The organism is Mesorhizobium sp. W050 (assembly GCF_054719535.1).
Genome location: NZ_JBTTIH010000001.1, coordinates 452780 through 510450 on the forward strand (window position 1 = coordinate 452780; position 57671 = coordinate 510450).

General features: G+C 63.4%; 50 protein-coding genes (2 of these 50 running past the window's edge). 29 read left to right on the plus strand and 21 right to left on the minus strand.

All coding sequences use genetic code 11. From position 1 onward, the window contains the following. From ACYG9Y_RS02150 to ACYG9Y_RS02195, 10 genes are all read right to left on the minus strand, one after another. Positions 1-46 carry the 5' end (the start) of a flagellar basal body P-ring protein FlgI gene (locus ACYG9Y_RS02150; protein WP_023749089.1) on the minus strand. The gene continues 1196 nt to the left of window position 1, outside the view, so 46 of the gene's 1242 nt are visible here — the first part of the coding sequence; it begins with the start codon at positions 44-46; its stop codon lies off the left edge, out of view. Beyond that, positions 43-570 carry a flagellar basal body P-ring formation chaperone FlgA gene (gene flgA, locus ACYG9Y_RS02155; protein WP_023737678.1) on the minus strand — a complete coding sequence of 176 codons (528 nt, stop codon included), beginning with the start codon at positions 568-570 and terminating at the stop codon, positions 43-45. Before flgA ends, ACYG9Y_RS02150 begins: the two co-directional genes overlap by 4 nt. A gap of 6 nt (positions 571-576) precedes the next feature. After that, entirely contained in the window at positions 577-1365 is a 789-nt protein-coding gene (gene flgG / locus ACYG9Y_RS02160; RefSeq protein WP_023737679.1) for a flagellar basal-body rod protein FlgG, read from the minus strand. A 12-nt stretch (positions 1366-1377) separates the two neighbouring features. Further along, a complete protein-coding gene (locus ACYG9Y_RS02165) occupies positions 1378-1713 on the minus strand; it encodes a flagellar hook-basal body complex protein FliE (protein WP_023737680.1) in 336 nt (111 codons plus the stop codon). Further along, complete coding sequence (gene flgC, locus ACYG9Y_RS02170; protein ID WP_023686341.1) at positions 1713-2129, minus strand: flagellar basal body rod protein FlgC; 417 nt, start codon at positions 2127-2129, stop codon at positions 1713-1715. The genes ACYG9Y_RS02165 and flgC overlap by 1 nt, the downstream gene beginning before the upstream one ends. A 2-nt stretch (positions 2130-2131) precedes the next feature. Then, a complete protein-coding gene (flgB, locus tag ACYG9Y_RS02175; RefSeq protein WP_023691724.1) occupies positions 2132-2512 on the minus strand; it encodes a flagellar basal body rod protein FlgB in 381 nt (126 codons plus the stop codon). Positions 2513-2596: 84 nt separating this feature from the next. After that, positions 2597-3469: a hypothetical protein gene (locus tag ACYG9Y_RS02180; protein WP_023737681.1), complete on the minus strand. Its 873-nt coding sequence runs from the start codon at positions 3467-3469 to the stop codon at positions 2597-2599. Beyond that, on the minus strand, positions 3450-4871 hold the full coding sequence (gene fliI, locus ACYG9Y_RS02185; protein ID WP_023710976.1) for a flagellar protein export ATPase FliI: 1422 nt from the start codon (positions 4869-4871) through the stop codon (positions 3450-3452). The genes ACYG9Y_RS02180 and fliI overlap by 20 nt, the downstream gene beginning before the upstream one ends. 4 nt (positions 4872-4875) lie before the next feature. Continuing rightward, positions 4876-5601 (minus strand): flagellar basal-body rod protein FlgF, encoded by a 726-nt coding sequence (gene flgF / locus ACYG9Y_RS02190; RefSeq protein ID WP_023691721.1) that lies wholly within the window; start codon positions 5599-5601, stop codon positions 4876-4878. A 7-nt stretch (positions 5602-5608) separates the two neighbouring features. Then, entirely contained in the window at positions 5609-7420 is a 1812-nt protein-coding gene (locus ACYG9Y_RS02195) for a DUF1217 domain-containing protein (RefSeq protein WP_023737682.1), read from the minus strand. A gap of 144 nt (positions 7421-7564) precedes the next feature. On the opposite strand from ACYG9Y_RS02195, the gene motA reads away from it, so the two are divergent. From motA to ACYG9Y_RS02225, 6 genes are read left to right on the plus strand one after another with little or no spacing between them, the layout of a single operon-like run. Continuing rightward, on the plus strand, positions 7565-8440 hold the full coding sequence (gene motA, locus ACYG9Y_RS02200) for a flagellar motor stator protein MotA (RefSeq protein WP_023671751.1): 876 nt from the start codon (positions 7565-7567) through the stop codon (positions 8438-8440). Positions 8441-8475: 35 nt separating this feature from the next. Further along, positions 8476-9408, plus strand: a complete 933-nt coding sequence (locus tag ACYG9Y_RS02205) for a FliM/FliN family flagellar motor switch protein (protein ID WP_023737683.1) — start codon at positions 8476-8478, stop codon at positions 9406-9408. A gap of 33 nt (positions 9409-9441) precedes the next feature. Beyond that, positions 9442-9831 carry a flagellar motor switch protein FliN gene (gene fliN / locus ACYG9Y_RS02210; RefSeq protein ID WP_023683477.1) on the plus strand — a complete coding sequence of 130 codons (390 nt, stop codon included), beginning with the start codon at positions 9442-9444 and terminating at the stop codon, positions 9829-9831. Positions 9832-9869: 38 nt separating this feature from the next. Next, on the plus strand, positions 9870-10886 hold the full coding sequence (locus ACYG9Y_RS02215) for a flagellar motor switch protein FliG (protein WP_023737684.1): 1017 nt from the start codon (positions 9870-9872) through the stop codon (positions 10884-10886). Positions 10887-10899: 13 nt separating this feature from the next. After that, positions 10900-11982 (plus strand): flagellar biosynthesis protein FlhB, encoded by a 1083-nt coding sequence (gene flhB / locus ACYG9Y_RS02220; RefSeq protein ID WP_023737685.1) that lies wholly within the window; start codon positions 10900-10902, stop codon positions 11980-11982. After that, entirely contained in the window at positions 11979-12416 is a 438-nt protein-coding gene (locus ACYG9Y_RS02225) for a hypothetical protein (protein WP_023671756.1), read from the plus strand. Before flhB ends, ACYG9Y_RS02225 begins: the two co-directional genes overlap by 4 nt. A gap of 33 nt (positions 12417-12449) precedes the next feature. Here ACYG9Y_RS02225 and ACYG9Y_RS02230 read toward each other — a convergent pair whose 3' ends face one another. Continuing rightward, positions 12450-13220, minus strand: coding sequence for a helix-turn-helix transcriptional regulator (locus ACYG9Y_RS02230; RefSeq protein ID WP_023737686.1), 771 nt, complete (start codon positions 13218-13220; stop codon positions 12450-12452). Continuing rightward, the gene (locus ACYG9Y_RS02235) at positions 13217-13927 is read right to left on the minus strand and encodes a helix-turn-helix transcriptional regulator (RefSeq protein WP_023683473.1); all 711 of its coding nucleotides are present in this window, start codon (positions 13925-13927) and stop codon (positions 13217-13219) included. Before ACYG9Y_RS02235 ends, ACYG9Y_RS02230 begins: the two co-directional genes overlap by 4 nt. 506 nt (positions 13928-14433) lie before the next feature. Here ACYG9Y_RS02235 and ACYG9Y_RS02240 point away from each other — a divergent pair. Continuing rightward, positions 14434-17340, plus strand: a complete 2907-nt coding sequence (locus ACYG9Y_RS02240) for a M16 family metallopeptidase (RefSeq protein ID WP_023737687.1) — start codon at positions 14434-14436, stop codon at positions 17338-17340. Positions 17341-17404: 64 nt separating this feature from the next. After that, positions 17405-18598 carry a TMEM43 family protein gene (locus ACYG9Y_RS02245; RefSeq protein WP_460223099.1) on the plus strand — a complete coding sequence of 398 codons (1194 nt, stop codon included), beginning with the start codon at positions 17405-17407 and terminating at the stop codon, positions 18596-18598. 86 nt (positions 18599-18684) lie between these two features. On the opposite strand, the gene ACYG9Y_RS02250 is transcribed toward ACYG9Y_RS02245, so the two are convergent. After that, positions 18685-19716, minus strand: a complete 1032-nt coding sequence (locus ACYG9Y_RS02250; RefSeq protein WP_023737689.1) for a histone deacetylase family protein — start codon at positions 19714-19716, stop codon at positions 18685-18687. Between the two features lie 24 nt (positions 19717-19740). Then, positions 19741-20394, minus strand: coding sequence for a TetR/AcrR family transcriptional regulator (locus ACYG9Y_RS02255; RefSeq protein ID WP_023686329.1), 654 nt, complete (start codon positions 20392-20394; stop codon positions 19741-19743). Between the two features lie 277 nt (positions 20395-20671). Between ACYG9Y_RS02255 and ACYG9Y_RS02260 the strand changes: the two genes are divergently transcribed. The 9 genes from ACYG9Y_RS02260 (at position 20672) to ACYG9Y_RS02300 (ending at position 31523) form a co-directional block, all read left to right on the plus strand. Beyond that, positions 20672-22351 carry an amidohydrolase gene (locus ACYG9Y_RS02260; protein ID WP_023737690.1) on the plus strand — a complete coding sequence of 560 codons (1680 nt, stop codon included), beginning with the start codon at positions 20672-20674 and terminating at the stop codon, positions 22349-22351. A 156-nt stretch (positions 22352-22507) separates the two neighbouring features. After that, a complete protein-coding gene (locus tag ACYG9Y_RS02265) occupies positions 22508-23608 on the plus strand; it encodes an ABC transporter ATP-binding protein (protein ID WP_023699750.1) in 1101 nt (366 codons plus the stop codon). Positions 23609-23610: 2 nt separating this feature from the next. Next, positions 23611-24531, plus strand: coding sequence for an ABC transporter permease (locus ACYG9Y_RS02270; protein ID WP_023737691.1), 921 nt, complete (start codon positions 23611-23613; stop codon positions 24529-24531). Further along, a complete protein-coding gene (locus tag ACYG9Y_RS02275) occupies positions 24524-25324 on the plus strand; it encodes an ABC transporter permease (RefSeq protein ID WP_023671766.1) in 801 nt (266 codons plus the stop codon). The genes ACYG9Y_RS02270 and ACYG9Y_RS02275 overlap by 8 nt, the downstream gene beginning before the upstream one ends. 23 nt (positions 25325-25347) lie before the next feature. After that, positions 25348-26382 (plus strand): ABC transporter substrate-binding protein, encoded by a 1035-nt coding sequence (locus tag ACYG9Y_RS02280; RefSeq protein WP_023683465.1) that lies wholly within the window; start codon positions 25348-25350, stop codon positions 26380-26382. A 62-nt stretch (positions 26383-26444) separates the two neighbouring features. Next, positions 26445-27641, plus strand: coding sequence for a serine hydrolase domain-containing protein (locus ACYG9Y_RS02285; protein WP_023737692.1), 1197 nt, complete (start codon positions 26445-26447; stop codon positions 27639-27641). 32 nt (positions 27642-27673) lie between these two features. Beyond that, complete coding sequence (locus tag ACYG9Y_RS02290) at positions 27674-28855, plus strand: serine hydrolase domain-containing protein (RefSeq protein ID WP_023737693.1); 1182 nt, start codon at positions 27674-27676, stop codon at positions 28853-28855. Between the two features lie 114 nt (positions 28856-28969). Beyond that, positions 28970-31291, plus strand: a complete 2322-nt coding sequence (locus ACYG9Y_RS02295; protein WP_023737694.1) for a Tex family protein — start codon at positions 28970-28972, stop codon at positions 31289-31291. 49 nt (positions 31292-31340) lie between these two features. After that, positions 31341-31523, plus strand: a complete 183-nt coding sequence (locus tag ACYG9Y_RS02300; protein ID WP_023671771.1) for a hypothetical protein — start codon at positions 31341-31343, stop codon at positions 31521-31523. Positions 31524-31534: 11 nt separating this feature from the next. On the opposite strand, the gene ACYG9Y_RS02305 is transcribed toward ACYG9Y_RS02300, so the two are convergent. Beyond that, complete coding sequence (locus ACYG9Y_RS02305; RefSeq protein WP_352608705.1) at positions 31535-32446, minus strand: LysR family transcriptional regulator; 912 nt, start codon at positions 32444-32446, stop codon at positions 31535-31537. 106 nt (positions 32447-32552) lie between these two features. Here ACYG9Y_RS02305 and ACYG9Y_RS02310 point away from each other — a divergent pair, with 106 nt between their 5' ends. From ACYG9Y_RS02310 to amaB, 8 genes are all read left to right on the plus strand, one after another. Beyond that, positions 32553-33749, plus strand: a complete 1197-nt coding sequence (locus tag ACYG9Y_RS02310; protein ID WP_023737695.1) for an acyl-CoA dehydrogenase — start codon at positions 32553-32555, stop codon at positions 33747-33749. Positions 33750-33999: 250 nt separating this feature from the next. Continuing rightward, positions 34000-37359, plus strand: coding sequence for a transglutaminase family protein (locus ACYG9Y_RS02315; RefSeq protein WP_023737696.1), 3360 nt, complete (start codon positions 34000-34002; stop codon positions 37357-37359). A gap of 6 nt (positions 37360-37365) precedes the next feature. Beyond that, positions 37366-39777, plus strand: a complete 2412-nt coding sequence (locus ACYG9Y_RS02320) for a circularly permuted type 2 ATP-grasp protein (protein ID WP_023735007.1) — start codon at positions 37366-37368, stop codon at positions 39775-39777. 1 nt (position 39778) lies between these two features. Beyond that, positions 39779-40663, plus strand: a complete 885-nt coding sequence (locus ACYG9Y_RS02325; protein ID WP_023683456.1) for a transglutaminase family protein — start codon at positions 39779-39781, stop codon at positions 40661-40663. Between the two features lie 58 nt (positions 40664-40721). Further along, positions 40722-41822, plus strand: coding sequence for a DNA topoisomerase IB (locus ACYG9Y_RS02330; RefSeq protein WP_023713995.1), 1101 nt, complete (start codon positions 40722-40724; stop codon positions 41820-41822). An 81-nt stretch (positions 41823-41903) separates the two neighbouring features. Beyond that, positions 41904-42278 carry a YciI family protein gene (locus ACYG9Y_RS02335; RefSeq protein ID WP_023671781.1) on the plus strand — a complete coding sequence of 125 codons (375 nt, stop codon included), beginning with the start codon at positions 41904-41906 and terminating at the stop codon, positions 42276-42278. After that, a complete protein-coding gene (locus ACYG9Y_RS02340) occupies positions 42275-43549 on the plus strand; it encodes an RNA polymerase sigma factor (protein ID WP_023683451.1) in 1275 nt (424 codons plus the stop codon). The genes ACYG9Y_RS02335 and ACYG9Y_RS02340 overlap by 4 nt, the downstream gene beginning before the upstream one ends. 175 nt (positions 43550-43724) lie before the next feature. Beyond that, positions 43725-45239: an L-piperidine-6-carboxylate dehydrogenase gene (gene amaB, locus ACYG9Y_RS02345; protein ID WP_023737697.1), complete on the plus strand. Its 1515-nt coding sequence runs from the start codon at positions 43725-43727 to the stop codon at positions 45237-45239. Between the two features lie 207 nt (positions 45240-45446). On the opposite strand, the gene ACYG9Y_RS02350 is transcribed toward amaB, so the two are convergent. Next, entirely contained in the window at positions 45447-46316 is an 870-nt protein-coding gene (locus ACYG9Y_RS02350; protein ID WP_023737698.1) for a hypothetical protein, read from the minus strand. A 298-nt stretch (positions 46317-46614) separates the two neighbouring features. On the opposite strand from ACYG9Y_RS02350, the gene asnB reads away from it, so the two are divergent. The 4 genes from asnB to nadE are packed head-to-tail and all read left to right on the plus strand — an operon-like array spanning position 46615 to position 51410. After that, positions 46615-48552 carry an asparagine synthase (glutamine-hydrolyzing) gene (gene asnB / locus ACYG9Y_RS02355; protein ID WP_023737699.1) on the plus strand — a complete coding sequence of 646 codons (1938 nt, stop codon included), beginning with the start codon at positions 46615-46617 and terminating at the stop codon, positions 48550-48552. Between the two features lie 25 nt (positions 48553-48577). Further along, positions 48578-48838, plus strand: coding sequence for an acyl carrier protein (locus ACYG9Y_RS02360; RefSeq protein ID WP_023686311.1), 261 nt, complete (start codon positions 48578-48580; stop codon positions 48836-48838). Positions 48839-48861: 23 nt separating this feature from the next. Next, entirely contained in the window at positions 48862-50409 is a 1548-nt protein-coding gene (locus tag ACYG9Y_RS02365; protein ID WP_023737700.1) for a class I adenylate-forming enzyme family protein, read from the plus strand. Continuing rightward, the gene (gene nadE, locus ACYG9Y_RS02370; protein ID WP_023737701.1) at positions 50406-51410 is read left to right on the plus strand and encodes an NAD(+) synthase; all 1005 of its coding nucleotides are present in this window, start codon (positions 50406-50408) and stop codon (positions 51408-51410) included. The genes ACYG9Y_RS02365 and nadE overlap by 4 nt, the downstream gene beginning before the upstream one ends. 134 nt (positions 51411-51544) lie before the next feature. On the opposite strand, the gene ACYG9Y_RS02375 is transcribed toward nadE, so the two are convergent. From ACYG9Y_RS02375 to ACYG9Y_RS02395, 5 genes are all read right to left on the minus strand, one after another. Then, positions 51545-52660 (minus strand): hypothetical protein, encoded by a 1116-nt coding sequence (locus tag ACYG9Y_RS02375; protein WP_023737702.1) that lies wholly within the window; start codon positions 52658-52660, stop codon positions 51545-51547. Then, a complete protein-coding gene (locus ACYG9Y_RS02380) occupies positions 52657-53385 on the minus strand; it encodes a N5-glutamine methyltransferase family protein (RefSeq protein WP_023696869.1) in 729 nt (242 codons plus the stop codon). The genes ACYG9Y_RS02375 and ACYG9Y_RS02380 overlap by 4 nt, the downstream gene beginning before the upstream one ends. A 169-nt stretch (positions 53386-53554) precedes the next feature. Further along, positions 53555-54661, minus strand: coding sequence for a glycosyltransferase (locus tag ACYG9Y_RS02385; protein WP_023671792.1), 1107 nt, complete (start codon positions 54659-54661; stop codon positions 53555-53557). Position 54662: 1 nt separating this feature from the next. Further along, positions 54663-56261, minus strand: coding sequence for a GumC family protein (locus ACYG9Y_RS02390; protein ID WP_031243977.1), 1599 nt, complete (start codon positions 56259-56261; stop codon positions 54663-54665). Between the two features lie 218 nt (positions 56262-56479). Next, positions 56480-57671, minus strand: the 3' portion of a protein-coding gene (locus ACYG9Y_RS02395) for a VpsF family polysaccharide biosynthesis protein (protein WP_023737703.1). It continues 68 nt past the right edge of the window; only the last 1192 of its 1260 coding nucleotides appear in the window; the start codon falls outside the window, past its right edge — the gene reads right to left on this strand; it ends in the stop codon at positions 56480-56482.

A 57671-nucleotide genomic window follows, 5' to 3' on the forward strand; every position in this document is an offset into this window, starting at 1 on the left:
GCAGGCCGACAACGGCCGCGAGCAGAAGGGCAGCTCCGCGTCTCATGACGCGCTGACCCGGATGGTGCCGTCAGCCATCACCGTGCCGGAAAAGATCTTGCCGCTGTCTGTGTTGCGGACCTTTATCAAATCGCCGGCGGCACCCGGCTGCAGCGACACCGCCGTGGCCGAAATGGTGAGGTCGCCCGCGATGAAATAGACCTGCACGGCGGCACCCTGTTCGACCAGCCAGGCGTCGCGGATGGCGGCGACCGGGATATAGCGGCCGGGCAGCAGCGTGCGCTTGGCGACCTTGCCCTGGAGTTCCATGGCCTGCGTGGCGACCGCATCCGGCCTGTGCTTGCCGGGGAGCAGCGTCACCGGCTTCAGCGCGCCGGTGTCGATCATCTCGCCGGGATAGATGACCCGGTTGGGGATCAGCACGATCTCGCCGGTTGCCTGACTGCTTGCGACCTGGGTGGTGGTCTCCTGATTTGCCGCTTCCTGCGCAAACGCCGGCACACCGCCGGCTACCAGCGCGAGCATCAGCGCGGTGCGGCAAAGCGCGGAGCGGGAGGCCGGAGAGACCATCAAACCTTACCTGATGTTCTTGGACACGACGGAGGCCATGTCGTCGGCGGCCTGGATGACCTTGGAGTTCATCTCATAGGCGCGCTGCGCCGAGATCAGCTCGGTGATTTCCTTGACCGGATCGACGTTGGAGGCCTCGAGATAACCCTGCTCGACTGAGGCGAAGCCGGGATCGCCGGGCACGCCGACATTGGCCGGGCCGGAGGCCGGCGTCTCCTGGAACAGATTTTCGCCGAGCGGCGCCAGGCCGGCTTCATTGGCAAAGTTGGCGAGCTGCAGCTGGCCCAGCAGCTGGAGGTCGGTCTGGCCGTCGATGCGGGCAAAGACCTGGCCGGTCTTGTTGACGACAACTTCGATGGCATCGGTCGGCACGGTGATGGCCGGGATGACATTGGCGCCGTCGACGGTCACCAGCTGGCCGGTGGCGTTGGTATTGAAGGCGCCGGCGCGGCTGTAGAGCGTGCCGCCGTCGCCGCCCTCGATCTGGAACCAGCCGCGGCCCGTCAGCGCCATGTCGAAACTGTTGCCGGTCGAGGTCAGTTCGCCCTGCGTATGGACGTTGCGCACCGCCGTCGTCTTGACGCCGAGGCCGATCGACACGCCTTCCGGCACAAGCGATGAATTGGAGCGGTTGGGCACGCCCTGCGTGCGGTCGACCTGGTAGAGCAGGTCGGAGAATTCGGCGCGCGCGCGCTTGTAGCCGGTGGTGTTGATGTTGGCGATGTTGTTGGCAATGACTTCCAGATTTGTCTGCTGGGCATTCATGCCGGTCGCTGCGATGGCGAGTGCTTTCACGGCAAGTTCTCCTCAGATGCCCATACGGCTGATTTCGAGATAGGCGGAGACGACCTTGTCGCGGATCGCGATCGTGGTCTGCAGGGCCTGCTGGGCGCTCATGACGGCGTCGACGACCTGACGGGTATCGGCGTCGCCCCTGAGTGCCTGGATCGACACCTGCTCGGCATTCTGCAAGGTGTTGACGGTCTTCGAGGCGGCCTGGCTCAGCGCCTCGGCAAAGGTGGTGCCGATTTCGCTGCCGGCCATCGGCGCCTTGGTGCCCTGGAACAGGTCGGTCGTGGTATCGGCGCCACCGATCTCCGGCTTGAGGGGAAGCGATCCGATACCGCCAATGCCGCTGATCATTACTGGTTCCTCATCAGGTCGATGGTCATGGAGATCAGATCACGCGCCTGCTTGATGACCTGAAGGTTGGCTTCGTAGGAGCGGTTGGCTTCGCTCATGTCGGCCATCTCGACCAGCACGTTGACATTGGGCATCTTGACGTAGCCCTTGTCGTCGGCGGCCTCGTTGCCGGGCTGGAATTCGACGGGAAAGTCGCTGGGGTCGCGGTCGATGGAGTTGACCTCAACCGTCGTGCCACCCGAGGCACGATCGAGTTCCGAGACGAAACTGATGGTCTTGCGGCGATAGGGGTCGGCGCCCGGGGTGTTGCCGGTCGACTGCGCGTTGGCAAGGTTTTCCGAAACGACGCGCAAACGGTCAGACTGGGCGCTGAGGCCGGACGCGGCGATCTTGAGGGCTGAGGTCAAAGCGTCCATGGTCAGCTCTTCACCGCCATCATCATCATCGAATGGAAGGCCTTGACGATCGCGGTGTTGAGTTCAAACGAGCGGCGGACCTCGCCGGCCTTCATCAGTTCGTTCTCGACCACCACCGTGTTCTTCGAGGGCATGATGGCGCCGGTCGTCTCTTCTGGCTTGACCGTGAAGCCGGCATTAGTGGCGGCAGTGCCGAGGTGGCCTGCCTGGGTGGCGGTCAGCGACACTGCCGTGCGGTCGAGCACCTTCTCGAACGGCTCGACATCGCCGGCGGTGTAGCCCGGCGTGTTGACGTTGGCGATGTTGCCGGCAATGGCCGACTGGCGCACCGACAGCCATTGCGACTGCTTGGCGGCGAGATCGAAAAGATTGATGGGCTCCATGGGGATCTCCAGGCTGGTACGTACAAGACTAGGCTGCCAGTCTTGCGCGGACCTTGCGCGGGCTAGGCGTAAGCCGGTGTGCCGCTATTTGGAGAGTTCGATCACCTGGTCGGTGCTGGTGACCATGACCCACTTGCCGCCGCGTTGCTCGATCGACGAGACGACGCTGGAGTCGGGCAGCTTCGAGCCGCGCTGGACAATCCACAGGCCGGCATCGTCCTCGATCATGGCGCGGCCATTGGCGACATGAACCATGCGAAATTTGGGATCCGCCGGGAAGGGCTGCTCGTCGACGCCGGGAGGCTGGGTCTTGTCCTCGGGGTCCTGCAGCGTGCCGGTGGCGAACAGGTCGACATCGGGAACATCGTTTGCCGTCAGCGGCTGACCGCTGTTTTCCATCTGCGAACCGCCGCTGACCCGCCCTGCATTGGTGCCGCTGCCGCCGAACTTGATCGCCTGCACGCCGAACTGGTCCTGATTGAAGAAGATATACCAGGGAAACAGCGCGCAGATCAGGCCGAGCGTGATGCCGAGCGCGGCAAAGACGATATCGCTGCGGCGGTCGGATTTCTTATCGAGCCTGGGATATTGCGGCCTTGGCGGCTGCGGCCATTCGGTGACCGGGAACAGCCCGTCGAGAAGCGAGTCGCGACTGGTCTCCATAGCTTCTTCGGGGCCGGCGCGAGGGGTCCTTGGCAATTCAGGCTTGACGACGCTGGGCAAGGCAGGCTCGGCCAAGCGAGGCACAGTGGACTCGACTACGCTGGCTACCCTGGGCAAGAATGGCCTGCCGGCCCTGGCCAGAATGGCCTCAGCCTTGGCGACCTTGTCGAGATCGGCCTTTGCCCTGACAGCTCTCGCTTCGTTGGCCCGGGCTTCCTCGGCGGCACTGGCCTCTGCGATCATCTCGCGCAAAAGCCGCTCGGTGTACTGAAGCTCAGTCTCCTGCATCGACACTTTGCTTGCCTTTCAGATGACGGGCGAGGTCGGAGAATGCGTCGCTCGAGGCGCGATCCCTGGGCGACTGCGTCAGCGCCTCGTAGATCAGCGGCACCTGGCGCACGGCAATATCGAGCTCGGCATCGGCGCCGCCCTGATAGGCGCCGAGCAGGCGGATGTCGCGCGTGTCCTCGAAGCGCGAGATCATCGACTTCAGCCTGGTCACCAGCATGCGTTGCTCGGGGCTCCATGCCTTGTCGGCGAGGCGCGAGATCGACGACAGCGGATTGACCGGGGGGTAGCGGCCCTGTTCGGCAATGGCGCGGTCGAGCACGACATGGCCGTCGAGGATGCCGCGTACCGAATCGGCGACCGGGTCGTTGTGGTCGTCGCCGTCGACCAGCACCGAGATGATGGCAGTGATTGATCCCTGTCCTTTGATACCGGGGCCTTCAGCGCCCGGGCCAGCGCGTTCGAGCAGCTTGGGCAGATCGGTGAAAACCGAAGCGGGATAGCCGCGGGCGACCGGCGGCTCGCCGGTGCCGGTCGCTACCTCGCGCAGCGCATGGGCAAAGCGGGTAATCGAATCCAGCACCAGCAGCACGCGATGGCCCTGGTCGCGAAAATGTTCGGCAACGCGCATGGCGGTATCCGGCGCGCGCCGGCGCATCATGGCGCTCTCGTCGCTGGTAGCGACGACGGCGACCGTCTTGGCCATGCTCTCTGCGCCGATCGTGTCTTCGAGGAATTCGCGTACCTCGCGGCCGCGCTCGCCGATCAGCGCCACGACCACGGTGTCGAAGGCGTCGGCGCCGGCCAGCATGGCGAGCAGCGTCGACTTGCCGACGCCGGAACCGGCAAAGACGCCGAGGCGCTGGCCGAGGCAGAGCGGCGTGAAGATGTCGATGACCTTGACCCCGGTCGTGAAGGCGGTGCCGACGCGCTGCCGCGCCATGGCGCCGGGCGTTGTGCCGTCGCCGCTCGCAGCCTCGCCGATCCTGATCAGCGGCGGGCCGCCGTCGATGACGCGGGTCAGCGCGTCGATGGCGCGCCCGCGCCACGAAGCATGCGGCGTTACCGTCAGCGGGCCGCGGCGAAACACGGCGTCGCCGATGCCGGCGTCGGCGCTGCGTTCGAAAGGGGCGATGACGACTTCGTCGCGGCCGATCCTGACGATCTCGCCGCGGCGCGTGCCGGCATTGCCGCGCTGCTCGACGAGGTCGCCAAGCCTGGCGACTTCAGACAGGCCGCGCACCTTGTAATGCGTTGGCGAAACCTCCGAAACACGGCCGCCGCGCCGCAGCAACGTCTCGGTGTCATCGAAGCGGCGCCAGATCCGCTCCAGCGCAGCCAGCCGGTTTTCCGGTGCTGTCTCCGGTTGCCGTTCAAGCGCGCGTATCGATGATTTGCTGCTCGACATGCTGCTACGACTTGGAGCCGAGCGTCTTGATGGCGTCGTCGGTCGAGGCGTCGGTCTGGCGCATCAGCGCAGCGGTGTTCTCGAAGGCGCGCTGGACCATGATCAGGCGCGTCATTTCGAGCACCGGATTGACGTTGGATTCCTCGACATAGCCTTGCGCGACGCCGAGATCGGAACGGTCCGTGACCGGCTCCGGCGCACGCGCGGGCACGATGCCAGAATTGCCGTAGCGGACGAAGTTCGGACCGGGGTCGAAATTGAACAGGCCGATGGCGCCGACAAGCTTGTCGCCTTGGCGCAGCGAGCCGTCGGCGCCCGCCTTGGGCGGACCGTCGCGCGGGTCAAGCTGGATCGGCGCGCCGCCGGCATCCAGCACCGGATGGCCCTCGAGCGACATCAGCTCGCCGTTCTCGTTCATCGAAAACCGCCCGTCGCGCGTCATCACGGTGCCGGCCGGAGTGTCGATGCCGAACCAGGCATCGCCCTGGACGGCGAAGTCGAACGGGTTGCCGGTCTGCGTCATCGCGCCATGGGCGCCGGACAAATAGGTCTTGCCGGAGGACGCGAAGGACACGGACTTGGGACCTGTGCCGGAGACGACATCCTCGAACTTCACCCCGGTGGCGCGAAAGCCGATGGTCGAGGCATTGGCGACATTGTCGGCGATGGTGTCGAGACGGCGCTCAAGCGCGATCTGCGAGGAAAGGGCGACGTAAAGGCTGTCCTGCATGGTGTTCTCAGAATCTCAGTTTCTGCATGGCCATCATCAGATCGGTCGAGATGCCGACGGTGGTCGGCTGCGCAAACAGCACACCGATCGATGTCTGGGCGGTCGAGGTCGGATGATTGATTTCCCAAAGGCTGGTGAAGCGGGTGAGGAATTTCTCGAGCTTGGCCGGGTCGGTGAAATCGGTGAGGTCGAGCTTTGCCTCGAAGGCCTGCGCCTGCTTGTCGATATCTGCGGCAGCGAAGGAATCGGGCAGGCCGATGGCGGTGCGTAGCACGCTGGCCAGGGCCGTGTCGGCCAGCACGTCGTACCAGTTGGTGATGGTCGAGGCCTTGCGCTCGAAATAGAGCGCCAACCGCACGCCCTCATTGGTCTTGCCGGCGTCTTCTTCCAGGGTCTGGCGCATGTATTTGTCGACCACCGGCTGCTGCGACGGGCTGCGGGTCGTTGCCGCTTCGCCGTAGGCCTCGAAATTCAACGAGGTGGCGAGCCTGGCATAGGCCTTGTTGGAGAGCTTGTTGGCGACACTGGCGGGATCGCGGACACCACCCTCAAGGACATCGCGGACGAGATCCTTGTTGGTGGTCGCAGGATCGAGCCCGCTGGCGGACAGAGCATACTTATAAAGGCGGCTGTCGGCCATCAGATCGTCGACGGATTTCACCTTGGTGATGTTGGCGAGGTAGTAGCTGGTCTCGGCCTGGACGGCGTCCGCATTCGGCTTGATGAGGCCAAGACTGGACTCGGTCGTGTAGAGCTTCGGCGTGGTCTTCAGCACCGCGTCGCGCGTGGTCGTCTGATCGCCATACTGGGCAAAATCAAAGGCGCTGACGAAGTTGGCGTAGCTCTTGTCGGTCAACAGGTTGGCGGGACTCAACGGATCGGTGACGCCGCCATTGACCATGGTGCGGATCTGCTTCGTCGTCTGGGTCGATGCATCAAGCCCATAGGCAGCCATGGCGAAGGTCAGCAGGCGCTTGTCCTTCAGCAGGTCTTCGATGGACTTCACCTTGGAGATGTTGGCTGCGTAGTAGTCGGCCTCGCCCTTGATGTATTGCGCGGTCGGCTTGACGAGCAACAGTCCGGTTCCGCCGATCACAGCCTTCGGCACCGCCTGCTGGACGGCGTCGCGCGCCGTAGCCTGGTCGCCATATTGGGCAAAGTCGAAAGCCGCGACGAAAGCCGCATAGCCCTTGTTTGTCGACGTGTTTGCGGGGCTGTTCGGGTCGGTGACGCCGCCTTCCAGCATGGCCCGCACGGTCGCAGCCGGCTCGGCGTCGGCGTCCAGGCCGAACGCGGCCATCGCATAGGTGAGCAGGCGATCGTTGCCCATCAGGTCGTCGATCGATTTTACGTTGGAAATGTTGCTCAGGTAGTACGAGGTTTCGCCCTTGTAATAGGTGAAGCCGTTCTGCGAAGGGCCGACCGAGACCTGGAGACCATAATTGTTGGTCACGCCCTGCTGCGCCGAATTGTAGCTCGTGGCATTAGGGCCCAGGGCGGCGAAATTGAAGGCCGACACGAACTCGGCATAACGCTTGTCGCTCAGTTTGTTGGCGAAGCTGTCGGAATCCGACACCCCTTCCTTCAGGGCTTTGACCATGAAGGCCTTGGCGTAAGCCATGTCGCCGAGACCGAAGGCCTTCATGGCATATTTGAACAGCCGGTCGTTCTTTACGAAATCGTCGATCGATTTCACGCTGCCGATGTTGGCGAGATAGTAGTCGGTGTCGCGCTTGGTGATCGGCTCCGCCTCGATGCGGTCGATCGCCTTGGGGATGTCCCTGGCGATGAGCTGGTAGCTGGTAAAAGTGCTCAACACGACATGCCTCCGGTCGCAGCTTCAAAAGCAAGAGTATGCGGACTTGCTTGCGCGAGGCTGAATCGCCTCACCTTGCATGATTCAAGCCTCACACAAGGCACGGGGGCTATCGGTTAGGCCTGACGTGATGCGGAAGGATCTGGCGTGGGCATTCTGATCGGACTTGTGGTGACGCTCGGCTGTGTTCTCGGCGGCTTCATGGCCATGGGCGGCCATCTGCATGTGCTGATGCAGCCTTGGGAAGCGGTGGTCATCTGTGGCGCCGCACTTGGCACCTTTCTCGTCGCCAACCCGATGAAGACGGTCAAGGACACCGGCAGGGGTATCCTCGAAGCGTTCAAGCAGGCGGTACCGAAAGAACGCGACTATCTGGAGACGCTGGGCGTGCTGCACAGCCTGATGCGCGAACTGCGCTCGAAGTCGCGCAGCGAGGTCGAGGCGCACATCGACAATCCGGAGGAGTCGGCGATCTTCCAGGCGTTCCCGACCGTGCTGAAGAACCACGACCTGACGAATTTCATCTGCGACTACTGCCGCATCATCATCATCGGCAATGCCCGCTCGCATGAGATCGAGGCGCTGATGGACGAGGAAATCCAGACCATCAAGTCCGACAAGATGAAGGCCTACCATGCGCTGGTGGCGGTGGGCGACGGTCTGCCTGCGCTCGGCATCGTCGCCGCCGTGCTCGGCGTGGTCAAGGCGATGGGCGCGCTCGACCAGTCGCCCGAAATCCTCGGCGGCCTGATCGGCGCCGCCCTTGTCGGAACCTTCCTCGGCATCTTCCTGTCTTATGCGGTGGTCGGACCGGTTGCCACCAAGATCAAGACGGTGCGCGAGAAGAAGAATCGCCTCTATATCATCGTCAAGCAGACGCTGCTTGCCTATATGAACGGCGCTCTGCCGCAGGTGGCGATCGAGTTCGGCCGCAAGACCATCTCGTCCTATGAGCGGCCGACGATCGATGCCGTCGAGCAAAGCACGATGAACACAGCTTCCGCCGAGAAGAAAGCGGCTTGAGCCATGCATGAAGACAGACAGGACCGCACGCCGTCATGACAAGTCCTGGCAGCCCCTCGCAAGCCCGCTCGCTGATCATCGAGCGTCTGGTCGGTGAAAGCGGTGAGGCCGCTCACGTCATCGGCACCGGGCGCTCGATGGGGGAGCGCGCACTGCCGCTGCTGCAGAAGAGCCTGGCCGGCGAGCTCGGTGCACCGGTCACCGTCGACCTGCGCACGGTCGAGATCAGCCGTGTTCCCGATGCCCGCACGAATGCCGGCGATGCCTTTGCCATGGCCATCATAGCATCGCCGACGTCTTCGGATGCGATGACGCTGGTGGCTGATGCGCCGGCCATCGCCGTGATGGTGTGCGCGCTGTTCGGCGGCGATCCGGATCAGCCGGTTTCGCCGATCGAGCGCGCTCTGTCGCAGATCGAGACCGATGTCGCGACCACGGTCTTCCAGGAAGTTGCGCAGGCGTTGAACGGATCAGGCCGGCGCTCGCTCGAGCTGCGGCTGCCGGTGCCGCGGGCACTTTCGGGCAGCGAAGCCAAGCGCCGCGTGCTGCGCGATGGCGCGGCGGTGCGCATCGTCTTCGGCATCTCGACGCCGACCGACAGCGGAACGGTCACGGTGATGATCCCGCAGCGCATCCTGCTGGCCACACGCGGTATCGCCGATGTCCACGACAGCGAAGGCACGACCTCCGACTGGCGGGCACGTTTTTCCGAAGAGGTGATGCGCTCGACGGTGACGCTCGAAGCGACCATGCCGTTGGCACGCCTGACGCTCGGCGACCTCGCCGGCTTCGAGCCGGGCCAGATCATCGAGTTCGAGGAAACCGCGCAGTCGCAGGCCAAGCTGAGCGCGCGCGACAAGACGCTGTTTGTCTGCGAGTTCGGTAAACTCGGGCAGAACTACACCGTCCGGATCAGGCATCCTTACGATGCCGGTCAGGATTTTATCGATGGGCTCATGCCGGGCTGACGCCGGGCAAGCCCAAGCATTTGGAGACGACTGATGGCCAAGACCAAGGTGGAAGCCAATATCGACCAGCCGGACGAACAGCTCGACCGCGCCATCGAGGAATTGCGCGGTGTCCTCCAGGAGGAGGAAAAGCGGCCCGACGCCGCCTTGCGGGCTGCCACGTCCGGCGCCAATTCCAACATCATCATGAGCATCCCGGTCGATGTGCAGATCATCCTCGGCAGTACGGAAATGCCGGTGTCGGACCTGATGGCGCTGCAGAAGGGCTCGACGGTGGCGCTCAACCGGCGCATCGGCGAACCGGTCGATGTCGTGGTCAACGGCCGCAAGATCGCGCGCGGCGAGATCACCGTGCTGGAAAGCGATCCGTCGCGCTTCGGCATCAGGCTGACCGAAATTATCGCGGCGACCAAGGGCGCTTGAGCAATGAATGACATGCGGTCTCAGCAGGAGCGGATGCCATGACGACGCCGGTGACGCTCACGCGCCCGCAAAAGGCCGCCGCCATCCTGGTGGCGATGGGCAAACCTTCGGCCAGCCGGCTCCTGAAATTCTTCAAGCAGGAAGAACTGAAGGCACTGATCGAAGGGGCGCGGCTGCTGCGCACCATTCCGCAAAGCGATCTTGAACGCATCGTCGCCGAATTCGAGGCCGAGTTCACCGAAGGTGCGGGCCTGCTCGATTCCGCCGACCGGATGGACACGATCCTCAATGAATCGCTGTCGCCCGAAGAGATGAGCGCCATCATGGGCGACAAGCGCTTCGAGGTTGCGCCGGAAGGACCACCGCCGATCTGGCCGCAGCTGGAAAAGCTCGAACCGACGCGTCTGGGCACGTTCCTTGCCGCCGAGCATCCACAGACCGCGGCCATGGTGCTGTCGAAGCTTGCGCCGCAGGCCGCCGCCAACATTTTGCTGACCATGGAAAAGCCGATGCGCAGCGAGATCATCAAGCGCATGGTGACGATGGCGACCATTCCGGACGGGGCCACCAGGATCATCGAGAACCAGCTGCGCGCCAGCGTGCTGGCGCAGACCGCGACCAAGGACATCTCGGCGGGACAGGCGCGCGTCGCCAGTGTGCTCAACGAAATGGACAAGCCGCAGCTGGAAGAGGTCATGCAGGATCTGGAAGAGGCCGGCACGCCGGACCTCGGCGGTGTCCGCTCCAGGTTGTTTGCCTTCGACGATCTGCCGCTTTTGACGCAGAAGGCGCGGGTGCTTCTGTTCGACGGGCTGTCGACCGAACTGATTACGCTGGCGCTGCGCGGTGCACCACCCGCATTGACGGAATCGGCGCTCTCGGCGATCGGCGCACGGTCGCGGCGCATGATCGAGTCCGAGCTCGGACAGGGCTCGGAAGGCATTCAGCTTGCCGATATCATGACGGCGCGCAAGAACATCGCGGTGGCGACAATCCGGCTTTCGCGCGAGGGGGCTTTCGAACTGCCCTCGTCGCAGCAGAGCGAAGCGGCTTAACGCCGAGAGCTGAATGGCTGAAGCGGCGGACAAAGACTCCAAAACCGAAGACGCGACCGAAAAGAAGATCCGCGACACCATCGAACAGGGCAGACTGCCCCATTCCAGGGAGGCCGCACTTCTGGCGTCCTTCATCGCCCTACTGGTGTTCACCGTCTTCTACGCCAAGGACGCGGTCGTCAATCTCGGCATGTTCCTGTCGATGTTCCTGGAAAAGCCCGAGGCGTGGCCGATGGACACCGAGACCGACGTCATCGCGCTCTACAAGACCGTGATGATGGAAATAGGCAACGCCGTCGTCAGCCTGCTGGTGCTGCTGGTGGTGGCCGGCATCGGCGCCTCGGTGCTGCAGAACATGCCGCAAGTCGTCGGCGAGCGGATCCGGCCGCAACTGTCGCGCATCTCGATAGCCAAGGGCTGGACCAGGATGTTCGGCATTCAGGGCTGGGTAGAATTCCTGAAATCGCTGGGCAAGCTCGGCTTCGCCAGTATCGTGCTCTACTTCACGCTGTCGCAGGACTACCGCCAGCTCCTGGCCGGCATGATCACCAACCCCGTCGCTTTCGGCCTCGTCATCAAAAGCATCACCGTCGACATATTGGTGGCGATCGTCTTCGTCATGGGGCTGATCGCGGCGGTCGACGTCGTCTGGTCGCGCTTCCATTGGAAGCAGGATCTGCGGATGACCAAGCAGGAGGTCAAGGACGAGTTCAAACAGTCCGAGGGCGACCCGATCATCAAGTCCCGGCTGCGCTCGCTGGCGCGCGACCGGGCGCGCAAGCGGATGATGACGGCGGTGCCGCGCGCGACGCTGATCATTGCCAATCCGACGCACTTTTCCATCGCGCTCAGATATGTCCGCGACGAGGATTCAGCACCCCTGGTGCTGGCCAAGGGCCAGGACCTGGTTGCGCTCAAGATTCGCGAGATCGCCAAGGAGCACAACATCCCGATCTTCGAGGACGTGGCGCTCGCCCGCTCCATGTACAAGCAAGTTTCGGTTGATAGCGTGATCCCGTCGCAATTCTACCAGGCCGTCGCCGAATTGGTGCGGATCGTCTACTCCAAAAAGGCTGAGCGGAGACAAATTTCATGAACCGCCAACCGCACGCAAAATCCCGCGAACTCATTGTCGCCAAGGCCATCGAGCAGGTGGTCGACGAGTTGCGGCTGATCGATGTCGCCGACTACATCGCTTTCATCCGGCTCGAGCATTTCGCTTGCCTGTCGGATCTGGTGGATTCGGCGGTGGAGCTGTTCTTCCTGCCGGGCACGCTCAGGCTCGGCCATGGCGGAGAGGCACATGTCGACTGGAGCGGCAGCCCGCGCATCGTGCTCGATCTCGAGCTTCGGCCGCCGGGCGTCACCGTCTATTTCCAGCTGACGCTGAGCGAGGAGAGGTCTTCGGTCGCGGTCAACTATGTGTCGTTCGAGAAGCCCGGCGAAGACCCCGAGCACAACACCGCCTTGCTGGAGACGGTCATCGAAGAGGCGCGCATTCGCCGGACCGAGCCGCTCGCCTATCGCTGATTTTCTTTCGCAAGCCGAATCGCTGGACGCTGACTACTCGATCAGCCCCAGCCGCAGCGCCTTGGCCACCGCCTGGTTGCGGTTGACCGCGTTGAGCTTCTGCGTCGACTGGGTGAGATACTGGTTGGCGGTGTGGACCGACAGCTTCAGCAGCCTGGCGATCTCTTCGCTGGTGTTGCCGTTGGCGGTCAGCTTCAGGCACTCCAGTTCACGCTTGGAGATCGACCGCATCCGGCCGGCATCGTTCGGACGAATTCGGGCGACGGCGGCGAACAGCGAAAAACAGCGGGCGTGGATTTCGTAGAGCGTGTCCTCCGGCAAAGCGATCGTCGAGCCGAGGAACACCACCAGCCCGCAATGGCCCCGATCGGCATGGACGGGAAAGGCAATGCCGTTGGTGCCCGGCGCCAGCGGCGCCGTCCGCTCCGCCCAGGCGAGGTTCTGGAAGACGGCGTCCGAGCCGGCGATGCCGTCGTCCGCCCACCAGCGCGGCGCTGTCGAGGCGCCGCTGTGGTGCACCATCTCCTCGCCATTGGCGCCGGCGATGAACTTGGTTGTCACCGCGGTGGCGGGATAGTCGGAATCGAAGCTCGGCACCAGGCGCGCCCGTTCCGGCGAGGGGCTGACGAAGTAGAGGCCGAAGGCCGACGCGTTGATGTCGACGGCGATCCAGCGGCAGCGGCGCACCGCGTCCGGGATGGTAACGGCATGGTGCGTCTCGGAACTGATGGAGAAGGCGCCGAACGGATTTCGCTGCTCGTTGAAAAGGGCTTCGGCCGCCGCCTTGATGTCAGCGTGTTTCAAATGATGCCGCTCCTGATCGCCGTGGCGATGGCCATCGCGCGGTTCGACGCCGCGAATTTCTGGATGGCGTGGGTGATGTAGCTGTTGACGGTGTTGGACGAGACCCCGAGGATCACTGCGACCTCATCGGTGGTTTTGCCTTCAGACACCCAGAACAGGCATTCGCGCTCGCGGTCGGACAGCGGGTCCTGCATGGCGACGGCGGCGATCAATTGCGGGATGGCGGACAGCGCGTAACAGCACTTCAACTGAGCCTTCATCAGCGCCGGCTGGTCGATACTGCCGGCCTCGGCCGCCGAGAAAAGCGCAAACAGCCGCTGGCGGCCGACATTGAGCCGCAGTGAATAGACTTCGGCATGTCCAAGCACGTCGAGCAGGCGCGCCTCTTCGCCTGTGAGCAGTCCGCCGGCGTCGGGTGCCGCGGCGGCGACCAGGGGCCTCGGGCGGATGCCAGGTGCAACGGTCAGCGGTCCCTGGGCAAGGCCGGCGATCAGCCGCTTGCCGATCAGTTCAATGGCGTCGAAGATCCAGTTGGATGAGACGATGCGGGCGTCGTTGCGGTCCTGGTCGTGGACGATGGCGACGAGCATGTAGCTGTCGGCGCCGATCTCGGCGGCAAGCTGCATGAAAAAGGAGGTGAGATCGCCGCGCGATTCGAGGCGCGAGCCTAACGTATCGGATTGGAGAAGCGCGGCGGAACTGCTCATTGGATGCTTTGGTTGTATGTCATGGCCGGAGTCTTTTCTTGAGCCCGGACGCTGGGGTTAGCAGCGGCCGAACTTGAAGACGCATCACGTTTACGAAGCACTCACACGGCGCGGCGGTCGCGCTGATCACCGAATCCATTCAGGGAACGCGAAGCCGTCCGCGTCTGGTGCCGGTCATTGGCCGGAACTTGAGACTTTGGGTGGTCGCCGCGCCCCCCAAGGACCGGCTGATTCGGGTCTAATCTACCCGCAGATGAATCCGACATCAAACGCGATTTGACAAAATCAATATTATTGGACTCAAGCGACTCAGGCGCGACTTTCGCGGCCTTTCCGCCGCAAAAGGCCTGAAACGCCGACACGAAAAAGCCAGAGGGTGTTGCGATACTGCCGTATCGAGGGCCGATCGATTCCGATAGGGTCTCGGCAGCCGGCAGGGATGGGCATCCCTTCGGTCATACGGCGGATTTGGCGGCGCTTGCTCGCGGCCATCAGCATCGGGGGTCATGATGAAGCAGGTTTTCCTGGCGTTCACGGTGGTGCTTGCGGTTCTTGCCGGCATGGCAGCGCCCGCCAAGGCTGAGCCGACCGTTACCTATGCGCTCGACAACGGGCTGCAGGTGGTGCTGGTGCCCGACCATCGCGTGCCGAAGGTGGTGATGAACCTGCGCTACCGCGTCGGGTCGATGAATGAACCCGCGGGACGCTCGGGCTTTGCGCATCTGTTCGAACATCTGATGTTTTCCGGCACGCCGGCCTGGCCGAACGTGTTCGGCGCGCACGCCGCGCTCGGCAACGAGATCAATGCCTGGACCACCGAGGACGGCACGGTTTATTATGTCGACGGGTTGTCGTCGTCACTGCCGATGATCTTGTCGCTTGAGGCAGACCGCATGGCCAATCTCGGCCGCTCGGTGACTCAGGCCAAGCTCGATCTGCAGCGCTCGGTGGTCAAGAACGAGATGCGCCAGAACGTGCTCGACAAGGCCGGCGCATCCGGCTGGGAAGCTTTCTGGTCCGGCCTGTTCCCGAAGCCGCATCCCTATAGCCGCATGGTCATCGGCTCGGTCGCCGATCTCGATGCGGCGACGCTCGACGATGTCAGGGGTTTCTTCAACAGCTACTATCTGCCCAACAATGCGGTGCTGGTGCTGGTCGGCGACTTGGAGATCGACGACACCAAGGCGCTGATTGCCGACACGTTCGGCCGCGTGGCGCGCGGCGCCGATGTGGTGCGGCCCGCCGTGCCGGCACCGACGCAGGCCCGGCTCAAGCTGGTGCTCGAGGATCGTGTGCCAAGCCCCATCGTCGTGGTCGGCTTCAGTGGCCCGGTGGCGCAGTCGCCCGACAATGGTGCGCTCAGCATTGCCGCCGAACTGCTCGGCAACGGCGAATATGGGTTTTTGCGCAACCGGCTGGTTTCGCAGTTGGGCATTGCCACCTATGCCAGCGCGAGCTGGACCGGCGGTCTGCTCGGTGGCCGCTTTACCTTCGAGGCGGGTGCCGCCGAAGGTGTGGCGCCGGAAGCGCTGGAAAGCGCGATGAAAACGGCGTTCGCGAATTTCCTGAAGACCCCGCTCGATCCGGTCGATGTCGAGCGTGCGCGCACCGGCATCTTGCAGGCAGCGCGGCTCGGCAGCGAAGCACTGAAGGATCGCGCCGGCGTCGTCTCCTACAATGCCGACGTGCTCGGCGATGCGCAGAGCGCGCTGGTCGACGCCCCGCGGGTGAAGGACGCCAGCGTGGCGGATGTCGAGGCAACGATGAAGCGGCTGTTGAAACCGGAAGATGCCAGCGTACTGATGCTGAAGCCCGGCCCGCGGGGCAGCTATCCCGATGCACTGATCGGCTCGTCCGGCACACCGCAGCCGTTCACCGCACCGGAGCGAGCGGCGATCGACATTCCGAAGCATGCGGCCGGGCAAGCGCCTTCGGCAACACTGCCCGCCATGGAAACGGCGACGCTCTCGAATGGCATCAAACTCGTCCACTACACAATGCCGGAAGCGCCGATGGTCTATGTCGCGGCCAGTGCCGCCGGCGGCTGGAACAGCGTGCCGGAAGGCAAGGAGGGATTGCTGGAGCTTGCAGCAAGCATGGCGACACGCGGGGCCGCCGATCGCGGCTCGGCTGATTTCGCCAAGGCGGCCAGCGACATCGGCGCCGGCGTCAGCCACCAGGCCGGAACGCTGACCACGATGATGACGCTTGGCGTGCCGCCGGAAAAGCTCGACCAGGGTATTGGCCTGCTCGCCGACGCGGTACTGAAGCCTCGTTTCGACAAGACCGAATGGACGGTGCTGATGGCGCAGACGGTCGACTGGCTAAACGGCCGCGAGGCGGATCTGCCCGGCGTTGCCGGCCGCATGGCAAAGGCGACGCTGATCCCGCAGGTGCCGGGCAAGGCAGCGGTGGACTGGTCGGCAAAGGCGCTGACCTCGATCTCGCTCGACGAGGCGAGGGACGCATTCAAGGCGGAGTTCACGCCGAAGGCGGTGACCTTCTACAGCGTCGGCCCGATGCCGGTCGCGACCGTCGCCGCCAGCCTTGAAAAAGCATTCGGCGCGTGGACAAGCGACACCGCCGGCTATGCCGTCGAGCCGTCGCCGGCGGCGCATTTCAACGGGGGACAGAAAGTGCTGCTGGTGCCCGAACCCGGCGCCAGCCAGTCGGCGCTGTTCGTGGCGCGGCCGGCGCCCGGCACCGACGAGAGCGAGCGCGCTGAATCGACCGCGGTCTCCAACCTGCTTGGCGCCGATTTCTCCAGCCGGCTGAATTCGGTGATCCGCGAGGAGAAGGGCTACTCCTATGGCGTGTCGAGCTATCTGATGAGCCCGATGAAGGCCGGCTCGGGATTGGTCGTGGCAACCACCGTCGAGCGCGCCAACACCGGGCCGGCGATTACCGAAATCCTGAAAGGATTTGCCGGCCTGACCACCTTGCCGGTGGCGCAGGACGAAGTCGACCGCACGGTGACTGTCTATCGCCGGGCGCTGGCTGGATCGGCCGAGACGTCGGCTGGTCTGTTCTCCTCGCTGATTGGCGCGGTCGGCAGCGGATCGACGCTGGAGGACCAGCAAACCCGCATGGCGGCGCGCACAAAGCTGACACTCGATGCGGTTCAGAAACAGGCGCTGGCCCTGGCGTCGCTCGATCCGTCGCTGATCGTGGTGGCGGGCGACCCCGATGTGGTGATGCCGCAGCTTGCAGCTATCGGTTTCAAGGACGTCGAGATCGTCAAGCGTGACGAGGTCGGCGAAGAGACGGCGATGCGGGCGCTCGATCTTCTCGGGGGCAATCGCCAGGCGCCGCTCTCCGCATCGCCATGGCGGGTCGGCGATGGCGGCACGACACGGGCGGTGCACGCCTGCGCCGGCGAAAGGGATTGCGGCGCGCAGATCCACGCCGATTGACGGGCTAAACGCGCAGCCGCCGGCCGCGTTGTAATTTTGGGATAACTTTGTTTCGGGGGAAACGATGAGCGATTCATTTCGGGAAGTAACGTCCGTCTCGTGGTTCGGGCGGATCAAGCGCGCGGTCGGCGGGGTCATCTTCGGCCTTATCCTGATCGCGCTGATGGTGATCGGGCTGTTCTGGAACGAGGGCCGCGCCGTGCAGACGGCGCGCTCGCTGGCCGAAGGTTCTGGAGCGGTGGTTTCGGTCGGCGCCGACAGCGTCGATACCGCCAATGACGGCAAGCTGGTTCATGTCAGCGGACTGGTGACGGCGGACAGCGGCCTGGCGGATCCGGATTTCGGCATCGCCACGCAAGGGCTGCGGCTGTCGCGCAGTGTCGAGATGTATCAGTGGAAGGAAGAGTCCAAGTCGGAGACGACCAAGAAGCTCGGCGGTGGCGAAGAGACGGTGACCACCTACAGCTATTCCAAGGTGTGGGACGACAGCCAGATCAACTCGTCGGACTTCAAGAAGCCGGACGGCCACCAGAATCCGCCGATGGAAATCCACGGCCGGACCTTCCAGATTCCTGAGGGCAAGCTTGTCGCCTTCGATCTCGATACGCCAGTGCTGGACCGTATCGAGGGTGACAAGGACTATTCGCTCTCAGCCGACCAGTCGGCGGCGATAAAGGCTGCCTATATCGGAACGAAACCGCTCAGCATCGTCGATGGCAAGATTTATCTCGGCAATGACAACACGACGCCCGCTTTGGGTGACTATCGCATCGGCTACGAACTGGCGCCGCTGGGCGTGATCAGTATCATCGCGCGCCAGGCCGGCAGCCGCTTGGAGCCCTACCAGACGCAAGCCGGCGATGCGCTGCTGATGGTCGATACCGGCAACGTCCCGGCCGAAAAGATGTTCGCCGACGCGGTCAGCGCCAACACGCTGATCACCTGGCTGCTGCGCGGCGCCGGCTTGCTGTTGCTGACCATAGGCTTTGCGCTGTTCCTCAGCCCGATCGGGGTGATCCTCGACGTCATACCCTTCCTCGGCAGCATGGCGCGGATGGGCACCGGCATCATCGCCTTCGTTCTGGCGATCCTGGTCGGCACGGTGACGATCGCGATTGCCTGGTTCTGGTACCGGCCGTTGCTGGCGCTCGCCATCCTGGCGGCAGGCGTGATTGCGGCGGTGATTGTCTACCGCATCGGCCGGTCGCGAAGGCCAGCCGTTCCGGTGGTTGCACCTAACCCGGCTGCGGCCGCCTAGATGGTCGGGGCGGCCGGAGCCGCCCCATATCTCTTTGGCGCAATCCGGCCGGAAAACCGCCTCACACTTATCCTGGAATTGCTTTCCTATTTGTCCTCGAAGCCGGTGAGCACGCCGACGGCGTTGATGCCGATCTCCTCGACGGCGTAGCCGCCTTCCATCACGAACAGCGTCGGCAGGCCGAGCTTGGCCATGCGCCGGCCGATCTTCGGATAGTCCGGGCTTTTCAGCTTGAACTGGCTGATCGGGTCCTTCTCGAAGGTGTCGACGCCAAGGGAGACGATGACGATATCGGGGGCGTAGGCGGCGAGCTTGACGCAGGCATCCTCCAGCGAGGCGTTCCAGGCGTCCCAATTGGTGCCGAAGGGCATGGGATAGTTGACGTTGAAACCTTCGCCGGCGCCCGCGCCGCGTTCATCGGCATGGCCGAGGAAGAACGGATACTCGACCATGGGATCGCCATGCAGGTTGAGAACCTGCACGTCGGCGCGTTCATAGAAGATCTCCTGCGTGCCATTGCCGTGGTGGTAGTCGACGTCGAGGATCGAGACGCGTTCGGCGCCCTGGTCGAGGAACCACTGCGCGGCGACCGCAGCATTGTTGATGTAGCAGTAGCCGCCCATGAACCCGGCACCGGCGTGATGGCCGGGCGGGCGGCAAAGCGCGAAGGCCGACCGCTCGCCACCCTTGACCAAGGCCGCCGCCGTCAGCGCCACGTCATAGGACGATTTGATCGCGGTCCATGTGCCTTCGACGAAGGTGGCGCCGGCGTCGAAGGAATAGTAGCCGAGCAAGGCGTCGACGCGCTTGGGTGGCACGTCGCCGCGCAGGCCGCGCGTCGGCCAGGTGAAGGGCATCGCCGTGCCCTCGAGGCCGGCGGCCTTCCACGCCGGCCAGACGGTTGGCAGGAAGTCGATATAGTCGGCCTTGTGGATGCGCTTGGCGGCTGTGAGATCGTGCTCGACCGGTCCGATGATCGGCCCCAGCTTCTCGCTCTCGACCCGCGCCTTGATGAACTCGGCCCGCGATGGCTTTTCGAAACCCGGCACGATTGCCGACGTGACCAGTTCCATCTGGCCGGCATGGCCGGCATGAAGCGGCGAATAGACAGTCTTCATGAATTTCCTCTCGAAATAGCGAAATCAGTCAAGGTTGAGATAGGGGGTGACCAAAGCGAGCCACATTCTTTCCACATCGTCCTCGATGAGGTCGTATGTTTTGCGATCCCGCTTCAACCCCACAAGCCGGCAGGCGTGCCCGACATCCATCATCAGCACGCCGAGTCGGCTGGCGATCTTGTCTTCAAGGGCCGGGTTCACATGCTGCAGCCACGCGGCGTAAAGCGCGATGATCTGCTCGTCATATTCGTCCTGGATCGGCCTGAGGTCGGCATTGCCGGATATCGCCTCGATCACCGGCATCAGGGTGGCGTTTTCGAGATATATTCTGGAGGTATCGATGAAGAGCTTGCGCACCTCCTGCCGAAACTCGTCGCGGTTGGTGGGTGGGGTGACCTCGATGCGCCTGGCGATCACCTCGGGAAACGACGACAGCCAGCGCCGGGCGAGGTCGAGGAGAATGGCTTCCTTGTTGGGAAAGTACTGGTAGACCGAACCGACCGACAGGCCCGCGCGCCGGGCAATGGCGAGCGTCGTCGGCGTCTTGGTTCCTTGCTCCCGCGTCAGGATCAGCGCAGCGTCGAGTATCCTGTCGACCACCTTGCTCGACCGTTCCTGCCGCGGCTGCTTGCGCGGTTCGAGCGCCATCCTGGTTTCGCGGCTGAGACTGCGCTTCACGGATTGATGCCTTCGTTCCCTGCCGGTTTCAACACAGGTCCCGGTCTCAACATTGGCGTGGTGTGTTGTCCACAATACATTCGAAATTCGGCACGTTGACAAACGCGAATAATTAGTCGCATTCTTTTATCCACGCTGTTTCGAGAGATCACAAGGGGAATTTCGAAACAGCGCACTGGCATCAGTTTTCGTCCGATAACGCCGCTCCAGCGGAGTGGCAGCTTGTCGGACAAGAGGGTTGTCGGTCTCAGCCAGTCGTCAAAAGCGCGGAGTCGCGATGTCTGTCACGGGTGCGGGTCAAAATGCTGATCTGATCGTCATCAATGGTCGCGTGCGGACCATGGACGATGACAATCCCGCCGCCGAGGCGATTGCCGTCAAGGACGGCGCCATCATCGCCATAGGCAACCACGCCGCCATCGAAAAACTCAAGGGAACGACCACAGAGGTGATCGACGCCAAGGGCGGTTCGGTCCTGCCCGGTTTCATCGAAGCCCACATGCATCTGTTCTCGGGAGGGGCCGAGCTCGCGCATCTTCAACTCGGCGGTATCCATGGCTTCGAGGCGCTTCAAAGCGCCATCCGCGACTACGCCACGACGTGGCCCGAGGCGAAGATGCTTGTGGGACAGGGCGTCGACTACACCGTGCTCGGCGACGAGCGGGTGACACGCCATCATCTCGACGCCATCCTGCCCGACCGCCCCTTCTGCATGGCGGCACCCGACCACCATACGATGTGGGCCAACACCAAGGCGTTGGAGATGGCCGGCATCCTGAAGGGACGCACGCTCGGTCCGGGCAACGAGATCGTGATGGGTGACGACGGCCTGGCCGCGGGCGAATTGCGCGAGGGCGAGGCCTTCGGTCCGGTGCTCGACCTTGCCGGCGAAAGCCGGGTGCGGCTGGGGCTGTCGACCGGCGGTGAGCCCGACCCAATGCCGTCGACCGCCGAGCGGGCCGCTGACCGTGACATCATGCGGCGCGGGCTTGCATGGTGCGCGCGCCACGGCATCACCTCGATCCAGAACATGGACGGCAATCTCTACCAGCTCGAACTGCTTTCCGAGATCGAGGCCGAGGAGGGATTGCCCTGCCGCGTCAAGATCCCGTTCCACTACAAGAATTTCATGACGCTCGACATGCTCGAGAAGGCGTCCGTCATGGCCGAGCGCTACCACAGTGAGTGGCTGTCATCGGGCATGGTCAAGGTGTTCTATGACGGCGTGCTCGATTCCTGGACCGCTGTTATGGTCGAACCCTATGCGGATCGTCCCGACTGGGTCGGCGAGCCGCTGTTCACGCCGCAGCAATTTATCGATCTCGCCGTGGCTATCGACAAACGCGGGCTGCAGATCGCGGTGCACTCGATTGGTGACGGCGCGGTGCGCGCAGTGCTCGACGGTTACGAGGCGGCGCAGAAGCTCAATGGCAAGCGCGACAGCCGGCACAGGGTTGAGCACATCGAGGTCACCACAGCAGCCGACGTGCCGCGTTTTGCCGAACTCGGCGTCATCGCCTCGATGCAGCCGTCGCATCCGCCCGGCGCCATGGATTTTCCACTGGAGCCGACGGTGTCACGCATCGGACCGGCCCGCTGGCCGCTGAGCTATGCCTGGCGCACCCTGAAAAGCGCCGGCGCCCATGTCGTGTTCGCCTCGGACTGGCCGGTGGCGGCGATCGACCCGATCCTGAGCATTCAGGCGGCAGTGCAGCGCAAACCATGGGCAGAAGGCGATCCTGACCAGAGTTTCTCGCTGCAGGAAGCCATTGCCGCCTACACGGTCGAGGGCGCCTATGCCGAGTTCGCCGAGCATCGCAAAGGCGTTCTGAAACCCCGCTATATGGCGGATCTGGTGGTTTTGTCGGCCGATATCGAGAAGACGGCGCCGGCCGATCTACACAAGCTGCGGCCGGTGACGACGGTCTGCGGTGGCAAGGTCACCTACCAGGCCTGACAATGGCATGCGGCTTGCACAGCTTGCCGCTTGCAAGACGAAATGACCGACTGAACTGTGATTCAATGCCGGACTTGCCAACCTACCGGCCGTGTGGTCACATCGAACAGGGGAAAAACTCCGCCAGCAAGAGCGGGGTCAACAGTGAGGCGTATCGTGCCGGAAAAACCGGATCGGAATGCAATTGAAGTCGTAAACGTCAGTAAAATTTTCGGATCGGGTGAGGGGCAGGTCGCTGCCCTCGATACGGTCTCGGTATCCATCCGCGAGAATGAGTTTTTTACACTGCTGGGACCATCCGGCTGCGGCAAGACCACGTTGCTGCGGCTGATTGCCGGCTTCGACTTTCCAACCGCCGGCGAAATCCTCCTCTACGGCCAGGACATCGCGCCGTTGCCGCCCTTCAAGCGACCGGTCAACACCGTCTTCCAATCCTACGCGCTGTTCCCGCATATGACGGTCGCCGACAATATCGGCTTTGGCCTGGAAATGCTGGGCAAGCCGAAGGCCGAGATCAAGGCGCGCGTCGCCGAGATGCTGAAACTGGTGAAGATGGAGGCGCTGGCGGGCCGCCGCACCAGCCAGATCTCCGGCGGCCAGCAGCAGCGCGTGGCGCTCGCCCGGGCGCTGGCGCCGCAGCCCAAGGTGCTCCTGCTCGACGAACCGCTCTCGGCCCTGGACTACAAGCTGCGCAAGGAAATGCAGATCGAATTGAAGCGGCTGCAGCACGAGACGGGCATCACCTTCATCTTCGTCACCCACGACCAGGAGGAAGCGCTGACCATGTCGGATCGCATCGCGGTGATGTCGTCGGGCAAAATCCTGCAGGTCGGCTCGCCGCGCGACATCTACGACCGGCCGGCCGAGCGTTTCGTCGCCGACTTCATCGGCGAGTCGAACTTCCTCAAGGCGGATGTGGTTAGCGCGACTGGTGGCCGGGCGACGGTGAAGCTGCCGTCTGGTGTGGAAATCCCAGCCTCGCTGCCGGAAGGCTTCAGCCCCAGCGGCAAGGTCACCATCGTCGTGCGTCCAGAGCATGCGCAGTTGGGCACGGCCAGCCCGAGCGCTTCGCTGTCCGGCACCGTCGAAAACATCGTCTATCTCGGCACCGACACGCACTTCCATCTGCGCCTTGCCGGTGGCGAGCCGTTCATCGTGCGGCGTCAGAACAGCCGCGGCGCCGGTGACGGCTTCGTGCAGGGCGGCCAGATCGGCATCACGATCGGCAACGACGCCGCGCAAGTGCTGAAGGACTGATCATGGCGACCGCGGAACAAGTCGCCAAGGCAGCGCAGCGACGCGATATGCGCGACCGCTGGCTGCTGTCAGCGCCAGCCTTGCTGGTGATCTTCCTCGCCGCGACCGGCCCCTTGCTGATCGTGCTGATCTACTCGTTCCTGACGCCTGGCCCCTATGGCGATGTGAAGTGGCAGTTCTCGCCCGATGCCTGGCTGTCGGTGTTCATGGAACGCGACATTTTCGACGATACGCTTTCGCTTGCGGCAGCGCATGTCACCATCTTCTGGCGCTCGATCAAGCTGGCGGTGATAACGACGATCGCCACTTTGGCATTGGGGTTTCCAACCGCCTATTTCATGGCGACGCGCAGCGAGAAAACCAGGGATCTCTGGCTGTTCCTGATCACCATTCCGTTCTGGACCAACCTTCTGATCCGCACCTTCGCCGTGCTGCAGATCATCCGCAACGAAGGCATCATCAACACCATCCTTATCAAGCTTGGTATCGTCTCGGCGCCGGTGCAGATCCTCTTCACCGACACGGCGATTCTGATCGGCATGGCCTATGTCTATCTGCCGCTGATGGTGCTGCCGATCTATGCCAGCATGGAGAAGCTTGATTTTCGCCTCGTCGAGGCGGGCTACGACCTCTACGCGACCCGTTTCAAGGTATTGCGGAAGATCATTTTCCCGCTGGTCAAACCCGGCGTCATTGCCGGCTCCATCCTGGTCTTCATTCCAGCCCTTGGCGCCTATGTGACGCCGAGCGTGCTTGGCGGCGGCAAGAATATGATGCTGTCCAACCTGATCGAATTGCAGTTCGGCCAAGGCCGCAACTGGCCGCTCGGCTCGGCGCTGTCGATCACGGTGATGATCATCGTCATGGTGGCGCTGCTTGCCTATGTGCGCAATGCCGGCAAGTCGGGGGTGCGGCATGGCTAAGAACTTTTCCATCAAGCACCAGACCGGCTTCACGGTGATCGCTGCGACCTGTTTTATCGTGCTCTATCTGCCGATCATCGTGCTGGTCGCCTATGCCTTCAACGCGGCGAACTCGACGTCCGAATGGGGCGGCTTTTCGATGCGCTGGTTCCAGTCGGCTTGGCAGAACGTGCAAGTTATCGACGCGACGCTACGCTCGTTCCAGATCGGCGCCGTCGCTGCGGTGCTGTCGACAATCTTTGCCACCATGGCCGCGCTCGCCACCACGCGCACCGCGTCCTATCCGGGCCTCACCTTCAAATATGCGGCGATCAACCAGCCGCTGATGGTGCCCGAGATCGTCACCGGCGTGGCGCTGCTGATCTTCTTCTCGCGCATCAAGATCTTCACCGGCTATTCCGGCATTGGCTATCTGATCGCCGCGCACACGGCGTTCTGCATCCCGTTCGCCTATCTGCCGATCCGGGCGCGGCTGGAAAACATGGACCTGACGCTGGAGCGCGCGGCCGCCGATCTGTACGCGACGCCTTGGAAGACCTTCCGCCGCATCACGCTGCCGCTTTTGTGGCCCGGCATACTGGCCGGACTGATGCTAGCATTCGTCATCTCGCTCGATGACGTCGTCATCACCGAGTTTGTCAAATCGGGCGGCCAGGATACGCTGCCCACCTACATGCTCGGCCAGATCCGCCGCGGCATCACGCCTGAGATCAACGCGATATCGACCGCCTTCCTGCTGCTTTCGGTCGCGATCGTCACGTTGTTTTTCTTCGTCAGCAGGAAAAGAGACTGAACCGACAATTGGGAGCTAAAACCATGAACTGGAAAACAACGACAGCCGCCATGGGGTTGGCGCTGCTCGCAACGACGAGCCTGGCCAGCGCCGATGGCGAGCTGAACATCTACAATTGGGGCAACTATACTAGCCCCGACGTGATCAAAAAGTTCGAAGCCAAATACAACGTCAAGGTGACCATCACCGATTACGATTCCAACGATACGGCGCTCGCCAAGGTACGCCAGGGCGGCACCGGCTTCGACATCGCCGTTCCGTCGCAAACCTACGTGCCGATCTGGATCAAGGAGGGCCTCGTGCAGGAGACCGATCCGGGCAAGATGGAGAACTTCAAGAACGTGGCGCCGGAATGGGCCAATCCAGACTTCGACCCCGGCCGCAAATATTCCGTGCCGTGGGCGCTGGGCACCGTCGGCGTCGTCGTCAACACCGATGCCTACAAGGGACCAGCCGACAGCTGGGGCATCATCTTCAACACGCCGGACGAGCTGAAGGGCAAGACCAATGTCGTTCCCGAGATGAATGACGTTATCTTCGCGGCGATCAAATATGTCGGCGGCCAGCAGTGCACCGACGACAAGACGGTGCTGAAGAAGGTGCGCGACACGCTTGTCGCGGCCAAGCCGAACTGGATCGCCATGGAATACAACACCATCGAAAAGATGGGCGCCGGCGACTTCAAGGCGACCAGCGACTGGAACGGTTCGGCGCTGCGTCAGCGGCTGGCCAATCCGGCCATCCATTACAATTATCCGAAGGAAGGCTACGGCCTGTGGAGCGATAACGTCGTCGTTCTCAAGGAAGCCAAAAATGTCGAGAACGCCAAGCTGTTCCAGAACTTCATCATGGATCCGGAAAACGCGGCCGGCCTCTCGGCCTTTCATCGCTACGCAAACGCCATTACCGGCTCGGACAAGTACATGCCGGCCGATATGAAGGATGCCCCGGAAGTCGTCATTCCGGAGGCTGCGAAGGCACAAGGCGAATTCCAGAAGATGTGCGCGCCTGAGATCCAGGACATCTACACCAAGATCTGGACCGAACTGCAGAAATAACCGCAGTCTGACAGACCCGGCGGCATGCGCCGCCGGGTCTTTTCTTTTCCGGAATGGCTTTCATGGACTCCTATCGCAACAGCGATCCGCGGCCGTCGATCATGCAGGGCTCGCCGCCTCAAATGGTGCTGCCGAAGCTCGACTGGGACCGGCCGCCATGGAATCGCTGGGCCTTCCAACACATCCGCGAATTCCTGCCGACCATCGAGGTCTGGCGCGGTAACGGCCATCGCCATCGTCTTGAGCGCGCAGAGACCGATCTCGACGCGCTGCCGGTGGAAGACAGCAAGGGCCGTCCGACGACGCTCGTTGGCCTGCTCGACGAGACCTACACGGACGGCTTCCTGGTGCTCAAAGACGGCAAGGTCGCCTATGAGCGCTATTTCAACGGCATGGCCGAGCGCACGCTGCATCTGTCGCAGTCGATGGCGAAGTCGGTAACAGGCACCGTGTTCGGTATTCTGGTTGGGCGCGGCTTGATCGACCCGGCCAAACCGGTGACCGCCTATCTGCCGGAGCTCGGCGCGACCGGCTGGGACGGCGCCAGCGTGCAGCATGTGCTGGATATGACCACCGGCGTGCGGTTTTCCGAGGACTACACCGACCGTTACTCCGACATCGGCCAGGTTGATGTCGCCACGGGCTGGAAGCCGGTGCCGCCGGACAGCGATCCGGATTTCCAATGGCCGCCGCATCTGTTCGAGTTGATCCTGCAGCTGAAGGACAAGGTGCGGCCGCATGGCGCCGCGTTCGAGTACCGCTCGATCGAGACCGACGTGCTTGCCTTCATCATGGAGCGGGTCACCGGTAAACGGCTGGCGCAGCTGGTGTCCGAGGAGCTGTGGCAAAAGCTCGGCGCCGACGAAAGCGCTTGCTTCACGGTCGACAGCGCCGGCTATGCGCTGGCCGATGGCGGCTTCAACGCGACGCTGCGCGATTACGCCCGCTTCGGCCAGCTGATCCTCGACAAGGGCCGCGGCATCGTGCCGGCCGACTGGATCGAGGCGACGCGCAACGGCAGGCATGCGCCGGATTTCAATCCGAGCCTGCCGGAGGGCAGCTATCGCAACCAGTTCTGGATCGAGAATCCGCGCACGCGCGCTTTGATGTGCCGAGGCGTGTTCGGGCAGATGATCCATATCGACTGGGGCACCGGCATGCTCGTGGTCAAGCTTTCGACCTATCCGGATTTCAGCAATGTCGCCTATTCGGTGGCAACGCTGAAGGCGGTGCACACCATCGCCATGGCGCTTGGTTGACCCACAACAAATCACCCTCTGAGGAAACGTTCATGACCGGCAAGACCGCGTTCGAGACCCGCTACGGCTTTGCCCGCAATGAGGTGCTGCTCTCCAACTGGCGCGAAAGCCCGTTCAACCGCTGGTCGTTCCAGAACCTTGGCGAGCTGGTTCCTACCGCCCCCGTGGCGGCGACGCCGGGAAGCGTCGAGGCACCGGTGCGGGACCTGAGCGGCCTGCTCGGCGAAAACGTCTCCGTCGCCGGCGCGCCGGAGACGGTGGCCGAATTCCTCACACGTTCGAGCAGCGACGCGCTGACGGTGATGAAGGCTGGCAAGGTCATCGGCGACTGGTTCGCGCCCAATATGGATTTCGGCGCCCGTCACATCATCTTTTCGATCAGCAAATCGGTCACCGCGATCATCGCCGGAATACTGGAAGGCGAGGGCGTGTTCGACCCGGAAGCGCCGGTGACCCAGTACATTCCGGAAGCCGCCGGCTCGGCCTATGCCGATGCAAGCTGCCGGCATGTGCTCGACATGAGCGTCAGCCTCGATTTCGAGGAGGCCTATCTCGATCCCGAAAGCGCCTTTGCCCGTTACCGCCGCGCGACGCTGTGGAATCCGGGCGGCGGCACTGAAAGCTTGCGCGAATTCATTCTGACCTTGCAGCGGCTCGAAGAACCGCACGGCAAAACCTTCCGCTACCGTTCGCCCAATTCCGATCTGCTCGGCCTGCTGCTCGAACGAGCTTCCGGCCAGCGCTTCCCGGACCTGATGCGCGAGAAACTGTGGCTACCGCTGGGTGCAGTCAGCGAGGCTTCGATCGGCGTCGACATGGAAGGTACGGCGCGCACCGCCGGCGGCATTTCGGTGACGCCGCGCGACCTGGCGCGTATCGGCGAGATGATGCGGCAGGGCGGCACGGCCAATGGCCGCGGCATCGTGCCGGAAGGCTGGGTGCGCGATACGACCGTTGCCGGCGGCAGCGCGGAGGCCTGGCAGCGCGGCACAATGGTGCATCTGTTCCCGAAGGGCCGTTACCGTAACAAATGGTACCAGACGGGGGCGGCAAACGGCGCCTTCTGCGGCATCGGCATCCACGGCCAATGGCTCTACGTCAACCCGAAGACGGAAGTGGTGATTGCAAAAATGGGGTCGCAGCCGGTGCCTGAAGATTATCCGCTCGAACGCGAGATCGTTGCCTTTTTCGAGGCGCTGAGCGGGATGGTCTGAGGACGAGCCAAAGCAAGGCGCTTTCCTGTGGACCTCTTTGACGCTTGAGAACACTGCGGTTGGCGTGACGGACATCAGCGCCTATGGTCGCCGCTCTTTGCGACAGGGACCAGCATGGCAGCAGACAGCAAACGCATCGCATCCATCATCGCGGCAGAGATCGGGGCGCGGTCGGAGCAGGCATCAGCAGCTATAGGGCTGCTCGATGAGGGCGCGACGGTGCCGTTCGTGGCGCGCTACCGCAAGGAGGTCACCGGCGGGCTCGACGACACGCAATTGCGCGACCTTGCCGAGCGGCTGGCCTATCTGCGCGAGCTCGATGCGCGGCGCGATACGATCCTTGGTTCGATTCGCGAGCAGGGCAAGCTGACCGACGAACTTGAGGCCAAAATTGTGGCTGCCGCCACCAAGGCTGAACTGGAAGACATCTACCTGCCCTACAAGCCCAAGCGCCGCACCAAGGCCGAGATCGCCCGGGAGCGCGGGCTGGGGCCATTGGCGGAGGCTATTTTGGCCAACCGGTCGTTGGTGCCCGCCGAGGCGGCGCTGGCTTATGTGACCGAGGATGTGGCCGACGCCAAGGCCGCACTGGAAGGCGCACGCGACATCCTGTCGGAACAGTTTGCGGAAAATGCCGATCTGGTCGGCAAATTGCGAACCTACATGAAGGAGCGCGCTTTCATGCGTGCCCGTGTCGTCGACGGCAAGCAGGAGGCCGGGGCGAAATTCTCCGACTATTTCGACCATGTCGAGCGTTGGGCAAATGTTCCGAGCCACCGTGCGCTGGCCATGCTGCGCGGCCGCAACGAAGAGGTGTTGTCGCTCGACATCGAGGTCGATGCCGACCATGCCTCGCCGGTGAAGCCGGTCGAGCGGATGATCGCCAATGCCTACGCCATCGGCGGCAGCCTGCCGGGCGACCGCTGGCTGATGGAAGTCGCCGGCTGGACCTGGCGGATCAAGCTTTCGCTGCACCTGACGCTCGATTTAATGCGTGACCTGCGCGAGCGGGCGGAGGAAGAGGCGATCCATGTCTTTGCACGCAACCTCAAGGATTTGCTGCTGGCAGCGCCCGCCGGATCGCGTCCGACCATGGGGCTCGATCCCGGCATCCGCACCGGCGTCAAGGTCGCGGTGGTAGATGGCACCGGCAAGGTGCTGGCGACGACGACGGTCTATCCATTTCCGCCGCGGAACGATGTGCGCGGCACACAGGCCCAGCTCGCAGCACTCATCCGCCAGCATAAGGTCGAGCTGATCTCGATCGGCAACGGCACCGGCAGCCGCGAGACTGAAAAGCTGGTCGCCGACATGCTGTCCGACATGCCTTCGGATGGTGGGCCAAAGCCGCTCAAGGTGATCGTCAGCGAAGCCGGCGCCTCGGTCTATTCGGCCTCCGCGACAGCGGCGGCTGAGTTTCCCGGGCTCGACGTGTCGCTGCGCGGTGCGGTGTCGATCGCCAGGCGCCTGCAGGACCCGCTCGCCGAACTGGTCAAGATCGAGCCGAAATCGATCGGCGTCGGCCAGTACCAGCATGATGTCGACCAGTACCGGCTTGGCCGCTCGCTGGAGGCGGTGGTGGAGGACGCGGTGAATGCTGTCGGCGTCGATCTCAACACCGCCTCGGCGCCGCTTTTGGCCCGCGTGTCAGGCCTAGGCGCGTCGCTTGCCGATGCCATTGTCGCGCATCGCGATGCGACCGGGCCGTTCGCCAGCCGCAAGGAGCTGCTCAAGGTAGCGCGGCTCGGACCGCGCGCGTTCGAACAGTCCGCAGGCTTCCTGCGCATTGCCAATGGCAGCGAGCCGCTCGACGCCTCGTCGGTCCATCCGGAAGCCTATGGCGTGGCCAAGAAGATCGTCGCCGCCTGCGGTCGCGATGTGCGCTCGCTGATGGGAGACAGTGCCGCGCTCAAGGCGCTCGATCCGCGCGTCTTCGTTGACGAACGGTTCGGCCTGCCGACGGTGCGCGACATCATTGCGGAGCTGGAAAAGCCCGGCCGCGACCCGCGCCCCGGCTTCAAGACGGCGACCTTTGCCGACGGCGTCGACGATATCAAGGATCTGAAGCCCGGCATGCTTCTCGAAGGCACCGTCACCAATGTCGCGGCCTTCGGCGCCTTCGTCGATATCGGCGTGCACCAGGACGGGCTGGTGCATGTCTCGCAACTGGCCGATCGTTTCATCAAGGACGCGCATGAGGTGGTGAAGGCGGGCGATGTGGTGAAGGTGCGGGTCGTCGATGTCGACATCAAGCGCAAGCGCATCGCGCTGTCCATGCGCAAGGACGGCGGCGAGGGCGGGACGCCGAAGGGGCCGCGCGACAATGGCGGCGGCAAGCCGGCGCAACCTTCGCCGATGCCGCAGCGTCAGCCGGAAGGACCGGCACAGCAAGGCGCGTTTGGCGCAGCACTGGCCGATGCCTTGAAGCGGAAGTAGCCTCGAATGGTTCCTTGCAATCCCATCCTTGTGTGGAGATACGCGCGATATGGCAAGTTTCGAGAAAGTGAGTGTCCAAGAGTTGGGGCGTCTTTGGGACGAGGGCATGGCGAGTGGCAGTTCGGTCGATGGAGACCAGGCTTTCGCCCGGATCAAAAGCAAGCTCGATGCGAAAGTTGCCGAACGCAAGTCGCAAAAACGCTGCGCTTCCAGCCGGAAACCGAGTCGATGAAGCGGAAGTAGCTACCAGGCCAGAACGGCCGGTTCCTTCTCAACCTGGCCCAGCAGCCAGTCGCGAAAGCTGACGACGGGCGGGTGGCCGCGCTTGTCGTTCGGGACGACGAGGTAGTAGGCGCTGCGGCTTTGCATCGGCTGTCCCGGCGCCTGCACGAGCTGACCGCGCTGCAATTCGCCGGCGATAAGAACTTGCGGCAGGAGCGCGACGCCAAGCCCCGCCATGCAGGCTTGGGCAACGGTGCCGAATTGCTCGAACTGCATGCCGGGTCCGATCGGTGCGCTCAAGCCCTGTTCCTCGAACCATTCGCCCCAGGCCCCGGGACGCGTCGCCATGTGCAGCAGCGGCAGGCGGCTGATGTCGGCCGCCGTGGTGATATCGCGGCTGGCAAGGAAGTCTGGCGAGACCACCGGCATTACGGTCTCGCGCATCAGAAGCGTGGAGTCGGCGTCCGGCCAGTCGGGCTGGCCATGATGGATGGCGGCGTCGAGCCGCTCGCGGGCGAAGTCGAAGCGGCCGATGCGGGTGACAAAGTTGATGGTGATGTCAGGGTTTTCTGCGACGAAATCCGGGATCAGCGGCATCAGCCAGCGCGTGCCGAAGGTCGGCAGTATGGCGAGGTTCAGCATGCCGCTATGCCGATTGCTCATCAATCCGAGCGCCGCGTCGCGCAATTGCCCGAGTGCCGCCCGCACGGCTTCGGCATAGATTTCGCCCGCCGTGGACAGCCGAACATTGCGGCTGTCGCGCTCGAACAGCCGGCGGCCGAACTGTTCCTCCAGAAGGGCTATCTGGCGGCTGACGGCCCCTTGGGTCAAATCGAGTTCCTGGGCGGCAGCGGTGAAGGAGCCAAGGCGGGCCACGGACTCGAAGGCGGCAAGGGCGCTGGTGCTGGGCAAAAGCCGGCGTTGGACGTTCATGATCCATTACTAAACCTCATTGATCGGTGATGCAATTTTGTTTGATTTTTCCGGCGCGAAGGCGGATAAGCCCGAGCACTTCAAGATTTTGGGAGAGAGCGAAGCCATGGCCGCCGACAAGAACGCGTTCGTTTGGGAAGACCCCTTCCTGATCGAGAACCAGCTTTCCGAGGATGAGCGCATGGTGCGCGATGGCGCGGCCGCCTTTGCCGCCGACAAGCTCGCGCCGCGCATCGAGGAGGCCTATCTCGAGGAAAAGACCGATGCCGGCATCTTTCGCGAGATGGGCGAGGCCGGCCTGCTCGGCATCACCATCCCTGAGGAATATGGCGGGCTCGGCGCCAATTACGTCACCTACGGGTTGGTGGCGCGCGAGGTCGAGCGGGTCGATTCCGGCTACCGCTCGATGATGTCGGTGCAATCGTCGCTGGTGATGTACCCCATCCATGCCTATGGCACGGAAGAGCAGCGCAAGAGATACCTGCCGAAGCTGGCTTCGGGCGAATGGATCGGCTGTTTCGGCCTGACCGAGCCGGATGCGGGTTCCGATCCCGGCGGTATGAAGACGCGGGCCGAGAAGACCGCGAACGGCTACAGGATTTCCGGCTCGAAAATGTGGATATCCAACGCGCCGATCGCCGACGTGTTCGTGGTCTGGGCGAAGCTGAAGGGCGACAACGGCAAGGACGAAATCCGCGGTTTCGTGCTGGAGAAGGGCATGAAGGGGCTGTCGGCGCCGAAGATCGGCGGCAAGCTCAGCCTTAGGGCCTCGATCACCGGCGAGGTGGTGATGGAAGGCGTCGAAGTCGGCGAAGACGCGCTGCTGCCCAACGCCAGGGGCCTCGGCGGCCCATTCGGCTGCCTCAACCGGGCCCGCTACGGCATTTCCTGGGGCGCGATGGGCGCCGCCGAGGATTGCTGGCACCGGGCCCGGCAGTATGGACTCGACCGCAAGCAGTTCGGCAAGCCGCTCGCCGGCACGCAGTTGTTCCAGAAAAAGCTCGCCGACATGCAGACCGAGATTGCGCTCGGCTTGCAGGGCTCGCTGCGCGTCGGGCGGCTGATGGATGAAGGCAAGATGGCACCGGAGATGATCTCGATCGTCAAGCGCAACAATTGCGGCAAGGCGCTCGACATCGCCCGCCAGGCCCGCGACATGCATGGCGGCAACGGCATCCAGATCGGCTACCACGTTATGCGCCACGCGCAGAACCTGGAGACGGTCAACACCTATGAAGGTACGCATGACGTGCATGCGCTGATCCTTGGCAGGGCTCAGACGGGAATACAGGCGTTTTTCTAAAGCTGTGCCGATGTTCAGGTGAGGCCGGCCTGCAAATGGCCGATGCCTGCGCTTCCGGTGCTCGCGTACGAAAAGTACGCTCTGCTCCGGTTCTCGGTATCAGCCATTTTCGACTCGGCCTGACCTGAATCTCGACACAGCGTAGCCGGCTTCGGCTGCTTAATTTAGGTGCAGCGCAACATCTCTGCTTGGAGAATGGCCAATAGATGTGTCAGGGTTCGGCTGAAGAAACGCCGATCTCCGGGGCCCCATGGCAATACTGGCAGCCGTCTACCACCTGACCCATTACAAATATGACCGGCCGGTGGTTCTCGGGCCCCAGGTCATCAGGCTGCAGCCGGCACCGCATTCCCGCACCAAGGTGCTCAGCCATTCACTGAAGGTCGGGCCGGCGAACCACTTCGTCAATCTGCAGCAGGACCCCTACGGCAATTTCCTCGCCCGCTTCGTCTTCCCGGAACCGGTGACGGAATTGAAGATCGAGGTCGACCTCGTCGCCGACATGACGGTCTACAATCCGTTCGATTTCTTCGTCGAACCATCGGCCGAGACCTTCCCGTTCGAGTACCCCGAAGACATCAGGGACGATCTCGCCATCTACCGCACGCCGGAGCCGGCGGGGCCGCTGCTGTCTGCTTTCCTCGCAAACATCGACCGTAGCGCCACCAACACCGTCAACTTCGTCGTCGACCTCAATGCGCGGCTGCAGCGGGAGATCGCTTATATCGTGCGGATGGAAACCGGCGTGTTCTCGCCGGAGGAAACGCTGGCCGCGAAAAAGGGATCGTGCCGGGATTCGAGCTGGCTGCTGGTGCAAATCCTCAGGAATCTCGGCCTCGCCGCGCGTTTCGTCTCCGGCTATCTGATCCAGCTGAAGCCCGATCTGGTCGCGCTCGATGGCCCCGCCGGAACCGCCGTCGACTTCACCGACCTGCACGCCTGGTGCGAGGTCTATCTGCCGGGCGCCGGCTGGATCGGCTTCGATCCGACGTCGGGCCTGCTCACCGGCGAAAGCCATGTGCCGCTGGCGGCCACGCCGCATTTCCGCAACGCCGCACCCATTTCCGGCATGGCGAGCTTCGCCAATGTCGAATTCGGCTTCGACATGCGTGTCGACCGCATCGCCGAACATCCGCGCATCACCAAGCCATTCTCGGACGAAAGCTGGCAGGCGCTGGATGCGCTGGGCAACAAGGTCGACGCCGCACTTCAAGCGGGCGACGTCAGGCTGACCATGGGCGGCGAGCCGACCTTTGTCTCCATCGACGATTTCGAGTCCGCCGAGTGGAACACCGCCGCCGTCGGCCCGACCAAGCGCGAAAAGGCCGATGCGCTGATCCGTAAATTGCGCGAACGCTTCGCGCCGGGCGGCTTCCTCCACTACGGCCAGGGCAAATGGTATCCGGGCGAAAGCCTGCCGCGCTGGACCTTTTCGCTCTATTGGCGCACCGACGGCCAGCCGGTGTGGAGCGATCCGTCGCTGATCGCACGCGAAAAGAGCGACGCAAAGGTGGGGCCGCAGCAGGCCGAGAGCTTGCTGACGGCAATCGCCGGCGAACTCGGCATCGACAAGGCGATGGTCAGCGAGGCCTATGAGGACCCGGCCGAATGGCTGCTGAAAGAAGGCAAGCTGCCCGACAATGTCGATCCGTCCAACTCCAAGCTGGAAGACCCGGAAGAGCGCAGCCGCATGGCGAAAGTGTTCGAGCGCGGGCTGACCAAGCCGTCGGGCTACGTGCTGCCGGTGCAGCGCTGGAACAGCCAGGCTTCGGACCCGCGCTGGCGCTCGGAGAAGTGGAAGACACGGCGCGGGCGGCTGTTCCTGGTGCCGGGCGATTCCCCTGTCGGTTACCGCCTGCCGCTGGGCACGCTGCCCTATGTGCCGCCGGCGCAGTTCCCCTATATTGTGCCGGTCGATCCGTCGCTGCCGCGTGGACCGCTGCCGGCGCGGGAAGCCATACTGCCAGAACCGGCTCCGGCCGAGCTGGAAGGCGCCGACGAGATGGCACGACGCCAGCAGGCGATTTCTTTCACGGCGACGACCGGCCAGCAGGATAGGGTCGAACAGGAGATCACCGAGATCGGCGGCGCGGTGCGTACAGCACTTTCGGTCGAGCCACGCGACGGGCGGCTGTGCGTGTTCATGCCGCCGGTCGAGGCGCTGGAAGACTATCTCGAACTCGTCGCAGCCGCCGAAAACGCGGCCAAGGCGATCGGCCTTCCCGTGCATATCGAAGGCTATGGACCGCCGCACGATCCGCGCCTCAACGTCATCAGGGTGGCACCCGATCCCGGCGTCATCGAGGTCAACATCCATCCGGCTGCCAACTGGCAGGACTGCGTGGCGACGACGACGGCGATCTACGAGGAAGCACGGCAGACGCGGCTTGGCGCCGACAAGTTCATGATCGACGGCCGCCACACCGGTACCGGCGGGGGCAACCATGTCGTCGTCGGCGGCGCGACGCCCAATGACAGCCCGTTCCTGCGCCGGCCCGATCTGTTGAAGAGCCTGGTGCTGCAATGGCAGCGGCGCCCGTCGCTGTCCTATCTATTCTCCGGCCTGTTCATCGGCCCGACCAGCCAGGCGCCGCGCTTCGACGAGGCGCGGCACGATTCGCTTTACGAACTCGAGATCGCGATGGCGCAGGTGCCGCACCCGGGCCAGGGCAACCCACCGCTGCCTTGGCTGGTCGACCGACTGTTTCGCAACCTGTTGACCGATGTCACCGGCAATACGCACCGCTCGGAAATCTGCATCGACAAGCTGTTTTCGCCCGATGGCCCGACCGGCCGGCTTGGGCTTGTTGAGTTCCGCGGTTTCGAGATGCCGCCCAATGCGCGCATGTCGCTGGCGCAGCAATTGCTGGTACGCGCCATCATCGCCCGTGCGTGGAACAACCCGCTTGATGGCCGCTTCGTGCGCTGGGGCACCTCGCTCCATGACCGTTTCATGCTGCCGCATTATGTCTGGGCGGATTTCCTCGACATGCTCGACGACCTCAAGCTCAACGGTTTCGAATTCCGGCCGGAATGGTTCGATGCCCAGCTGGAGTTCCGCTTTCCGTTCTGCGGCGAAGTCCAGCATGCCGGCATCAAGCTGGAACTGCGGCAGGCGCTGGAGCCGTGGCATGTCATGGGCGAGCAAGGCGCAATCGGCGGCACTGTGCGTTTCGTCGACTCCTCGGTCGAACGGCTGCAGGTCAGGACCGAAGGCCTCAACCCGGAACGTCATGCCATTGTCTGCAATGGCCGAATCGTGCCGATGAAGGTCACCGACAATCGCGAGGTCGCGGTAGCCGGTGTGCGCTTCAAGGCCTGGCAGCCTTCGTCGGGCCTGCACCCGGCGCTGCCGGTCAACACGCCGCTCGTCTTCGATATCTACGACCGTTGGTCGGGGCGGGCGGTGGGCGGCTGCGTCTACCATGTCGCGCATCCAGGTGGGCGCAGCTACGACACCTTCCCGGTCAACGGCAATGAGGCTGAGGCGCGGCGTCTCGCCCGCTTCGAGCCGCGCGGCCATACGCCGTCGGCCTACGTGGTGCGCAATGAAGAAGCCTCTGAAGACTTCCCCATGACCCTTGACCTCAGGCGGCCAGCAAGACTCTGATCAGCGATGGCAAAGGGGAATCAGAAAAAGGTCCGCGGCAAGCCGCTGAGGCACAGTCTGCTGGAGCACTACCAGCCGATTGACGGCGTCGTCGACGAGATGGTCGATGCTTCGGGCCGTCCGCGTCCGGCCTGGGCGCCCTTCATCGAGGCGCTGGAGGAGCTGGGCCCGGAAAAGCTCGGCCAGCGCTTTGCCCGCGCCGACCAGTATCTGCGCGACGCCGGGGTTTATTACCGCGTCTATGACAAGGCCGGCGCCAATGAGCGCGAATGGCCGCTGGCGCATATCCCGCTGCTGATCGAAGACAAGGAATGGGCCGGGATCAGCGCCGGTCTCGTCCAGCGCGCCGACCTTTTCGAGGAGATAGTCGCTGATATCTATGGCCCGAACCGGCTGATCGAGAAGGGAATCCTGCCGGCAGGCCTGATTGCGGCGAGCCCCGAATTTTTGCGCCCCGTCGTCGGCACCATGCCGGCCAGCGGTCATTTCCTGCATTTTTGCGCCTTCGAGCTCGGCCGTGGGCCGGATGGAAGCTGGTGGGTGCTGGGCGACCGCACGCAGGCGCCGTCGGGCGCCGGCTTTGCGCTGGAAAACCGCGTCGCCACGACGCGGGCTTTGTCCGACGTCTATGGCGAGATGCATGTGCATCGCCTGGCCGGTTTCTTCCGCCGCTTTCGCGATGCGCTGATCGGCATGGCGAAGGAGAATGACGGCCGCGTCGCCATTCTGACGCCGGGGCCGCTCAATGAGACTTATTATGAGCACGCCTATATCGCCCGCTATCTCGGCATCATGCTGCTCGAGGGCGAGGATCTGACAGTGTCCGGCGGCAAGCTGATGGTGCGCACGGTTTCCGGGCTGATGCCGATCAGCGTGCTGTGGCGGCGGCTCGACGCCGCCTTTGCCGATCCGCTGGAACTGAGGTCGGACTCGCATATCGGCACGCCGGGGCTGGTCGAGGCGATCCGCCGCGGCACCGTGTCTACGGTCAATGCGCTGGGGTCGGGCCTGATGGAAACCCGGGCGCTGCTCGCCTTCCTGCCGAAGATTTCGCGCGCATTGCGCGGCGAAGAACTTCTGTTGCCAAGCGTGGCCACCTGGTGGTGCGGGCAAGCAACCGAACGGGCCCATGTGCTTGCCAATATCGATCGCATGGTGATCGGTCCGGCGCTGTCGACGCGGCTGGCCTTCGAGGATGACGGCCAGACCAGGCTCGGTTCGGCACTGACGCCGGAGGAACGCATCGCGCTGATTGCGCGCATCGAGAGCGATGGCAGCGGTTTCGTCGGCCAGGAAGCGGTGACGCTGTCGACGACGCCGGTCTATGTCGGAGGCTGGCTGGAGCCACGGCCGGCAAGCCTGCGCGTTTATCTCGCGCGCACGCCCGATGGCTGGACGGTAATGCCGGGCGGCTTCGCTCGCGTCGGCCTGTCGCTCGACCCGACGGCCATCGCCATGCAGCGCGGCGGCCAGGCGGCCGACGTCTGGGTGGTCAGCGACCGGTCGGTCGAGCGCGAGACGCTGCTGCCGCAGGAGCATGACAGCTTCGTCCGCACCATGCCGGGGAGCCTGCCCAGCCGCGCGGCGGAAAACCTGACCTGGCTCGGCCGCTATATCGAGCGCTCGGAGGATACGGTTCGCATCCTGCGCGCCTATCATGTGCGGCTGGCCGAGACGTCCGATCCTGACATGCTGCTGCTCGCCGATATCAGGGACTATCTCGAACCGTTCGGCGTCGATCTCGAAGCGGCCATTCCGCCCGGATTGATCGGCACGCTGGACAGCGCCGTCTACAGCGCCGGACAGATCCGCGACCGTTTTTCGCCCGATGGCTGGCTGGCGCTGAAGGACCTGTCGAAGACCATTCATCAGTTCGCCACCACGGTGGCGCCGGGTGACGACGCGACACGGGCCATGACGGTCATGCTGCGCAAGCTCGCCGGTTTCTCCGGCCTGTTGCACGAGAATATGTACCGTTTCACCGGCTGGCGTTTCCTCGAGATCGGTCGGCGGATCGAGCGCGGCATCCAGATCGCCCGTACGCTAGCCCGACTGACAAGGTCCGGTGCGCCGGACGGCTCGCTCGACATGATGCTGGAGATCGGTGACAGCGTCATGACCCACCGCCGGCAATATCCGGTGCGGGCCGGACGGCGCACGGTGATCGACCTCTTGGCGCTCGACCCACTCAACCCGCGCTCGATCCTGTTCCAGCTCGAACGGCTGAAGGCGGAGATCGGCCTGTTGCCATCGGTTGGGCCGGAGGGGCATATGTCGGTCGCGGCCAAGGAAATCCTGCAGCTCAACACGGCAATTGCCGTCATGGAGCCATCGGAGATGTCGGCGGAGGTGCTGGACGATCTCGCAACTGAGATCGGCAACCTCTATAGCAGCCTGGCTAAAGCGTATTTCGGTTAACATGCTGTACGATATCAGGCTTCATCTCAGCTACGATTATGACGCCGCGGCCGGCGGCAGCCGGCATCAGGTGCGTGTATTGCCGCCGACCATTGCCGGCGTGCAGCGCGTGATCGCGGCCTCGCTTTCGTTTGTGCCGACCCCATCGGAGCGCACGGATTTTGCCGATTTCTTCGGCAACAATGTCACCGCGATCGCCTTTCGCGACGTCCATGACGGGCTCGACATCAGAATGAGCGCGCGCGTGTCGGTGTCACGGCCGGAGCCTGGGCTCGACGTGTCGCCCGATCTGCAGCGCCTGCGGGAAGAACTCGGCGCCGTACGGTCACTGGCGCCGGATGCACCGCATCACTTTCTCGCCGCCAGCGATCATGCCGGCATCGATGCGGCGATCACCGCCTATGCCCGCGACAGCGCCGGCGGCTCGACGGTCGGCATGGCCATCGATCTGTGCAACCGCATCCACCGCGACTTCACCTATGACGGGGAAGCGACCACGGTGCGTACCGGGGCCAGCGATGCCTTCCGTTTGAAGCGGGGCGTGTGCCAGGACTTCTCCCACATCATGATCGCCGGCCTGCGCGGGCTAGGTATTCCTGCGGGTTATGTCAGCGGCTTCCTGCGCACCATTCCCCCGAAAGGGAAGCCGCGGCTCGAAGGCGCCGATGCCATGCATGCCTGGGTCAAGGTGTGGTGTGGGCGCGATGCCGGCTGGCAGGAATTCGACCCGACCAATGGCATGCGGGCCAGCAACGACCACATCACCGTTGGCTATGGCCGCGACTATTCCGACGTGGCTCCGATCGTCGGCGTGCTGAAAACCACCGGCGGCCAGGTCGGCGACCAGGCCGTCGACGTCATCCCGGTCGCGCTGGAAAAAGCTTGAGCGCGGAACCAGCAGTCGGCCTGGCGCTTATCTACGAGAAAAATTTCGTGGAGCGGGCATGCTTGACAAATCTGGGACGCCATCCGGCCGGTCGGCTGCCGGACGGGGGGACGATGGAGCGCCGAAGAACGGCGCGCAGACCGCTGCCGAACAGGCCTCGCTCACCTATATCAGCGACAGCGAGCCGGGGATCCGGCGCCTGAAGGCGGGCGAAGGCTTTTCCTACAAGGGCGCGAAAGGACAGGCCGTCGGCGCGGCAGCCATTGCCCGCATCAAGGCGCTGGCCATTCCGCCGGCATGGACGGATGTGTGGATCTCGCCCGATCCCGCCGGCCACATCCAGGCGACCGGCCGCGACCAGCGCGGGCGCAAACAGTACCGCTACCATCCGCTGTGGGCCGCCGAGCGCGACGGCGCCAAATACTCCAGCCTTGTCGCCTTTGCCGAAAGCCTGCCGGAGCTGCGCCGCCGGATCGATGCCGATCTGCGCCGCCGTGGCCTGCCGGCCGAGCGCGTCGTGGCGGCAATTGTCTGGCTGCTCGACAACACGATGATCCGGGTCGGCAATGCCGCCTATGCCCGCGACAACAAGAGCTTTGGGCTGACGACGCTACGCGACCGCCACGTCGACATCAAGGGATCGAGCCTGCGCTTTGCCTTCAAGGGCAAGTCCGGCAAGGAATGGAAATTGAAGCTGGTCGACCGCCGCATCGCCCGGGTCGTGCGCGGCGCGCAGGATATTCCGGGGCAGCAACTGTTCCAATATCTCGACGAGGACGGCGAGCGGCATGGAGTGCGCTCCGACGATGTCAACCGCTATATCCGCGACGCGATCGGCGCCAATTTCAGCTCCAAGCATTTCCGCACCTGGGGCGGCACCATCCATGCCGCGTCGCTGTTTGCGCGGACGGAGCTTCCCGAAAGCCAGGCGCAGACCAAGCGTGTGATGAACGCGGTCATCGACAAGGTGGCCGAGCGTCTCGGCAACACACGCGCCGTCTGCCGCAAATGCTACATCCATCCACAGGTTTTCGAAGCCTGGGTGGAAGGGCGGCTGCTTAGCGAAATGACCGAGGCCAACAAGCGCAAGCGAGCGATCGACGGTCTCGATGATGAAGAGGCTCTTGTGCTGAGATGGTTGAAGGCAAGCGAAGGCTGACAAAAATGGCGTACTTTTTTGTCGACGCCATGTCGGCACAGGCCCTACTGTTTCGTCCTTTGAGACAGAAAAGGACGTCCCATGCTCTACGCTATCCTCTGCTATGCCTCCGAAGATGTCGTCTCCTCCTGGAGCAAGGCACAGGATGACGAGGTCATGGCAAAGCTCATGCATGTGCAGGAAAAATATGCTCAAGCCGGCCGGCTTGGGCCGGTGGCGCGGCTTTTGCCCACCACCGCCGCGACGACGCTGCGCAAGGTCAAGGGCGAATCGGTCGTCATCGACGGCCCGTTTGCCGAGACCAAGGAACAGTTCCTCGGCTTCTACACGCTGGAATGCGCCGATCTCGACGAAGCCGTCGACTTCGCGCGCGAGCTTTCCGAGGTCAATCCCAGCGGCGGATCCTATGAGATCCGACCGGTTTCCGTCTTCAACCCAACCAGAGTAGCCACATGACAGACCTCGCCTGGATAAGCTCGGCGATCAGCGCTGCCCGCCCGCAGGCTATGGGTGCGCTGCTGCGCTATTTCCGCAATCTCGATACGGCGGAGGAAGCTTTCCAGGACGCGTGCCTGAGGGCACTCAAGAACTGGCCGCAGAACGGGCCGCCGCGCGATCCTGCGGCCTGGCTGATCTTTGTCGGCCGCAACACCGGCATCGACGCGGTGCGCAAGCGCGCCAAGCAGGCGCCGATGCCGGAAGAGGACCAGATCTCGGACCTGGAAGATGCCGAGAGCGATATCGCCGAACGGCTGGACGGCGCGCACTACCGCGATGACATATTGCGGCTCTTGTTCATCTGCTGCCATCCGGATCTGCCGCCTACGCAGCAGATCGCGGTGGCGCTGCGCATCGTCTCCGGTCTCACCGTCAAGCAGATCGCGCGTGCGTTCCTGGTCGGCGAAAGCGCCATGGAACAGCGCATCACGCGCGCCAAGGCGCGCATTGCCGATGCCGGCGTGCCGTTCGAGACGCCCGGCGCGGTCGAGCGCTCGGAGCGGCTCGGCGCCGTTGCCGCCATGGTCTATCTGATCTTCAACGAAGGTTATTCCACCAACAGCGGCGAGGCGCCGGCGCGTGCGCCGCTTTGCGAGGAGGCGATCCGGCTGGCGCGCCTGTTGCTGCGGCTGTTCCAGACCGAGCCGGAGATCATGGGCCTGACGGCATTGCTTTTGCTGCAGCATGCGCGCGCGCCGGCCCGCTTCGACGAGAATGGCGAGATCGTGCTGCTCGACGACCAGGACCGCTCGCTGTGGAGCCGCAAGATGATCGACGAAGGCCTGGCGCTGGTCGACAAGGCCCTGCGCCACCAGAAGCCCGGACCCTACCAGGTGCAGGCGGCGATCGCCGCCCTTCATGCGCGGGCGGCAACCCCCGAGGAGACCGACTGGACAGAGATCGACCTGCTCTACAGCCTGCTGGAGGCGATGCAACCTTCGCCGGTGGTGACGCTGAACCGTGCCGTTGCGGTCGCCAAGGTGCGCGGGCCGGAAGCTGCCCTTGCCATGATCGAGCCGCTTGGCGAGAGGCTGTCCGGCTATTTCCACTTCTTCGGCCTCAAGGGCGGTCTGTTGATGCAGCTCGGCCGTGGCGAAGAGGCGCGTGTCGCCTTCGATCGCGCCATTGCGTTGGCCAACACGGCAGCGGAAGCCGCCCATATCCGCATGCATATCGACCGGCTGATGCGGGACGGAGCCGTGAAGGCGCCGGCGAAGACAGCGCACTAAGCCTGTTCCTCCTCTGGCTCAATCGTGCAATCCCGGCTTGGACCATGCCGGGGTGGCGATTTTCCCCTGAAACGAGTAATGGCACGCCATGACAGCGCCCGCGGCATGCGGGCGATAATGGCGCCAAGGCTCGACCGCCGCCCTATGATGGCGAGCGGATCTGAAAGGGATAAAAATGACGATAGCGAAGGAAACGGCCGAACTTCTGGCGAAACTGGGTGTGGCCAAGGACGCGCTGACCGGCGGCGACCTCGTCGTGCGCAGCCCGGTGACGGGTGAACAGATCGCGGCGCTGAAGACGATTTCGCCGGCCGATGCGGCCAAGACCATCGATGCCGCGCACACGGCGTTCCAGGCCTGGCGGATGGTGCCGGGTCCCCGGCGCGGCGAACTGGTGCGGCTGCTCGGCGAGGAGTTGCGCGCGCACAAAACCGAGCTTGGCCGGCTGGTGTCGATCGAGGTCGGCAAGATCCCGTCGGAAGGCCTCGGCGAAGTCCAGGAAATGATCGACATCTGCGATTTCGCCGTCGGCCTTTCCCGCCAGCTCTACGGTCTAACCATCGCCACCGAGCGTCCGGGACATCGCATGATGGAGACCTGGCATCCGCTCGGCGTCGTCGGCGTCATTTCGGCCTTCAATTTCCCGGTCGCGGTGTGGTCGTGGAACGCGGCGCTGGCGCTGGTCTGCGGCGACGCCGTGGTGTGGAAGCCTTCGGAAAAGACGCCGCTGACGGCGCTCGCCTGCGAGGCGATTTTTGCCGGCGCGGTCAAGCGCTTCGGCGCGGATGCGCCGCAGGGCCTGGCACCGGTGCTGATTGGCGACCGCTCCGTCGGCGAGATCCTGGTCGACCACCCGAAGGTGGCGCTGGTTTCTGCCACCGGCTCGACCCGCATGGGCCGGCATGTCGGCCCGCGTCTGGCCAAGCGCTTTGCCCGCGCCGTGCTCGAACTCGGCGGCAACAATGCCGGCATCGTCTGCCCGACCGCCGATCTCGACATGGCGCTGCGCGCCATCGCCTTTGGCGCCATGGGCACCGCCGGCCAGCGCTGCACGACGCTGCGGCGCCTGTTCGTGCATGACAGCGTCTATGACGCGCTGCTGCCGCGGCTGAAGAAGGCCTATGAGAGCGTCTCGGTCGGCAATCCGCTGGAGACGTCTTCGCTCGTCGGGCCGCTGATCGACAAGGCGGCCTTCGACGCCATGCAGAAGGCGCTCAAGGAAGCCACCGCTCACGGCGGCAAGCTGACCGGCGGTTCGCGGGTCGAGAATGGCCATCCCGATGCCTATTACGTGCATCCGGCGCTGGTCGAAATGCCGAAGCAGGTGGCTCCTGTCACCGAAGAAACCTTCGCGCCGATCCTCTATGTGATGAAATATTCCGATTTCGATGCCGTGCTCGACGAGCACAATGCGGTCGGCGCCGGACTGTCGTCGTCGATCTTCACCCGCGACCTGCAGGAATCCGAGCGCTTCCTCGGCGTCGATGGTTCGGATTGCGGCATCGCCAACGTCAACATCGGCACGTCGGGCGCCGAGATCGGCGGCGCCTTCGGCGGCGAGAAGGAAACCGGCGGCGGCCGCGAGAGCGGCTCCGATGCCTGGAAGGCCTATATGCGCCGCGCCACCAACACGGTGAACTATTCCAAGGCGCTGCCGCTGGCGCAGGGCGTGTCATTCGACATCGATTGAGATGCTGCGCCCGGCTTTTGACCAGTTGATCCACCCGAACCCGTCGGGCGGATCGCTGCCGCTCGCGCGGATCGTTCCGCTTTCAGGCTTCGCCCCCGCTGTCCAGATGTCCGTATCCCGACGGCGGAAAGGCCACCTCGGCCATGCGCCCGGACGGGTCCTCGCGGTCGGCACGACCGGCTGCGCAACAGCGTCTGCGCCGAACGTTCAGCCAGCGTGCGGCGACGCCGGTCGGCAGGCTTCGAACGCGGCATCGATAACGGCAAGCTTGGCGGCCTGGACGGTCATGTATTCCTGGTAGAAGCTGTTCGACACCCACATCACCGAATGCCCGCGCTGGCCTAGCCAGCCGACGCTGCCGAGCTTTTCGGCGTCGCGCAATTTGCGCGCAAGATGGGTGCGCGAGAGTTTTAGCCAACTGGCGAATTCGCCGATCGAAACCACGCTGGTCGGGATCCGGTCGAGGCCGGCATTGTCGGGATCGATGCCGGACATCAGCCAATCCATGACGATGCCGCCATTGTTGAGCCAGATGAACAGCGAAAACGTCTGCTTGGGCTCACGCACAGGGTTGGAGGAGAGCAGGCCTTCCGCCACCAGCGGCTGCAGCCTGGCAATCATGCCGTGCTGCTCGAGAAAGGCGGCGAGGCGGTCGCCGCCGTCGAGACCGTCGAGCGTGCGCAGATGCGCAACCACCCAGCCATCGAATTCCTTCAGCGTCGCTGCCGTCACCTGAAAGGGATGGGCTCGTCCATCACCGGTGTGCGGCAGGTATTCGATGATGTGATAGTACAGCATCTCCTTGATGAAGGCTTCGGCCGTGTTGCGGCTGGCGACGGAATAGTGAAGCACGGCATCGATGAAGCGGGCCAGTGTCAGTTCCGTGCGGGGATCGCGCGGGTCGCGGGCGAAATGCAGGGCTAGGCCGGTGTGAGCCAGCAACCAGCGCTGTTGCGTGGCGAACACGGCGGCCAGGCGTGGGCTCGTTTCATAGATATGCAGCAGCGCCTTCGACTGCGCCTCGACATGACGGTGCAGCGCCGGATGGCCGGCAATATATTCGAAATTCAGCGCCATCCTCCTCGTCCTCCGGCCAGCCCCCCGGCAGCGAAGACGTGCAATCACATTTCCAGCCTTAGCTGCCCGTGTCCAGCCATGCCAACCCGGAAAAAAGGCCTAGAGCGAGCCTGGGCTATCGTTCCGGCTATTACGGCCGCAACCGCGAGGTGAAGGAGAGCCATCGCGTCCTAGCCACGAAGACCACATCGTGGCAAACTTCTTGTTAACCACATGCTCGGTGAAAATATCGGATTAACCTCAGATGCCACTATCGAGGTTATGTTCCGTTCCTTAGCGTTCAATATGAGTTCAAGGGATGTGTGGATTCGGGGGTTATTTCGGGTCAATCCGGGATGCGGAAGCTTTGCTCACGCACATGGTAGCCGCAATTGCCCATCGTGGGCCGGATGAGCAAGGGAAATTCGTAGCACCCGATGCCGGGCTCGGGCATGCGCGGCTGTCGGTGATCGGCATCGGCGATGGCCAGCAACCGATGTCCGACGAGGCCGGCAATTTGACGATTGCGTTCAACGGTGAGATTTTCAACTACATAGAACTGCGCGAAGGGCTGATCGCCAAGGGCCGACACTTTCGGACGTCGAGCGACACAGAGGTCATCCTTCAGCTCTATGAGGAGATGGGCGAAGACTGCTTGTCTCTCCTGAACGGTGATTTCGCCTTGGCGATATGGGACAATCGGCAGCGACGAATGGTGCTTGCACGAGACCGGATGGGTGTCCGGCCGCTCTTCTACACAAGTAATGACGGGGTGCTTTACTTTGCCTCGGAGATCAAAGCCCTGTTGAAGGTCCCGGGCGTCTCCGCTGAAATTGATCCGATTGCGCTGGATCAGATCTTTACGCTGTGGGCGCCGATCGCTCCGCGCACGGCGTTCCGCAATATCCACGAGTTGGAACCGGCAAGTGTGATGATCGCGACGCAGGGGCAGGTCACGGTCAGACGATACTGGCACCTGGACTATCCGCATCGTGATGAGCCGTCGAAGATCACGAACGAGGACCACGCGGCAGAGGAGTTGCAAGCCCTTCTGACCGATGCGGTGAGGCTTCGCATGCGGGCCGACGTGCCGGTCGGTTCCTATCTTTCCGGAGGGCTCGATTCGTCGCTCGTTTCGGCGCTTGCCGCCGGCATGACTCCTCGGAGACTGGAGACATTTTCCGTAACCTTCGACAGCGCCGAGCATGACGAAAGCGCCTTTCAGACCGAAATGGCCTCGGCGCTCGGCACGCGCCACCACGCCATAGAATGCGGCGCCCGCGATATCGCCAGCGTCTTTCCTGAGGTCATCCGCTTTGCCGAGCGGCCGATTATCCGCACGGCGCCAGCGCCACTCTACAAATTGTCCGCCCTGGTTCGCCAGGCCGGCCTGAAGGTGGTGCTGACGGGTGAAGGCGCCGACGAGGTCTTCGCCGGTTACGACGTCTTCAAGGAGGCGCGTGTCCGCCGGTTCTGCGGGCGGCAGCCCACATCGCGCATGAGGCCGCAGCTGTTCCGCCGGCTTTACCCGTATCTGCCGGGCCTGCAACAGCAATCGGTGGAGTATCTGGCTGCCTTCTTCGGCACCAGCAACGCTGCCCTCGACGATCCGCTGTTCTCGCATCGGCCACGCTTCAAGACCACGGCGGCGGCGAAAATCTTCTTTTCCGGCGACCTGCGCGCGACGTTGAAGGGTTATGACGCAGCTGAAGAGCTGACCAGCCGCCTACCCGAGGCGTTTTCCCTATGGCATCCGCTGCATCAGGCGCAATATCTCGAAACCCGCTTCCTCCTGCCCGGCTACATCCTCTCCAGCCAAGGCGATCGGATGGCCATGGCGCACGGCATCGAAGGGCGGTTTCCTTTCCTGGATCATCGCGTGGTAGAGTTCGCGGCAAGACTTCCGCCGGAGATGAAACTGAAAGGCTTGATGGAGAAGCACATATTGCGCAAGGTGGCCAGGCACCACCTTCCGGCGGCGATCGGTAAACGCACCAAGCAACCTTACCGCGCCCCGGAGGCCCGCTCCTTCGTCGGGGCGGAGGAACTAGACTATGTTCGTGACTGCCTGGGCGAGGCGAGCATTACCGCCGGCGGCCTGTTCAACGCCAAGGCGGTGGCCAAGCTCCACGAGAAATGCCGCATGGAGACCGCGACCGGATTTCGCGACAACGCCGCCTTCGTCGGCATTCTGTCGACGCAGCTGTGGCAGAAGAATTTCGCCGGCCAAGCGGTCGGCGCGGCAAGAGCGGCCTGAGACGGCGAGGAAAAGGAAAGACACGATGACGGCAATCAAGGACAGGGTCAGAAGCTTTATCGTCGACAACTTCCTGTTCGGCGACACCTCCTACAAACTGTCGGATTCAGCCTCGCTGATCGAGAACGACATTATCGACTCGACTGCGGTGCTTGAGCTGGTGGCCTTCATCGAGGACAATTTCGGCATCGCGATGGTGGATGCCGACATCGTTCCGACCAACCTGGACTCGCTTGACCGCATCTCGTCCTTCATCGAGGCGAGAGCACAAACGCTGGCAGCGTAAGCGCCAACGGCGAGGAACGTCCCGTGCGGATCGAGCATTTTCTGGTGGCGAAGGCTGCTGCCCACCCGGCCAAGACGGCATTGGTCACCAGGGGCAAAAGGCTGAGCTACGAAGAACTCGACGACCTTTCGAGCCGGCTGGCCACCGCTCTCTTCATGAATGGGATCAGGCGCGACGACCGCGTCCTGATCTTCATGGACAATTGCTGGGAGGCCGCCGTATCGATCTTTGCCGCACTCAAGGCAGGTGCGACCTTCAGTCCGATCAACCCCTCCACAAAGGCCGACAAGCTCGGTTACGTCATCGCCGATTGCGACGCCAGGGCGGTCCTGACGCAGGCGAAGCTGGTGCCCGTGGTCACCGAAGCCTGCGCATCGCAAGGCAAGACCGGCATCTTCGTGGCTTCCACCCCTGGGGCCGATGGGCAATGCCCGGCAGGGGCCGCGTCCCTGACTGACTGCCTGACGTTCGATGGCGCGGAGGTGAACCATCGCGGCATCGACGTCGACCTTGCGATGCTGATCTACACGTCAGGTTCGACCGGCCGGCCCAAGGGTGTGATGATGACGCATCGCAATTGCGACGCTGCCGCGGGGTCGATCGCCACCTATCTGCGCAACGCGCCGGACGACATCATCCTGAACGTCCTCCCGCTTGCCTTCGACTATGGCCTCTACCAGTTGCTGATGGCAGTCAGGCTCGGGGCCACGCTGGTGCTCGAGAAGTCCTTCGCCTTCCCGCACGAGATCTTCGAACGCATCCGCAAAGAGGGCGTCACCGGCCTTCCGCTGGTGCCTACCATGGCGGCGATGATCCTGCAGATGCGTGATCTGGCGCCGGGTTTCCTGCCCAGCCTCCGCTATATTTCCAACACCGCGGCCGCCTTGCCGCCAGCCCACATAGAACGCCTGCGCTCGCTGCTGCCCGGCGTCCGGATCTATTCGATGTATGGGCTGACCGAATGCAAGCGCTGCACCTATTTGCCACCCGAGGAACTTGACCGCCGGCCAGGGTCGGTCGGCATAGCCATCCCCAACACGGAAGCCTTTGTCGTCGACAACCTTGGACAACGCGTGCCGGCGGGCGTGGCAGGTGAGCTCGTTATCCGCGGTCCGCACGTCATGCAGGGCTATTGGCGCAACCAGGCCGCGACGGAACGAGCGCTCCGGCCGGGGCCTAACCCTTGGGAAAAGGTGCTCTATACGGGCGACCTGTTCCAGACCGACGAGGACGGCTTTCTCTATTTTGTCGGGCGTAAGGACGATATCATCAAGACGCGTGGCGAGAAGGTCGCCCCCAAGGAAGTGGAGGCAGTGCTCCACGCCCATCCAGGTATCGCGGAAGCGGTGGTCGTCGGCGTGCCGGATCCGGTGCTGGGGCATGCGATTGGCGCGCTCGTCGTGCGGTCCGATCCGGCGCTTGGCGGAAAGGACATCATTCGTCACTGCGCGCGCCACCTGGAGGATTTCATGGTCCCCAAAATCATAGAGTTCCGCAGCGAATTACCGAAGACGGAGTCGGGCAAGGTCAGCCGCCGGCTCGCGGCTGAGATGATGGAGGCCGAGCAATGAACATCGGCTCAACCCAGGATGCGCCGGCCTTCACGCAAGCCCTGGTCATCGATCCCGCCGCCGAAACGGACAGGATCGTGGCGGCCCTGCGCGAGCAGTTGCGCGGCATTCGCAAGCGCGGCCTCGTGCTCGGTCTTTCGGGCGGTATAGATTCCAGCGTTTCGGCTGCATTGGCCGCGCGGGCCGTCGGCCACCAGAATGTGCTGTGCGTGCTCATGCCGGAAAGCGATTCCGACCCCGAAAGCCTGCGGCTCGGCCATCTGGTCGCCGACACTTTCGGCGTCGAGGCCGTTGTGGAGGATATCGGGCCGACCCTGCGGGCAATGGGCTGCTATGAACGCCGCGACGCCTTCATCCGCGAAATGGTCCCGGACTATGGCAAGGGCTGGGCCTCAAAGATCGTGATCGCGAACGTGCTCGAAGGCGAGGGCTACAACATCTCGTCGCTGGTGGTGCAGGACCCGCAAGGCAAGCAGACGAAACTGCGGATGCCGGTGGCGGTCTATCTCGGCATCGTTGCCGCCACCAACATGAAGCAGCGCACCCGCAAGCAGCTCGAATATTATCATGCCGACCGGCTGAACTTCGCCGTGCTCGGCACACCGAACCGGCTGGAATACGACCAGGGGTTCTTCGTCAAGAACGGCGACGGCGCCGCCGACGTTAAGCCGATCGCGCATCTCTACAAGACGCAGGTCTATGCGCTAGCCGCCTATCTCGGCATTCCGGAAGAGGTCCGCAACCGGCCGCCGACCACCGACACCTACTCGCTGGCGCAGACGCAGGAAGAATTCTACTTCTCCCTGCCTTACGATCGGATGGATCTGTGTCTCTACGGCCTCAACAACGGCGTGTCCGCCGAGGTGGTAGGGCAAGCGGCGGGATTGGCCGCCTCACAGATCGAACGCGTCTGGGCCGACATCGCCGCCAAGCGAAAGGCAACGCGCTATCTGCACCTGCGCCCGCAGCTCGTTGACGGCGTGGACGAAGTCGGCTCCTGACCTATGCATATCGAGCAAAAGTGATCCGGTCTTGCGATACGACATGCATGAAAGAAATACTAAGCTCTTGTCTTTACGCAATTCCGGACGGAAAGCCGCGCACCCTTTCCTGGAATTGCTGTAGGCGGAACGCTTCAGGTGAAGCGGCCGCCGATCAACTGGCTCCACTGCTCGCCCGCAAGCCCGTTCAGAAAGACCTGCGCGTTCTTCATGGCATCCAGAAGCTCGGGATCGCGTGAATGCACGACGGTCGAGGCGACCGGTATGAAGGCTATGCGTCTTACAAGCATGGCCTCCAGAAGTGCGGGCTGGACGCGGCCGCGCAAGCCGGAGACACCGCGCCGGGCGGCATGCTCGACCAGGCAATCGATCACCGGCCCGGCCTGGCCGGGAAGAGCGAGGACCTGCAGCACGCGGCCGATCCCGTCCGGTCGAGCGTAGTAGGCGAAAGCGCCGACATTGGCGCCGTTCGGCGATGCCACCGACACGCAGACAAGCTCTCCGAAATCCGGCTTTTGCGCCGCATCGCCCAGAATATGGTTGAGCTGACCTTCCGCCCACTGCGGACGTAGCGGAAACTGGGCGCAAAGCGGCTCCAGCAGCCCCGCAAAGCTGCCGCTGTCGATCTCGGAGGTCCGAAATGCCCCCCGGCTCGATGCGTTGGCGACGACGCCGGTCCAGCGTCGTTGACCGCCCTCCATTTTGCGAAGGTAGAGCCGGTCGACCATCCGGGCGAGCGGGTTTAACATCCAGGCAAGCTTCATGTGACTGGCAAAAAGGCTGAGCATGAAGGTCGCCGGCCGCATCACGCGAACCCAGTCAAGGCTGTATTGCGGCAGCACAACGCCGCGAAGCCGCGTCCACAGTTTCACGGACGTATCATTGGCGGTTTCGCTGAAGGAGATGTCCTGCGGACCATCGAGGAAGGCCTTCAACAGGCGGGCACCGGCCATCGGATCGGTCTCGTGATCCTCGACCATCAGCGAGCTGCAGATGGCAGCGTAGAGCTGCCGGCCGTTGAATTTCATTGGCAGCGCATGAACGCCGACGAACCCGGAAACCTGGCCGGCGTCATTGACATGGACAAGCGAACGGAGCCCGCTGCCCCAGTCGGGTGCCTCCAGATAAAACCGCCTCATGTAATCGACGAGGGAGGCCGGCGCTGGCCCCCGCTTCTTGCGCAGCATGCGTTGAAACATGCCCGCGACGGCCGCAAGGTCGGCCTGATCGAGGGCGCGGACGACGCTCACGCCGGGCTCCCGGTTCCGGGAACCCGGCCACCATGTTTGCGCGCCATGGCGACACGGGGCTGGCCGTCGGCCGTCACGGCAAAGGTTGGGGTTTCGTAGGATTTCGTTCTCGATAAAAGGGTTGCTATCTGCCGATCTTGACCTTCGCCGAACTCAAATAGCAGCCATCCGCCTGGCTTGAGGAAAGCTGCGGCATCCCGGACCAGCCTTTGGAGGATCGAAATACCGTAAGGGCCGCCGTCGAAAGCTTCCCGAGGTTCGTTCTCCAACAGATGCGCGCTTTCGCTATCGAGACGGGATGAGGAAATATAGGGCGGGTTGCACAAAACCATGTCGGCAGCGCCGTGGAGGCCGTCACCCTCGATCGCGGCAAATAGGTCGCCTTGCCGGACCTTGATCCTGTCCTGCAGGGCGAGGCGCACAACATTGCGGCGGGCAAGCGAAACCGTGCTGTCGGTCAGGTCCGCCGCCCATGCCCGAGCCCGAGGACATTCGCTGACGATGCCCACGGCAAGATTGCCGCTGCCGCAGCACATGTCGATCAGGATCGTTTCGTGCGCCTGTTCGCCAAGAATGGCCGCGGCCGTCCGGCCAAGCAGTTCCGTTTCGGCTCGCGGCACCAGGACGTCAGGCGCGAGTTCCAGCTCAACCCGCATGAAGCGGTGCAATCGCGGCCAATTGCGATCGTTTGCACGGCCGGCAGGAAGGCTGTGATGCTGCGGCAAGGAAAATCCCTATCCTGAGGATAAAACGCGGGTTCCCTGTTGTTACCAACTCCGGGTAAATTGATGTTAAAGATCATGATTGGATTGGGAGTAACCGGCCTATGTTGGCGGCGTCCTGTCCCATCAATGGCGAATTCCTGTGCCGCCGCAAGCCGATCCATGCGCTAATTCAGAGCAACGCCTCGTACCGGTCTCCGATCTTTTCAATTTCGAAATCCGCCGCCCTGCTTTTCAGGATCGCGGCGGTTGTCGGCTGGTCGAGCATTCCGGCCATCGCCACTGCCAGGGCCGCGGCATCGCCGACCGGCACCAGGGCGCCGAAGCGGCCGTCATCAAGTATTTCGCGCGGGCCGTGCGGCGCGTCCGTGGAGACCACCGGAATCCCCGCTGCCATGGCCTCGACCAGAACATTGCCGAAGCCCTCGCTGGTCGATGATAGGACGAACAAGTCAGCTACGGCGTAGCAGGCCGCCGGATCATTGACATAGCCCGCAAACAGAACGTCTGCGCCGATACCGGATTCTTCGGCATAGGCGCGCAGCTCGTCGGCCAGCGGACCCTCGCCGAAGATGACAAGCCGGGCCCGGCGGCCGGCGCGCAGCACAGCGAAGGCCCGCAGCAACGTCCAATGATCCTTAACGGGCACCAGGCGTCCGGCGGTGATGATGATGGGGCCGTCGCCCATCGCCGCGAGCTCTGCCTGCCAGGCGTAGGAGCGTTGCTGGGATGCCGCAGCCGGCGGCAGCGGGTTGTTGATGACCACGACCTTGGATTTCGGGAAGCCTCGGGCCACAAGATCGCCGCCGACACCCTCAGAAACCGCGATGGCCCTGGTGGCGCGGGCCGCAACCAGGGCCGAAAGCCAGACCGCCATTTTCGCGCCAAGGCTGCCGGAAGGCAGTGAGGCGGCGGCGTGGAAACTCGGGAAGAACCGCGCCCTGCTTCGCGCGAGGGAAAGCGCCAGCGCCACGACCAGATTGGCGAATTCCGGGGCGCTGTAGATCGCGTCGGGAGAAAGGCGGCCAAGCAGGCCCGCGCTTCGCACGATGCCTTTCAATGTCGCCCACTTGCCATAACCCTCGCCGCGAATGGGGAGGCCGAAATCGACCAGATGCACGGCAGGCGAAAGCAGGGCGGCATTGGGCCCCTGCGCGTTCCAGGTAAAAAGCGTGACGTTGTGGCCGCGCGATGCCAGCTCGTTCGCTATCAGGACGAACACACGCTCGGCGCCGCCGCCCCTGAGGCTGGCAATGTGAAAGACAATCCGCTTCGCCATTTCAGGCGCGGCTGGCAATGACGTCCGGGCGGTTCGGCGGAAGACGCATGTCGCGCACGATACCCAGGGTAATGGCGAGCAACATGCCAAGGATCATGCCGCCAATGGCCCCCAGGCCGATCATCACGACCGTGCGCGGGGGCCATGAACGGCCCTTTGGCGGCACTGCGGTGGAAATCACCTGCACATTGGTGCTGTCGATCTGTTCGCGCTCGGTTATCTGGCGTGCCCGCGACAGGAAGCTTTCATAGATAGCCGTCTTCGACGCGGCGTCACGTTCAAGTTCACGCAAGGCGACCTCGGAATCGCTATCCGAGAACACGTTGCCCTTCAAGTCATTCATCTTGGCATTGAGGGAGGCCGACGAGGTTTTGGCGGCATCGAGATTGACCTTCGCCAGGCGCAGGGTGCGCGCGTATTCGGCGCTGAGTTGCGCGCTGACCGTGTTGTACTCCGTCTTCAGCCTGACGATCGACGGATGACGGGGGCCAAAGGTCATCGACTGCGAATCGATCTGCTGGCGCAGGCCGTTGGCCGTTGCGCGCAGCGCCACAAGCGCCTCCGACGTGGCGGGACCGGAATTGGTGCCGTTTGCGCCGGCGGCAAGCAGGGCGTCGTAACTTGCCTGCGCGGCGATGACGCGCGATTGCGTCTCCACGATCTGGCCGTTGAGCTGGGTCATGGTTTGCGAGGAAACAAGCTGCCCATTGCTGGTGGCCAGATTGTGGCTGCGCCTATAGGCCTCGACCTTCTCTTCGGCCGCCTGCACATCGCTCTTGAGCTGGCCCAGCCGCCCGTCCAGCGCGGCCGCGGCACGGCTGGCGCCGGAAGCCTCGGCGCTGGCCAGCTCTTCCTGGAAAGTCTTGACGATATCCTGCGAAATCAGGATCGCCTTAGCGGGGGTTTCCGCCGATACCATCAAGGTCGTGACAAACGACTTTTCATCCGCGATGCTGCTAACCCGTTCCGCCAGGTTCTTCAGGGCGGTAAGCTTTGGGTCGGGTTTGGCGCCGTCCGTCCCTGTGCGGCTTCGGTCCGCGTCGAAGAACTCCGGGTCACTGGCCAGGTCAAGATCGTCTACAACACGTGAAAGCACGCTGCCCGAGGTCAAGATGCGCTCTTTGCTGCGCGCGCTGAGCAGCTGTCCATCGACCTGGGCCGATTGCGGGTAAAGATCATTCGGAACAACCTGAAGATTGGCGGGATTGATGAGGATGTCCGTGGTCACGGTGTAGCGCTGCTTGCTCAGCAGAGCGTAGGCACCGCCGATGATCCCGCCGGCGATTGCCAGCAGGCATACCAGAGCGAGGCCGGCGCGCAGCCAGACAAACAGACGCCCGAAATCGAGTTCGAGAAAGGTTCCGATCTTGTTGAGCGTCACCGTCGTGACGGGCTCGGCTACAGGCGGCGCCACGGGTGCAGGCGACACAGGGGCCGACGTTACAGGGGCCGACGTTACAGCGGGTGCCGCCGCATGTGCCATGATCGGCGCGGTTTGTTGCGGCTTTGGCCTGCTGGCGCGCCGCGCATTTTCGATCCGTTCATAGGGGCTAATGCCGGCGGCGGCCGCGGCTGGAGGAGGACCGGAAGCGGCGGACATCATGCTAACCCTTTAATATTCAATACGCACAGCCTGCTTTACGGAAACATCGTTAACATTTCATTTTCCAGGCGTGTCAGGCGCGTTCCGGAACAGCGATCTATCCACCCTTGGTCGGTATTCTGCCACGCCCGTCGTAGCCTGGCAAAGCGTGCAGGCGTTTCAAATGGAAATACAAGAGGTCGTCGCGAGGGCACCCGCAAGGAGCGGGCTTGGCGTCATGTCGCTGTTGATGCTGGTTGGCCTTGAAGGGGCGTGCCGAGGCGCCCATCCGGCTTTCGATAAGCGAGCAACAAGATGACGAGCAGCATGATATCCGGCGCCTTCGAAGAAAGGGCATTGTTTGACAATGCCGCGAGAATGGACGCGGCCGCTGCGATATGGGCGGCCCGAGGCGTATTGCGCAGGAGCTTGAAAAGGAACCGGAAGAAAGCAAACGCGAAGAGCAGGGCGATCGGCAGGCCGAACAAAAGCGTAAGAACGACCGGCGTGCTTTCGATGAAGGGGAGGTTGAGCTTTTCGTTGACGATCTTCAACAACTCGTTGGGATTCATGCCAAGCAGGATGTCCCTCCATTCAACGAACTTGAATACATCGTAGATCTTGACGCGCGCGTCGTAATTTTGATCAAAGAGCGTGTTGCTGAAGCGGTTCAGCAGCCCCGCCGAAAAGAGTATCGCAATCAGTATGGCGCCACCGGCCAGCGTCAGCATCAGCACCAGGAGTTTGGCCTGGCGTTGATGTCTGGGTGACAAGTCCGGCCAAGGCAGGAACACGAGCAGGAACAGGATCTCGCCGCAAGCGAGCAGCAGGGCGGTGCGCGCGCCCGAAGCGGCCGTGCCGATGAAGAGAATGAAGATGCAAAGCGCGCACACCCAGATACGCCACCGCGTCAATGCAACGAAACCTATGGCGGTGGTGCAAAGCGCGCCCAGCGCCAGCGGATGGGCCGACAGTCCGATCGGCCGAAAGTCCAGCTCAACGAGGGGATAGGGCAGGAATCGATGCTGGGTGACGGCCTCGATCGTTCCGATGATGGCGCTGAGGACGATCATGCCGACGATGACATTGCCAAGCGCCCTGCGCACATGGTCACCCAGGGCAAGCATGATCATCGCCGCGGCACAAGAGACCAGATAGGAATCGATTATGAAGCCGGCCGAGCCGGCACGGCCTATCACGAAGAGATAAGGCACCAGCCACAACAGCAGCAGCGAATATAACAATGTCGCCTTGAACAGCCTGACTTCATCGCCTTCGAGCCGAATTGGCCGGGTCGTGGCGATGACGACAAGCAGCAGAAAGATGGCATAGGTCCCGATATGCAGCTTTTCGGGAAACGACCCCCCCTCCGTCGAATAGGACATCACCATATTCATCAATTGCGGAGGGATGGTCGAGCGGAGCAGG

Bases quoted from the DNA above. Each gene is read 5' to 3' on its own strand.
- ACYG9Y_RS02360 (WP_023686311.1), top strand. From the start codon at position 48,578: ATGACGGCAATCAAGGACAGGGTCAGAAGCTTTATCGTCGACAACTTC.
- ACYG9Y_RS02350 (WP_023737698.1), bottom strand. From the start codon at position 46,316: ATGGCGCTGAATTTCGAATATATTGCCGGCCATCCGGCGCTGCACCGT.
- flgB (WP_023691724.1), bottom strand. From the start codon at position 2,512: ATGGAGCCCATCAATCTTTTCGATCTCGCCGCCAAGCAGTCGCAATGG.
- ACYG9Y_RS02315 (WP_023737696.1), top strand. From the start codon at position 34,000: ATGGCAATACTGGCAGCCGTCTACCACCTGACCCATTACAAATATGAC.
- ACYG9Y_RS02285 (WP_023737692.1), top strand. From the start codon at position 26,445: ATGGACTCCTATCGCAACAGCGATCCGCGGCCGTCGATCATGCAGGGC.
- fliN (WP_023683477.1), top strand. From the start codon at position 9,442: ATGGCCAAGACCAAGGTGGAAGCCAATATCGACCAGCCGGACGAACAG.
- ACYG9Y_RS02330 (WP_023713995.1), top strand. From the start codon at position 40,722: ATGCTTGACAAATCTGGGACGCCATCCGGCCGGTCGGCTGCCGGACGG.
- ACYG9Y_RS02235 (WP_023683473.1), bottom strand. From the start codon at position 13,927: ATGAGCAGTTCCGCCGCGCTTCTCCAATCCGATACGTTAGGCTCGCGC.
- ACYG9Y_RS02300 (WP_023671771.1), top strand. From the start codon at position 31,341: ATGGCAAGTTTCGAGAAAGTGAGTGTCCAAGAGTTGGGGCGTCTTTGG.
- ACYG9Y_RS02205 (WP_023737683.1), top strand. From the start codon at position 8,476: ATGACAAGTCCTGGCAGCCCCTCGCAAGCCCGCTCGCTGATCATCGAG.
- ACYG9Y_RS02385 (WP_023671792.1), bottom strand. From the start codon at position 54,661: ATGGCGAAGCGGATTGTCTTTCACATTGCCAGCCTCAGGGGCGGCGGC.
- asnB (WP_023737699.1), top strand. From the start codon at position 46,615: ATGTGTGGATTCGGGGGTTATTTCGGGTCAATCCGGGATGCGGAAGCT.
- ACYG9Y_RS02340 (WP_023683451.1), top strand. From the start codon at position 42,275: ATGACAGACCTCGCCTGGATAAGCTCGGCGATCAGCGCTGCCCGCCCG.
- ACYG9Y_RS02245 (WP_460223099.1), top strand. From the start codon at position 17,405: ATGAGCGATTCATTTCGGGAAGTAACGTCCGTCTCGTGGTTCGGGCGG.
- ACYG9Y_RS02275 (WP_023671766.1), top strand. From the start codon at position 24,524: ATGGCTAAGAACTTTTCCATCAAGCACCAGACCGGCTTCACGGTGATC.
- ACYG9Y_RS02225 (WP_023671756.1), top strand. From the start codon at position 11,979: ATGAACCGCCAACCGCACGCAAAATCCCGCGAACTCATTGTCGCCAAG.
- nadE (WP_023737701.1), top strand. From the start codon at position 50,406: ATGAACATCGGCTCAACCCAGGATGCGCCGGCCTTCACGCAAGCCCTG.
- ACYG9Y_RS02270 (WP_023737691.1), top strand. From the start codon at position 23,611: ATGGCGACCGCGGAACAAGTCGCCAAGGCAGCGCAGCGACGCGATATG.
- ACYG9Y_RS02325 (WP_023683456.1), top strand. From the start codon at position 39,779: ATGCTGTACGATATCAGGCTTCATCTCAGCTACGATTATGACGCCGCG.
- ACYG9Y_RS02260 (WP_023737690.1), top strand. From the start codon at position 20,672: ATGTCTGTCACGGGTGCGGGTCAAAATGCTGATCTGATCGTCATCAAT.
- ACYG9Y_RS02215 (WP_023737684.1), top strand. From the start codon at position 9,870: ATGACGACGCCGGTGACGCTCACGCGCCCGCAAAAGGCCGCCGCCATC.
- ACYG9Y_RS02250 (WP_023737689.1), bottom strand. From the start codon at position 19,716: ATGAAGACTGTCTATTCGCCGCTTCATGCCGGCCATGCCGGCCAGATG.
- ACYG9Y_RS02240 (WP_023737687.1), top strand. From the start codon at position 14,434: ATGATGAAGCAGGTTTTCCTGGCGTTCACGGTGGTGCTTGCGGTTCTT.
- ACYG9Y_RS02305 (WP_352608705.1), bottom strand. From the start codon at position 32,446: ATGAACGTCCAACGCCGGCTTTTGCCCAGCACCAGCGCCCTTGCCGCC.
- ACYG9Y_RS02310 (WP_023737695.1), top strand. From the start codon at position 32,553: ATGGCCGCCGACAAGAACGCGTTCGTTTGGGAAGACCCCTTCCTGATC.
- ACYG9Y_RS02165 (WP_023737680.1), bottom strand. From the start codon at position 1,713: ATGATCAGCGGCATTGGCGGTATCGGATCGCTTCCCCTCAAGCCGGAG.
- ACYG9Y_RS02280 (WP_023683465.1), top strand. From the start codon at position 25,348: ATGAACTGGAAAACAACGACAGCCGCCATGGGGTTGGCGCTGCTCGCA.
- ACYG9Y_RS02320 (WP_023735007.1), top strand. From the start codon at position 37,366: ATGGCAAAGGGGAATCAGAAAAAGGTCCGCGGCAAGCCGCTGAGGCAC.
- fliI (WP_023710976.1), bottom strand. From the start codon at position 4,871: ATGTCGAGCAGCAAATCATCGATACGCGCGCTTGAACGGCAACCGGAG.
- flgC (WP_023686341.1), bottom strand. From the start codon at position 2,129: ATGGACGCTTTGACCTCAGCCCTCAAGATCGCCGCGTCCGGCCTCAGC.
- flgA (WP_023737678.1), bottom strand. From the start codon at position 570: ATGGTCTCTCCGGCCTCCCGCTCCGCGCTTTGCCGCACCGCGCTGATG.
- ACYG9Y_RS02295 (WP_023737694.1), top strand. From the start codon at position 28,970: ATGGCAGCAGACAGCAAACGCATCGCATCCATCATCGCGGCAGAGATC.
- ACYG9Y_RS02390 (WP_031243977.1), bottom strand. From the start codon at position 56,261: ATGTCCGCCGCTTCCGGTCCTCCTCCAGCCGCGGCCGCCGCCGGCATT.
- amaB (WP_023737697.1), top strand. From the start codon at position 43,725: ATGACGATAGCGAAGGAAACGGCCGAACTTCTGGCGAAACTGGGTGTG.
- ACYG9Y_RS02290 (WP_023737693.1), top strand. From the start codon at position 27,674: ATGACCGGCAAGACCGCGTTCGAGACCCGCTACGGCTTTGCCCGCAAT.
- flhB (WP_023737685.1), top strand. From the start codon at position 10,900: ATGGCTGAAGCGGCGGACAAAGACTCCAAAACCGAAGACGCGACCGAA.
- ACYG9Y_RS02335 (WP_023671781.1), top strand. From the start codon at position 41,904: ATGCTCTACGCTATCCTCTGCTATGCCTCCGAAGATGTCGTCTCCTCC.
- flgF (WP_023691721.1), bottom strand. From the start codon at position 5,601: ATGCAGGACAGCCTTTACGTCGCCCTTTCCTCGCAGATCGCGCTTGAG.